General features: G+C 63.3%; 51 protein-coding genes and 2 pseudogenes (2 of these 53 only partly in view). 34 read left to right on the top strand and 19 right to left on the bottom strand.

Annotated features, from left to right (window positions below):
- Together B0E41_RS08775 and B0E41_RS08780 are read left to right on the top strand one after the other, a co-directional pair.
- A protein-coding gene (locus B0E41_RS08775; protein ID WP_077330702.1) for an arginine/lysine/ornithine decarboxylase crosses the window boundary here: on the top strand, positions 1-179 show its 3' portion. 2,116 nt of this gene lie to the left of the window's left edge; the window shows 179 of its 2,295 coding nt (coding positions 2,117-2,295); the start codon falls outside the window, past its left edge; the stop codon is at positions 177-179.
- A gap of 28 nt (positions 180-207) precedes the next feature.
- Positions 208-423 (top strand): YdcH family protein, encoded by a 216-nt coding sequence (locus tag B0E41_RS08780; protein ID WP_077330703.1) that lies wholly within the window; start codon positions 208-210, stop codon positions 421-423.
- 26 nt (positions 424-449) lie between these two features.
- On the opposite strand, the gene B0E41_RS08785 is transcribed toward B0E41_RS08780, so the two are convergent.
- Positions 450-1,334, bottom strand: a complete 885-nt coding sequence (locus B0E41_RS08785) for a DNA ligase (protein WP_077330704.1) — start codon at positions 1,332-1,334, stop codon at positions 450-452.
- Positions 1,335-1,360: 26 nt separating this feature from the next.
- Positions 1,361-2,158, bottom strand: coding sequence for an enoyl-ACP reductase FabI (gene fabI, locus B0E41_RS08790; RefSeq protein WP_077330705.1), 798 nt, complete (start codon positions 2,156-2,158; stop codon positions 1,361-1,363).
- A gap of 77 nt (positions 2,159-2,235) precedes the next feature.
- Between fabI and B0E41_RS08795 the strand changes: the two genes are divergently transcribed.
- The 14 genes from B0E41_RS08795 (at position 2,236) to B0E41_RS08860 (ending at position 19,419) form a co-directional block, all read left to right on the top strand.
- Positions 2,236-4,041 carry an extracellular solute-binding protein gene (locus B0E41_RS08795; protein ID WP_253194725.1) on the top strand — a complete coding sequence of 602 codons (1,806 nt, stop codon included), beginning with the start codon at positions 2,236-2,238 and terminating at the stop codon, positions 4,039-4,041.
- A 2-nt stretch (positions 4,042-4,043) separates the two neighbouring features.
- On the top strand, positions 4,044-5,069 hold the full coding sequence (locus tag B0E41_RS08800) for an ABC transporter permease subunit (RefSeq protein ID WP_077330778.1): 1,026 nt from the start codon (positions 4,044-4,046) through the stop codon (positions 5,067-5,069).
- Between the two features lie 5 nt (positions 5,070-5,074).
- The gene (locus B0E41_RS08805; RefSeq protein WP_077330779.1) at positions 5,075-6,103 is read left to right on the top strand and encodes an ABC transporter permease; all 1,029 of its coding nucleotides are present in this window, start codon (positions 5,075-5,077) and stop codon (positions 6,101-6,103) included.
- Positions 6,100-7,698: a dipeptide ABC transporter ATP-binding protein gene (locus B0E41_RS08810; protein ID WP_077330707.1), complete on the top strand. Its 1,599-nt coding sequence runs from the start codon at positions 6,100-6,102 to the stop codon at positions 7,696-7,698. The genes B0E41_RS08805 and B0E41_RS08810 overlap by 4 nt, the downstream gene beginning before the upstream one ends.
- 76 nt (positions 7,699-7,774) lie before the next feature.
- Positions 7,775-8,560 (top strand): DUF2189 domain-containing protein, encoded by a 786-nt coding sequence (locus tag B0E41_RS08815; protein WP_077330708.1) that lies wholly within the window; start codon positions 7,775-7,777, stop codon positions 8,558-8,560.
- Positions 8,561-8,580: 20 nt separating this feature from the next.
- Positions 8,581-8,802, top strand: coding sequence for a DUF2788 domain-containing protein (locus B0E41_RS08820; protein WP_077330709.1), 222 nt, complete (start codon positions 8,581-8,583; stop codon positions 8,800-8,802).
- Between the two features lie 187 nt (positions 8,803-8,989).
- Entirely contained in the window at positions 8,990-9,583 is a 594-nt protein-coding gene (gene rimP / locus B0E41_RS08825; RefSeq protein WP_077330710.1) for a ribosome maturation factor RimP, read from the top strand.
- Between the two features lie 78 nt (positions 9,584-9,661).
- On the top strand, positions 9,662-11,161 hold the full coding sequence (gene nusA, locus B0E41_RS08830; protein ID WP_077330711.1) for a transcription termination factor NusA: 1,500 nt from the start codon (positions 9,662-9,664) through the stop codon (positions 11,159-11,161).
- 32 nt (positions 11,162-11,193) lie between these two features.
- On the top strand, positions 11,194-14,052 hold the full coding sequence (infB, locus tag B0E41_RS08835) for a translation initiation factor IF-2 (protein WP_077330712.1): 2,859 nt from the start codon (positions 11,194-11,196) through the stop codon (positions 14,050-14,052).
- A 3-nt stretch (positions 14,053-14,055) separates the two neighbouring features.
- Positions 14,056-14,430 (top strand): 30S ribosome-binding factor RbfA, encoded by a 375-nt coding sequence (rbfA, locus tag B0E41_RS08840; protein ID WP_077330713.1) that lies wholly within the window; start codon positions 14,056-14,058, stop codon positions 14,428-14,430.
- A 2-nt stretch (positions 14,431-14,432) separates the two neighbouring features.
- Complete coding sequence (gene truB, locus B0E41_RS08845; RefSeq protein ID WP_077330714.1) at positions 14,433-15,422, top strand: tRNA pseudouridine(55) synthase TruB; 990 nt, start codon at positions 14,433-14,435, stop codon at positions 15,420-15,422.
- Positions 15,419-17,239: a translational GTPase TypA gene (gene typA / locus B0E41_RS08850; RefSeq protein ID WP_077330715.1), complete on the top strand. Its 1,821-nt coding sequence runs from the start codon at positions 15,419-15,421 to the stop codon at positions 17,237-17,239. The genes truB and typA overlap by 4 nt, the downstream gene beginning before the upstream one ends.
- 43 nt (positions 17,240-17,282) lie before the next feature.
- On the top strand, positions 17,283-18,299 hold the full coding sequence (locus tag B0E41_RS08855) for a DMT family transporter (RefSeq protein WP_077330780.1): 1,017 nt from the start codon (positions 17,283-17,285) through the stop codon (positions 18,297-18,299).
- A 19-nt stretch (positions 18,300-18,318) separates the two neighbouring features.
- Entirely contained in the window at positions 18,319-19,419 is a 1,101-nt protein-coding gene (locus B0E41_RS08860; RefSeq protein ID WP_077330716.1) for an enoyl-CoA hydratase/isomerase family protein, read from the top strand.
- 45 nt (positions 19,420-19,464) lie between these two features.
- On the opposite strand, the gene smpB is transcribed toward B0E41_RS08860, so the two are convergent.
- On the bottom strand, positions 19,465-19,959 hold the full coding sequence (smpB, locus tag B0E41_RS08865) for an SsrA-binding protein SmpB (protein ID WP_077330717.1): 495 nt from the start codon (positions 19,957-19,959) through the stop codon (positions 19,465-19,467).
- Between the two features lie 103 nt (positions 19,960-20,062).
- On the opposite strand from smpB, the gene B0E41_RS08870 reads away from it, so the two are divergent.
- Both B0E41_RS08870 and B0E41_RS08875 read left to right on the top strand, forming a co-directional pair.
- Complete coding sequence (locus B0E41_RS08870; protein ID WP_077330718.1) at positions 20,063-20,506, top strand: type II toxin-antitoxin system RatA family toxin; 444 nt, start codon at positions 20,063-20,065, stop codon at positions 20,504-20,506.
- Entirely contained in the window at positions 20,506-20,835 is a 330-nt protein-coding gene (locus tag B0E41_RS08875) for an RnfH family protein (RefSeq protein WP_143433741.1), read from the top strand. Before B0E41_RS08870 ends, B0E41_RS08875 begins: the two co-directional genes overlap by 1 nt.
- Here B0E41_RS08875 and B0E41_RS08880 read toward each other — a convergent pair.
- Positions 20,829-21,356, bottom strand: coding sequence for a DUF4124 domain-containing protein (locus B0E41_RS08880; protein WP_077330720.1), 528 nt, complete (start codon positions 21,354-21,356; stop codon positions 20,829-20,831). The two genes, B0E41_RS08875 and B0E41_RS08880, sit on opposite strands and share 7 nt — an antisense overlap.
- A gap of 223 nt (positions 21,357-21,579) precedes the next feature.
- On the opposite strand from B0E41_RS08880, the gene guaB reads away from it, so the two are divergent.
- The 4 genes from guaB to B0E41_RS08900 all read left to right on the top strand — a co-directional run bounded on the left by guaB (position 21,580) and on the right by B0E41_RS08900 (position 27,445).
- Positions 21,580-23,049: an IMP dehydrogenase gene (guaB, locus tag B0E41_RS08885; protein WP_077330721.1), complete on the top strand. Its 1,470-nt coding sequence runs from the start codon at positions 21,580-21,582 to the stop codon at positions 23,047-23,049.
- A 5-nt stretch (positions 23,050-23,054) separates the two neighbouring features.
- A complete protein-coding gene (locus B0E41_RS08890) occupies positions 23,055-23,285 on the top strand; it encodes a hypothetical protein (protein ID WP_143433742.1) in 231 nt (76 codons plus the stop codon).
- A gap of 23 nt (positions 23,286-23,308) precedes the next feature.
- Positions 23,309-24,925: a glutamine-hydrolyzing GMP synthase gene (gene guaA, locus B0E41_RS08895; RefSeq protein WP_077330723.1), complete on the top strand. Its 1,617-nt coding sequence runs from the start codon at positions 23,309-23,311 to the stop codon at positions 24,923-24,925.
- Positions 24,926-25,669: 744 nt separating this feature from the next.
- Positions 25,670-27,445 carry an APC family permease gene (locus B0E41_RS08900; protein ID WP_253194715.1) on the top strand — a complete coding sequence of 592 codons (1,776 nt, stop codon included), beginning with the start codon at positions 25,670-25,672 and terminating at the stop codon, positions 27,443-27,445.
- Between the two features lie 139 nt (positions 27,446-27,584).
- Here the strand turns inward: B0E41_RS08900 and B0E41_RS08905 are convergent, their stop codons facing one another.
- The 3 genes from B0E41_RS08905 to B0E41_RS08915 form a co-directional block, all read right to left on the bottom strand.
- Complete coding sequence (locus B0E41_RS08905; RefSeq protein ID WP_216350745.1) at positions 27,585-29,537, bottom strand: amidohydrolase; 1,953 nt, start codon at positions 29,535-29,537, stop codon at positions 27,585-27,587.
- A gap of 86 nt (positions 29,538-29,623) precedes the next feature.
- Complete coding sequence (locus B0E41_RS08910) at positions 29,624-30,592, bottom strand: helix-turn-helix transcriptional regulator (protein WP_077330726.1); 969 nt, start codon at positions 30,590-30,592, stop codon at positions 29,624-29,626.
- Between the two features lie 189 nt (positions 30,593-30,781).
- The gene (locus B0E41_RS08915; protein WP_253194717.1) at positions 30,782-31,684 is read right to left on the bottom strand and encodes a LysR family transcriptional regulator; all 903 of its coding nucleotides are present in this window, start codon (positions 31,682-31,684) and stop codon (positions 30,782-30,784) included.
- 84 nt (positions 31,685-31,768) lie between these two features.
- Here B0E41_RS08915 and mdlC point away from each other — a divergent pair, with 84 nt between their 5' ends.
- From mdlC to B0E41_RS08940, 5 genes are all read left to right on the top strand, one after another.
- Complete coding sequence (mdlC, locus tag B0E41_RS08920; RefSeq protein ID WP_077330728.1) at positions 31,769-33,388, top strand: benzoylformate decarboxylase; 1,620 nt, start codon at positions 31,769-31,771, stop codon at positions 33,386-33,388.
- Positions 33,389-33,435: 47 nt separating this feature from the next.
- Complete coding sequence (locus B0E41_RS08925) at positions 33,436-34,887, top strand: aldehyde dehydrogenase (RefSeq protein WP_077330729.1); 1,452 nt, start codon at positions 33,436-33,438, stop codon at positions 34,885-34,887.
- A 16-nt stretch (positions 34,888-34,903) separates the two neighbouring features.
- Entirely contained in the window at positions 34,904-35,833 is a 930-nt protein-coding gene (locus B0E41_RS08930) for a 2-dehydropantoate 2-reductase (RefSeq protein WP_077330781.1), read from the top strand.
- Positions 35,834-35,903: 70 nt separating this feature from the next.
- A complete protein-coding gene (locus B0E41_RS08935; protein WP_253194719.1) occupies positions 35,904-36,965 on the top strand; it encodes a TRAP transporter substrate-binding protein in 1,062 nt (353 codons plus the stop codon).
- Positions 36,962-38,119, top strand: a complete 1,158-nt coding sequence (locus B0E41_RS08940) for an alpha-hydroxy acid oxidase (RefSeq protein WP_077330731.1) — start codon at positions 36,962-36,964, stop codon at positions 38,117-38,119. The genes B0E41_RS08935 and B0E41_RS08940 overlap by 4 nt, the downstream gene beginning before the upstream one ends.
- A 31-nt stretch (positions 38,120-38,150) precedes the next feature.
- Here B0E41_RS08940 and B0E41_RS27530 read toward each other — a convergent pair whose 3' ends face one another.
- Positions 38,151-38,309, bottom strand: a complete 159-nt coding sequence (locus tag B0E41_RS27530; protein ID WP_253194727.1) for a helix-turn-helix domain-containing protein — start codon at positions 38,307-38,309, stop codon at positions 38,151-38,153.
- Positions 38,304-38,599: pseudogene (locus B0E41_RS27535) on the bottom strand (transposase); the annotation flags it as partial. The pseudogene B0E41_RS27535 and the gene B0E41_RS27530, both read right to left, overlap by 6 nt.
- 306 nt (positions 38,600-38,905) lie before the next feature.
- Between B0E41_RS27535 and B0E41_RS08955 the strand changes: the two are divergent.
- Genes B0E41_RS08955 through B0E41_RS08965 form a run of 3 tightly spaced genes read left to right on the top strand, consistent with a single transcriptional unit; the run spans position 38,906 to position 41,859 of the window.
- On the top strand, positions 38,906-39,481 hold the full coding sequence (locus B0E41_RS08955) for a 2'-5' RNA ligase family protein (RefSeq protein WP_171984715.1): 576 nt from the start codon (positions 38,906-38,908) through the stop codon (positions 39,479-39,481).
- 35 nt (positions 39,482-39,516) lie between these two features.
- Positions 39,517-40,890 (top strand): tRNA adenosine(34) deaminase TadA, encoded by a 1,374-nt coding sequence (gene tadA, locus B0E41_RS08960; RefSeq protein WP_077330734.1) that lies wholly within the window; start codon positions 39,517-39,519, stop codon positions 40,888-40,890.
- 27 nt (positions 40,891-40,917) lie between these two features.
- Positions 40,918-41,859 carry an LD-carboxypeptidase gene (locus tag B0E41_RS08965; protein WP_077330735.1) on the top strand — a complete coding sequence of 314 codons (942 nt, stop codon included), beginning with the start codon at positions 40,918-40,920 and terminating at the stop codon, positions 41,857-41,859.
- A gap of 4 nt (positions 41,860-41,863) precedes the next feature.
- On the opposite strand, the gene B0E41_RS08970 is transcribed toward B0E41_RS08965, so the two are convergent.
- Positions 41,864-42,196: a hypothetical protein gene (locus tag B0E41_RS08970; protein WP_077330736.1), complete on the bottom strand. Its 333-nt coding sequence runs from the start codon at positions 42,194-42,196 to the stop codon at positions 41,864-41,866.
- Positions 42,197-42,583: 387 nt separating this feature from the next.
- Here B0E41_RS08970 and B0E41_RS08975 point away from each other — a divergent pair, with 387 nt between their 5' ends.
- Together B0E41_RS08975 and B0E41_RS08980 are read left to right on the top strand one after the other, a co-directional pair.
- Positions 42,584-43,528: an adenylate/guanylate cyclase domain-containing protein gene (locus tag B0E41_RS08975; RefSeq protein ID WP_077330737.1), complete on the top strand. Its 945-nt coding sequence runs from the start codon at positions 42,584-42,586 to the stop codon at positions 43,526-43,528.
- 81 nt (positions 43,529-43,609) lie between these two features.
- Positions 43,610-46,090: a penicillin acylase family protein gene (locus B0E41_RS08980; RefSeq protein WP_143433744.1), complete on the top strand. Its 2,481-nt coding sequence runs from the start codon at positions 43,610-43,612 to the stop codon at positions 46,088-46,090.
- Positions 46,091-46,096: 6 nt separating this feature from the next.
- Here B0E41_RS08980 and B0E41_RS08985 read toward each other — a convergent pair whose 3' ends face one another.
- From B0E41_RS08985 to B0E41_RS09010, 6 genes are all read right to left on the bottom strand, one after another.
- Entirely contained in the window at positions 46,097-46,888 is a 792-nt protein-coding gene (locus tag B0E41_RS08985; RefSeq protein ID WP_077330739.1) for an EF-hand domain-containing protein, read from the bottom strand.
- A 129-nt stretch (positions 46,889-47,017) separates the two neighbouring features.
- Positions 47,018-47,785, bottom strand: a complete 768-nt coding sequence (locus B0E41_RS08990; RefSeq protein WP_077330740.1) for an ATP-binding cassette domain-containing protein — start codon at positions 47,783-47,785, stop codon at positions 47,018-47,020.
- Between the two features lie 15 nt (positions 47,786-47,800).
- Positions 47,801-48,922, bottom strand: coding sequence for a succinylglutamate desuccinylase/aspartoacylase family protein (locus tag B0E41_RS08995; protein WP_077330741.1), 1,122 nt, complete (start codon positions 48,920-48,922; stop codon positions 47,801-47,803).
- Positions 48,923-48,937: 15 nt separating this feature from the next.
- The gene (locus tag B0E41_RS09000; protein ID WP_171984716.1) at positions 48,938-49,654 is read right to left on the bottom strand and encodes an ABC transporter permease subunit; all 717 of its coding nucleotides are present in this window, start codon (positions 49,652-49,654) and stop codon (positions 48,938-48,940) included.
- A complete protein-coding gene (locus tag B0E41_RS09005) occupies positions 49,654-50,355 on the bottom strand; it encodes an ABC transporter permease subunit (RefSeq protein ID WP_077330743.1) in 702 nt (233 codons plus the stop codon). The genes B0E41_RS09000 and B0E41_RS09005 overlap by 1 nt, the downstream gene beginning before the upstream one ends.
- A gap of 28 nt (positions 50,356-50,383) precedes the next feature.
- Entirely contained in the window at positions 50,384-51,250 is an 867-nt protein-coding gene (locus tag B0E41_RS09010; RefSeq protein WP_077330744.1) for a transporter substrate-binding domain-containing protein, read from the bottom strand.
- 272 nt (positions 51,251-51,522) lie between these two features.
- Here B0E41_RS09010 and B0E41_RS27830 point away from each other — a divergent pair.
- Positions 51,523-51,819 (top strand): annotated as a pseudogene (locus tag B0E41_RS27830) (VC1465 family Xer recombination activation factor); the annotation flags it as partial.
- 263 nt (positions 51,820-52,082) lie between these two features.
- A complete protein-coding gene (locus B0E41_RS27540) occupies positions 52,083-52,535 on the top strand; it encodes a hypothetical protein (protein ID WP_253194721.1) in 453 nt (150 codons plus the stop codon).
- Between the two features lie 1,191 nt (positions 52,536-53,726).
- Here the strand turns inward: B0E41_RS27540 and B0E41_RS09025 are convergent.
- The 3 genes from B0E41_RS09025 to B0E41_RS09035 form a co-directional block, all read right to left on the bottom strand.
- Positions 53,727-55,238 (bottom strand): tripartite tricarboxylate transporter permease, encoded by a 1,512-nt coding sequence (locus B0E41_RS09025; RefSeq protein WP_077330747.1) that lies wholly within the window; start codon positions 55,236-55,238, stop codon positions 53,727-53,729.
- Positions 55,239-55,253: 15 nt separating this feature from the next.
- Entirely contained in the window at positions 55,254-55,742 is a 489-nt protein-coding gene (locus B0E41_RS09030; RefSeq protein ID WP_077330748.1) for a tripartite tricarboxylate transporter TctB family protein, read from the bottom strand.
- A 128-nt stretch (positions 55,743-55,870) separates the two neighbouring features.
- On the bottom strand, positions 55,871-56,509 hold the 3' portion of the coding sequence (locus tag B0E41_RS09035) for an ankyrin repeat domain-containing protein (protein WP_171984717.1). It continues 36 nt past the right edge of the window; the window shows 639 of its 675 coding nt (coding positions 37-675); the start codon falls outside the window, past its right edge; the stop codon is at positions 55,871-55,873.

Consider the following 56,509-nt stretch of genomic DNA (forward strand, 5'->3'; position numbering starts at 1 on the left):
GCATCCCGTTGTTGATTCCGGGTGAGGTGTTCAACAAAAAGATCGTGGACTACCTCAAGTTCGCGCGCGAATTCAACGCGTTGTGCCCCGGCTTCGAGACCGACATCCACGGCCTCGTCGAGAAGCAGGACGAAGATGGCAAGAAACACTACTTTGCCGATTGCGTGAAGGCGGCGTAAGCTGGTGCTCCACATCCAAGGAGCGCCGATGTTTCCCGAATACCGCGAGCTGATCACCCGGCTCAAAGGACACGATCACCATTTCACCCGGCTGTTCGACAAGCACAACGAGCTGGATCAGACGATCAAGAACATGGAGTCGCACATCCAGCCGGCGACAGTGACCGAGATCGAGCAGCTCAAGAAGGAAAAGCTGGCGCTCAAGGACCAGATCTACGCCATGCTGCGCCAAGCCACCGCCTGATTGAGACGCGCGGCCAATGGCCGCGGTCAGGGGTTTTGCGCTGAGTTGGGCGCCGGTGGCAGGAACCCTGGACGCTCGCGTAGAAACGTGGCGAAGCGCGGCAGGCCACTTTCGTTGAGACCCCGGTAGCGGTAGGTGACCCAGACACCCTCAGCGGGAGGGTGCTCGCGCTGGGCATCGGTCAAACCCGTGCCGAGCCTGAAGCGGCGCCCCTGCGGCGTTTCCACCAGCAGCGCGCCCAGCCGACCACTGTGGCGACCTTTGCCAGGCACGTGCCCCACCACTTTCGCTTCCGCATCGTCGTGGGTCTTGAGTTTGATCAGGTCGTCGCTGCGAATGCCCCGGTACGGTGAGTCGCCCCGGTGCAGCATCAATCCTTCGCCGCCGGCACGCACCATCTGCTGCAGCCTGGCACCCAGTTCGGCATGGCTGGCCACCTTGTCCTGAGGCACTGGCACGACCCAAGGTCGGTTCAAACGGCTTACCGCTTCCTGATACGCCGTCAGGCGCTCGTCGAAGACCCCGGGATGGGCGGGCAGGTCGAACACCATGAACCGGATGCGTCGCCAGGCGGCGTCGTTTGGCACCTGTTGGCGCACGGTGGACGTGGCTTCTTCGAACCGTCCGCGGCCGGCCCAGAGTTCACCGTCCATGGGCACGGTGGGCCAGCCCTCGGTGAACCAGGCAGGCGGGTTCAGCACCTCTCCGCCCCGGCTCACCAGGCGCTGGCCGTCCCAGAAACCCCGCAATCCGTCGTATTTTTCGCTGACCCAGTAGGCGCTGAGATCAAGGCCCGGGTGGTACTTCTCCGCCAACATGAGGGCGGGCGCTGGCCCGGCGGCTCGAAGCGCGGGCGTGAGCAGCAGACTGGCAACACCAATCAGCCAGCCACGCCTGCGCAGAGCGACCATGCCGACGGTCCGTTCACGTGGGCAGGTCAGGCCACCGATTCGCTGTCGCGGCTGATGCCGGCGGTCTGGCTGAAGCCGCCGTCCACGTAGGTGATCTCGGAGGTCACACCCGAGGCCAAGTCCGACAGCAGGAAGGCCGCGACGTTGCCGACGTCATCAATGGTCACGTTGCGGCGCAGCGGCGAGGCTGCGGCCACCATGCCCAGCAGCTTGCCGAAGTCCTTGATGCCGCTGGCGGCCAGGGTCTTGATCGGACCGGCGCTGATGCCGTTGACGCGCATGCCGCGCGGGCCGAGCGATTCGGCCAGGTAGCGCACGCTGGCTTCCAGGCTGGCCTTGGCCAAACCCATGGTGTTGTAGTTGGGGATCGTGCGCAGCGAGCCGAGGTAACTCAGCGTGAGCAAGGATGCTTTGGGCGCCAGGAAGGGCAGGGCGGCTTTGGCCATTGCGGGAAAGCTGTAGGCGCTGATGTCGTGCGCGATACGGAAGTTTTCGCGCGTCAGGCCGTCGAGAAAATCACCGGCGATGGCTTCGCGCGGAGCGAAGCCGATGCTGTGCACAAAACCGTCGAACAGGGGCCAGACCTGAGACAGGTCGGCAAACAGCTTGTCGATCTGCGCATCGTCGCCCACGTCGCAGTCGAAGATGAGCGTCGAATTGAAATCGGCGGCGAACTCGGTGATGCGGTCTTTGAACCGTTCGCCCACGTAGCTGAAGGCCAGCTCCGCGCCCTGCGCGTGGCAGGCCTTGGCGATGCCATAGGCGATGGACCGGTTGGACAGTACGCCCGTGATCAGCAATTTCTTGCCGGCAAGAAAACCCATTGTTCTGACTCCAAAGAAAATTCCAGCAGAATTGTCGCATGCATGCCCGCCTCCCCCGATTCCGCCGCGCTCTCGCCATGTTGCTGCTCGCGGTGACTGGTGGGCCCAGCTGGGCTGCCCATGGTTATGCCCTGTGGGGCGAGCTCCAGTACCCGCCGGGCTTCACCCACTTTGCCTACGTCAACCCGATTGCCCCCAAGGGTGGCGAGTTGCGTCTGGTCAGCAACCTGCGGGTCTCCACCTTCGACAAGTACAACCCCTTCACCCAGCGTGGCAATGCCCCGGCGTACCTGTCCGCATTGATGTTCGACAGCTTGCTGACCAGCGCGCTCGACGAAACCGGCGCGGCCTACGGCTTGCTGGCCGAAGACGTGACACTGGCACCCGACCGCCTGGCCGTCACGTTCCGTTTGCGGCGCGAAGCCCGGTTTCACAACGGCGCGCCCGTGCTGGCTGCCGACGTCAAACACAGTTTCGACACCCTGATGGGGCCGCACACTTCACCGGCGTACAAGACCATCCTGGACGATGTGGCCGGGCTGGACGTCATCGACGAGCGTACCGTGCGCTACCGCTTCAAAAAAGCGAACCGCGAGTTGCCGCTGACGGTGGGGGGTCTGCCGGTGTTCAGTCGCTCCTGGGGCGACGACAAAGACCCCAAGACGGGTCAGCGAAAGGGGTTTGACCAGGTGGTGATGGACGTGCCCATCGGCAGCGGTCCCTACAGGATAGGTCCGGTGCGCTTCGGCAAGGACATCACCTATGTGCGCGATCCGGGTTACTGGGCGCGCGATCTCCCGGTGCGGCGCGGCACGGCCAATTTCGACCGCATCACGGTCAAGATCTACAAAGACAACACCGCCAGGCTGGAGGCGCTCAAAGCGGGCGAGTTCGACCTGATGCGGTTCTTTTCGGCGGGCGACTGGGCGCGTCGGGTGAACGGCAAACGCTTCGACAGCGGCGAGCTGGTCAAGGCCGAGTTCACGCACCGCCTGCCCACCGGTTTTCAGAGCTACGTGCTCAACACCCGCCGCCCGCCGCTGGACGACATTCGCGTGCGCCAAGCGCTGGGTCTCGCCATCGACTATGAGTGGATGAACCGGCAGATGTTTTACGGCGCCTACCAGCGGGTGCAGGGGCTGTTCGGCAACACCGATTGTGCGGCGGAGGGCACACCCGGCCCTGCGGAGTTGAACCTGTTGCAACCCTGGCGCGCCCAATTGCCGGCCACCGTGTTTGGCCCGGCCTACCGCTCGCCGCGCACCGATGGCGAGCATTCTTTGCGAGCCAACTTGCGACAAGCGCAGGCGCTGTTGCGCGAAGCGGGGTGGGTGGTCAAGGACGGCGCATTGCGCAATGCCCAAGGGGCTCCTTTGAGCATCGAATACCTCGACAGCGCTGAAACCGGCGCACGCGGCGTCACGCCGTGGGTGCGCAACCTGGAGAAGCTGGGCATCGAATTGAAATTTCGCCCGGTGGACTTCGCGCTCTACCAGGAACGCCTGCGCACCTTCAATTTCGACATCACCTCACTCGCCTACGGCGGCACGCACAACCCGGGGCCGGAATACGCCGACCTGTTCGGGAGCAAGGCGGCGAACATCGAAGACTCGGGCAACATGGCCGGCGTGCGCAGCCCGGCGGTGGACGCCTTGATCACCCGCATGGTGAATGCCGAGACACGGCCGGACTTCCTGGCTGCCTGCCGAGCGCTGGAGCGTGTGATCACGCATGGTCACTATCTGGTGCCGCAATGGTCGGCCAGCACGCATCGCATGGTCTACAACGCCAAGCGCTTGTCGCGCCCCGAAAAAATGCCGCCGTACGCTGCAGGTGAAGACTGGGCCATCGACACCTGGTGGTCCCGGACAGGAGCCCCATGATCATGTGGGTCTACATTCTCAAACGCCTCTTGCTCATGATCCCGACGCTGTTCGGGGTTTTGCTGCTGACCTTCGTGGTCATCCAGTTCGTGCCCGGCGGTCCGGTGGAGCAGTACCTCGCCGAGGCGCGCACGGCGGGCGGCACCAGCGCGGAGGGTGGGTCGGTGTACCGGGGCGCACAGGGAGTGGACCCCCAGCGGCTGGAGCAGATCAAGGCCTTGTACGGCTTCGACAAGCCTGCGCACGAGCGCTTTGGCCAGATGCTTGGTCAGTTCGCCCGCTTTGACCTGGGCACCAGTTTTTTCCAGAACAAGGCGGTGTCGACGCTGATCATCGAAAAGCTCCCTGTCTCGATCAGCCTGGGTCTGTGGACCTTTTTCATCAGCTACCTGGTCGCGGTCCCGCTGGGCGTGGCCAAGGCGGTGAGGGCGGGTTCGAGGTTCGATCTGGTGACGACGCTGCTGGTGTTGATCGGCTATGCGATTCCCGGCTTTGTACTGGGTGTGGCGCTGCTGGTGGTATTTGGTGGTCAGTTGCAGTGGTTCCCGCTGCGCGGCCTGACGTCCTCAAACTGGGACGAGCTGAGCTGGGGGGCTCGCATCGCCGACTACCTCTGGCACATCACCTTGCCGGTGACCGCCATGGTGCTGGGCAGTTTTGCCGTGACCGCGATGCTGACCAAAAACGCCTTCCTCGAAGAAATCCGCAAGCAGTATGTGATGACGGCCCGCGCGAAGGGGCTGTCTGAGCGGCAGGTGCTCTGGAAACACGTGTTCCGCAACGCGCTGATTCCGATCGTGACGGGTTTCCCCGCAGCGTTCATCGGCGCCTTTTTCACCGGCGCATTGCTGATCGAAACCCAGTTCTCGCTCGACGGTCTGGGTCTGCTGGGCTATGAGAGCGTGATCCGGCGTGATTACCCGGTGGTGATGGGCACGCTGTTCCTGTTCACCCTGATCGGTTTGGTGACCAAGCTGATTTCCGACCTCTGTTACGTGTGGGTCGACCCCCGCGTGAAGTTCGATTGATCTCCATGGCCTCAATGTCCCCTTCCCGCCGCGCCTGGCAACGCTTCAAGCGCAACCGCCTGGGCTACTGGAGCCTGGTGGCGTTCTGCGTGCTGGTGGTGCTCAGCCTGTTCGCCGAGCTGCTGTCGAACGACAAGCCGCTGATCGTGCGCTACGAGGGAAAGACCTACTTCCCGATGTTGCGGGACCACCCCGAAACCACGTTCGGCGGTGACTTCGAATCGACCACCGACTACCTCGACCCCTTCGTGCAAGAGCAGATCACGAAGGGCGACAACTGGGCGGTGTACGCGCCCAATCCGTACGGGCCGAAGACCCTGAACTACTTCGCGAAAGAACCCAACCCGTCCCCACCCACCCGGGACAACTGGATGGGCACCGACGACCGGGGGCGCGACTTGCTGGCGCAATTGATCTACGGCTTTCGCGTGAGCGTGCTGTTCGCGCTGGCGCTGACATTCGTTGGCACGGTGCTGGGTGTGCTCACGGGCGCGATCCAGGGTTTTCTGGGAGGGCGGACCGATCTGGTGTTTCAGCGTTTCATCGAGATCTGGTCGTCCATGCCGGAGCTGTACCTGCTCATCATCTTCGCGGCCGTGCTGTCGCCCAGCATCGGACTGCTGCTGGTGCTGCTCAGCCTGTTTGGCTGGATGGGCCTGTCGGACTACGTGCGCGCCGAATTTCTGCGCAACCGCCAGCTGGACTATGTGCGCGCCGCGCGGGCGATGGGGCTGTCCAACCTGCAGATCGTCTGGCGCCATGTGCTGCCCAACAGCCTGACACCGGTGGTGACCTTTTTGCCGTTTCGCATGAGCGCGGCCATCCTGGCGCTGACCTCGCTGGACTTCCTGGGTCTCGGCGTGCCGCCCGGTACGCCGTCGCTGGGGGAGCTGCTCAGCCAAGGCAAGAACAACATTGACGCGTGGTGGATTTCGCTCTCCACCTTCGCGGTGCTCGTGATCACGCTGTTGCTGCTCACCTTCATGGGCGACGCCTTGCGCGATGCGCTCGACCCGAGAAAGGCCGAGCGATGAGCGCCTTGCTGGAGGTCAAGAACCTGCGCGTGTCCTTCAACGGACAGGAGGTGGTGCACGGCATCGACTTCTCGGTGGCGGCGGGTGAGAAGCTCGCCCTGGTGGGCGAGTCCGGCTCGGGAAAGACCGTCTCCGCCTTGTCCTTGCTGCGGCTGATGCACGGCGCGCAGATCTCGGGCTCGGCGAACTTGAACGGTCGGGATCTGCTGACCTTGAGCGAACACCAGTTGCGGGCCGTTCGGGGCGATCAAGTGGCCGTGATCTTCCAGGAACCCATGACCTCGCTCAACCCGCTCTACAGCGTGGGTGAGCAGATCGCCGAGGTGCTGCAACTCAAAAAGGGGCTCACCGCAGCGCAGGCCAAGGCGTCCACGGTGGAGTTGCTGGCCTCGACGGGCATCCCCGAGCCGGCGCGCCGGGCAGGCGCTTTCCCGCACCAGTTGAGTGGCGGGCAACGGCAGCGGGCGATGATCGCCATGGCGCTGGCCAGTGCCCCCCAGCTGCTGCTGGCCGATGAGCCGACCACCGCGCTGGATGTGACGGTTCGGGCGCAAATTCTGGACCTGTTGTCCGACTTGCAGCGGCAACACGGCATGGCCGTGCTGCTCATCACGCACGACCTGAACCTGGTGCGCCGTTTCGCCGACCGTGTGGCGGTGATGGAGCAGGGCCATCTGGTGGAGCAGGGTGCGGTGTCGCAGGTGTCTGCAGCGCCGCAACATGCCTACACGCAACGCCTGCTGGCGAGTGAAGCTCGGCGCGATGTGGTCGAGGCCGTGGTCTCCGCCGCTGCACCGGTGTTGCAGGCGAAAGGTTTGCGCGTGAGTTACCCGGTGCCGCTGCCAGGCATCAAGGGCTGGTTCCGACAAGGCGCCTTCGTTGCACTGGAGGGTGCCGACTTCGCCATCGCGCCTGGGACCACCCTGGGTGTGGTGGGCGAATCGGGCTCGGGCAAATCGACCCTCGCGCTGGCCGCGCTGGGCCTGCTGCCCCATGAAGGCCACCTCAGTGTGGCCGGCTCCGGCTGGACCGAGGCCCATGCTGCAGGGCACACAAGAGCCCTGCGCCAGCGCGTGCAGGTGGTGTTCCAGGACCCTTTTTCCTCGCTGTCGCCTCGACTGACGGTGGAGCAAATCGTGGGCGAGGGGCTGACCGTTCACGCGTCAGAGTTGAGCGCTTCACAGCGCCGTGAGCGCGTGCAGGCGGCGCTGGCCGACGTCGGTCTGGTGCAAGACCCGACGCAGGCGAGCGACTGGCTGCAGCGCTATCCACACGAGTTTTCCGGCGGGCAGCGCCAGCGGCTGGCGATCGCCCGCGCCTTGATCGTTCAGCCGACCTTGTTGGTGCTGGACGAGCCGACCAGCGCCCTTGATGTCACGGTGCAGCAGCAGGTGCTGGCGCTGCTGCAACGCTTGCAACGCGAGCGCGGGCTGAGCTACCTGCTGATCACCCATGATGTGGCCGTGATCCGCGCCATGGCCCACGAGGTGCTGGTGCTCAAAGACGGGAAAGTGCTGGAGTGCGGCAGCGTTGAACAGGTACTGAACCATCCCCGGCACGCCTACACACAGGCGCTCGTCAGAGCCGCTGCCTGAGCTTGAACTACGATCCACACAGCCTGCTTCAATGCATCGATCGCGCTGACCCGACCGCGCGAACCCAGATTTCCCCATGAACCCAAATCCCATTCCCGTGGCGCCCCGACCCATCCCCGTGGACATGATGTCGCCGACGCGCTGGATCGAACTCGGCTGGGATGACCTGCGTGCCAACCCGCTGCCCGGGCTGATCCACGGCTTTGCCCTGGCGGTCATCGGCTGGATTCTGTTGTGGGTAGCCCGGGATCGGTTCTGGCTGCTCGCGGGTGCGTTTTCTGGCTTTCTCATTGTGGCGCCCGTGCTGGCCACAGGGCTGTACCACATCAGCCGCGAACGCGCCGCCGGCCGGCTCGCCGATCTGGGCGACGTGGTGGCGCTTTGGCGTTCGTTTGACGGCAGGCTGGTGCGCTTCGGCCTGTTGCTGGGGTTGGCTGGCACCGGCTGGGTGCTCACGTCGGCCGGTTTGATCACCTTGTGGTCACCGGTCCCGATCCACAAGCCCGCCGACTTTCTGCGTCATGTGGTGTTGGCCCGGGAAGTGGGCCTGTTCGAGGCCTGGCTGGTTCTGGGCGCCTTGCTGGCGGCGCCTGTGTTCGCTTCCAGCGTGGTCGCCATACCGATGCTGGTGGACAAAGGTGTGCCGGTGAGCATGGCCGTGTCCGCCAGCTGGCGAGCTGTGGCCGACCACCCGGGGCCGCTGGTGTGGTGGGCGGTGTTGATTGCGATGCTGGTGGGTTTGGGCATGATCACCGGCTTGCTGGGGCTGATCGGGGTCATCCCGCTGATCGCTCACGCCAGCTGGCATGCCTACCGCGATCTGACTGCGCCAACTTCCCCTGTGCCGGTGTCGGCCCACTGAGCCCGCCGGGTCACCCTGTCATGGAAAATACGATTTTTGGCCTGACCGAAGGGCAGATCGCCCAATTCGGCCTCACCTTCGGTGTCGGTGCCTTCATTCTCTACATGTTGTTCATCGTGCTCAACCTGGCGCTGGAGGCCAAGGCGGGCAAGTTCGGCACCTTCATTCTTTTTCTCGTTTTGTCCTTTGGCATGCTGGGGTTTGTGGCCAAAAGTGTCATTCAATGGGTGCTGGGCATCTGAACAGTGTGAATCCCTGGCCTCAATCTTGCAAAGGAGCCCCTAGACGGGTTACAATGCGAGCTTCACGACCAAATGGGCGGGTAACTACCGGCCCATTTTTTTTGGCCGAACGCTTTTGATTCTTCGTCGAACGCTTTAGCGTTGCGTCGGCGATTCACCGACCTTCAACAAGGCAGATACCGTACAGATGGCTTGGCAAGACACCGTAACGCAAACCGTGACAGGACTGGGTTTTGACCTGGTGGACCTTGAGCGCTCCGCCGGTGGTTTGTTGCGCGTCACGATCGATCTGCCATGGTCGCCGCCCGAGCCCGGTCATCCAACGCCGCCTGAGCAATTTGTGACGGTGGAGGATTGCGAGAAGATCACTCGCCAGCTGCACTACCTGCTGGAGGTGGAGGGTCTTGAGTACAGGCGCCTGGAGGTTGGCTCGCCTGGCATTGATCGACCGCTGCGTCATGAGGTTGACTTCATCCGTTTTGAAGGCCGCGTGGTGGATTTGACGCTGAAGGCGCCGATCGGTGTCACCGATTCAACGGTGTCGGCCAGTCGAAAAAAGTTTCGCGGTACGCTGGAGCGTGCTGCCGATGGGGTGATGTGGCAGGTGGTCTGGAGCGATGCGCCAGAACCTAAGCCTGGCCAGCGCGTGAGCAAGAAGCGCATGCCGTTGCCCCTGCAGGCCCTGGCGTTTGTGCTGGACGATATCCAGCAGGCGCGTCTGGCCCCGATTGTGAATTTCAAGGGCCGCCAGTCGGCACACGCCGGACCTGATTCCGCGTGATGTTGGTGCTGTGTGTGTTGTTGTGGCAGTTAAATGTTTGTGACTCTGAAAAAGAGCTTCGGAAAGGTGGCGAGTGATATGAACCGCGAAATGTTGATGCTGATCGATGCCATCTCACGCGAGAAGAACGTCGAGCGCGATGTTGTGCTGAGCGCTGTTGAATTGGCGCTGGCTTCGGCCACCAAGAAACTCTACAAAGGAGAGGTGGACATTCGTGTTGCCATGGATCCGGACAACGGTTCTTATGAGACCTACCGCCGCTGGTTGGTCGTGCCCGATGAGGCGGGCCTGCAAAACCCCGACGCCGAAGAGTTGCTCACCGATGCCCGCGACGAGATCGCCGACATCGAAGAAGGCGATTTCATCGAGAAGCCGGTGGAAAGCGTGCCGATTGGCCGCATCGGTGCCATGGCAGCCAAACAGGTCATCCTGCAAAAAATCCGCGATGCCGAGCGTGAAATGTTGCTCAACGACTTCATGTCGCGCGGAGACAAGGTGTTTGTCGGTACCGTCAAGCGCATGGACAAGGGCGATCTGATCGTCGAGAGCGGCCGGGTGGAAGGTCGTCTCAAGCGCGGCGAAATGATCCCGAAGGAAAACTTCCGTACCGGTGATCGCGTGCGCGCCATCATTCTGGAAGTGGATCTGACGCTGCGCGGTGCACCCATCATCCTGTCGCGTTCTTCGCCTGCTTTCATGATTGAACTCTTCCGTCAGGAAGTGCCAGAAATCGAGCAAGGCCTGCTGGAGATCAAGACCTGTGCTCGTGACCCGGGCTCTCGCGCCAAGATCGCCGTGCAGTCGCACGACAAGCGCATCGACCCCATCGGCACCTGCGTCGGTGTGCGCGGTTCACGGGTCAACGGCGTGACCAACGAACTCGCCGGCGAACGCGTGGACATCGTGTTGTGGTCGGAAGACCCGGCGCAGTTCGTGATTGGCGCGCTGGCCCCGGCCAACGTAGTCTCCATCGTGGTGGACGAAGAGCGCCACGCCATGGACGTGGTGGTGGACGAGGAAAACCTCGCCATCGCCATCGGCCGCGGTGGTCAGAACGTGCGACTGGCGTCCGAGCTGACCGGCTGGCGCATCAACATCATGACGGCCGACGAGTCGGCCCAGAAGCAGGCCGAAGAGGCCGACGGCATCCGCAAGGTGTTCATGGCCAAGCTGGACGTGGACCAGGAAATCGCCGATATCCTGATCGAAGAGGGTTTCACCAGTCTCGAAGAAGTGGCCTACGTGCCCCTGCAGGAGATGCTGGAAATCGAATCATTCGATGAGGACACGGTCAACGAACTGCGCACCCGAGCCAAAGATGCGCTGTTGACCATGGAAATTGCACAAGAGGAAAGCGTCGAAGGGGTGTCGCAGGATCTGCGTGACCTCGAAGGGCTGACCCCGGAGCTGATCGCCAAGCTGGCAGAGGGCGGTGTGCACACCCGAGATGAGCTGGCCGATCTGGCCACCGACGAATTGACCGACATGACTGGCCAGACGCCTGAAGAGGCGACGGCATTGATCATGTTGGCCCGCGCTCACTGGTTCGCCGGTGAGGAAACGCCTGCTTCCAACTGAACCGCGCAGGCCCGAGCGGAGAAAAAACACCTATGACCAGTACCACCGTCGCCGAATTGGCCGCCGAGCTGAACAAGCCCACCCATACCCTGCTGGAGCAACTCTCCGCCGCAGGGGTGCCCAAAACCGAGGGGACCGATCGGGTCACCGAGTCCGACAAGCAGATGCTGTTGGGCCACCTCAAGGCCAGCCACGGCACGGTCAGTGGCGAGCGCAAGAAGATCACGTTGGTGAAAAAATCCACCACTGAAATCAAGCAAGCCGATGCCACCGGGCGTGCCCGCACGATCCAGGTCGAGGTTCGCAAAAAGCGCACCTTCGTCAAGCGAGACGACGAAGTGGCTACGCCCGAGGCACCAGCCGAACCCGTTGAGCCGGCCGCGCCGTTGATCGACGCCGCCGAGTTGGCCCGCCGTGAGGAAGAAGCGCGTCATCAAGCCGAATTGTTGCGGCGCCAGGAAGAAGAGCTGGCCCAGAAGCGTCAGGAACGCGAGGCAGAAGAGGCGCGCCAGGCCGAGCAGGCTCGTCAAGCCGCGGAAGCGGTGGAAGCCGCCGCGCGCGCTCAAAAAGAAGCGGCCGCAGCCACCCCGGCACTGGACGCACCGGGTTCTGCCGTCGCACGCATCGCCGAACAGGCTGAAGCTCACAGCGCCGCTCTGCAGCGCGAGTCGGCTGCCCGTGTGTTGGCGGACAAAAAGGCCGAGGTCAAAAAAGCAGATGACCTGCGCGCTCAGGACCTGCTCGACCGTCGCCGCAAAGCCGAAGCCGAAGCGGCCAACATCCGCGCGATGATGGCGGCGCCCGCCAAGACGATGGTGGCCAAGAAGCCTGAGCCGGTGCCAGATCCGAAGGCGATCAAAGGCACGTTGCACAAACCCGCCGGAACGCCGGGTGCGAAGCCGGCGGGCACGACCGCTGCGGCGGCGGGTGCCGGTGGCAAGAAGGAAGTCAAATCCGAGAACCTGTCGTCAACCTGGAAGGACGACGCGGCCAAGAAGAAAGAAATCAAGACCCGTGGCGACACGAGCGCGGGCCGTTCCAACTGGCGTGGGGGCCCCCGCAGCGGTGGCCGTCGCAACGACCGTGACAGCCGCGACAACTCGGCGAGCACTTTTGTGGCGCCGACCGAAAACAAGGTCATTGAGGTTCACGTGCCCGAGACCATCACGGTGGCTGAGCTGGCGCACAAGATGAGCCTGAAATCGTCCGAGGTCATCAAGCAGTTGATGAAGCTGGGCCAGATGGTCACCATCAACCAGCCGCTGGACCAGGACACTGCCATGATCGTGGTGGAAGAACTGGGCCACACGGCCGTGATCGCTGCATTGGACGACCCGGAGGCTTTCACTGAAGAAGAAGGCACCCAGCAAACGGCCGAAGCATTGCCGCGCGCACCCGTGGTAACCGTCATGGGTCACGTGGACCACGGCAAAACCTCGCTGCTGGACTACATCCGCCGAGCCAAAGTGGCTGCAGGCGAGGCCGGCGGCATCACCCAGCACATCGGTGCTTATCACGTGGAAACCCCGCGCGGCATGGTGTCCTTTCTCGACACCCCGGGTCACGAGGCGTTCACCGCCATGCGGGCCCGAGGCGCGCAGGCGACCGACATCGTGATTCTGGTGTGCGCCGCCGACGACGGCGTGATGCCCCAGACCAAGGAAGCCATCAAGCACGCGAAAGCGGCAGGCGTGCCCATGGTGGTGGCGCTGACCAAGATCGACAAGCCCGGCATCAACCTGGAGCGCGTGCGCTCCGAGCTGGTGGCCGAAGAAGTGGTGCCAGAAGAATTTGGTGGTGATGTTCCTTTCGTGGGTGTTTCCGCCAAGACCGGTGAGGGCGTCGATGCCCTGCTGGAGCAGGTGCTGCTGCAGGCCGAAGTGCTGGAACTCAAGGCGCCGGTCGACGCCATGGCGAAGGGCCTGGTGATCGAAGCCCGCCTGGACAAGGGGCGCGGTTCCGTGGCCACGGTGCTGGTGCAGAGTGGTACGCTGAAAACCGGTGACGTGGTGTTGGTGGGCCAGACCTCCGGTCGCGTGCGCGCCATGCTGGACGAAAACGGCAAGCCGATCAAGTCGGCAGGACCTTCGATCCCGGTGGAAATTCAAGGCCTGTCGGAAGTGCCACAGGCTGGCGACGACTTCATGGTGATGATTGACGAGCGCCGTGCGCGCGAGATCGCCACCTACCGTGCGGGCAAGTTCCGCAACACCAAGTTGGCCAAGCAACAAGCCGCCAAACTGGAGAACATGTTCACCGACATCTCTGCGGGTGAAGTCAAGGTCTTGCCGATCATCGTCAAGGCCGACGTGCAGGGCTCGCAGGAAGCGTTGGGCGCCTCGCTGCTCAAGCTTTCGACCGACGAGGTCAAGGTGCAGCTGGTGTTCTCTGGCGTCGGCGGTGTCAGCGAAAGCGACGTGAACCTGGCCATCGCCTCCAAGGCGGTCATCATCGGCTTCAATGTGCGGGCCGACGTGGGCGCGCGCAAGTTGGCCGAAGGCAACGATGTCGATCTGCGCTACTACAACATCATCTACGACGCAGTGGATGAGTTGAAGGCGGCCATGTCCGGCATGCTCGCACCTGAAAAGCGCGAAGAGATCATCGGTTCGGCCGAAATCCGTACGGTGTTCGTGGCGACCAAGATCGGCACCATCGCCGGTTGTATGGTCACTTCGGGCATGGTCACCCGAAACGCTCACTTCCGTCTGCTGCGCGAGAACGTCGTGGTCTACACCGGCGAGATCGACACGCTAAAACGCCTGAAAGACGACGTGCGCGACGTCAAGGAAGGCTTCGAGTGCGGTATCAAGCTCAAGAACTACAACGACATCAAAGAAGGTGATCAGCTGGAGTTCTTCGAGATCAAGGAAGTGGCGCGCACGCTGTAAACCATGGCCCGCAAAGCGTCCTCCGTCCCCAACCGCGGTTTCCGCGTGGCCGACCAGATCCAGCGCGATCTGGCGGAGTTGATCGCGCGCGAGTTGAAAGACCCGCGCGTGGGCATGATCACGATCAATGCGGTCGAGGTCACGCCCGACTATGCGCACGCCAAGGTGTTTTTCAGCCTACTGACCGGCGACCCCGACGAAACCCAGCAGGGCCTCAACGCGGCCGCTGGTTTTCTGCGCACGGGCTTGTTCAAGCGCCTGCACATCCACACGGTGCCCACGCTGCATTTCGTGTTCGACCGCACCACCGAACGTGCCGCCGACATGAATGCGCTCATCTCGAAGGCTGTGGCCTCTCGGTCAAAGGACGAAAGCTGACCATGCAGGGCCAACGCACAAGGGTGCCGCGGCGCCCTTTGCACGGGGTGCTGCTGCTCGACAAACCGCTGGGACTCTCCAGCAACCAGGCTTTGCAAAAGGCCAAGTGGTTGCTGCGCGCGGAGAAAGCGGGCCACACCGGCACGCTGGACCCGTTGGCCACTGGCGTGCTGCCGCTGTGCTTTGGCGCCGCGACCAAGTTCAGCCAGTTGCACCTGGACGCCGACAAGACCTATGAGACCACCGTGCGCCTGGGTGTGAAAACCTCCACTGGCGACACGGAAGGCGATGTGATCGAAACCCGTCCAGTCACATGCACTGTCGGCCAGGTGGTCGAGGTGCTGGACCGCTTCATGGGGCCGATCAGCCAGGTGCCGCCGATGCACAGTGCGCTGAAGAAGGACGGTAAGCCTCTCTACGAATATGCGCGCGTGGGCGAAACGGTGGAGCGCGAGGCCCGACACGTGCTCATTCACGATCTGGAGCTGCTGGACATGTGCCTGGAGGGCGAGCAACCCCAACTGCGCCTGCGTGTGACCTGCAGCAAAGGCACCTACATCCGGACCTTGGGCGAAGACATTGCCGAGGCGCTGGGATGCGGTGGCCACCTGGTGGCGTTGCGCCGAGTGGTCACCGGGCCATTCAGCGAGGCGCAGTGCATCACCATTGATGCACTGGAGCAGGCCAGCGACCCGGAGCGGCAAACACACCTGCTGCCGCTGGAGTGCCTGCTCGACCGTCACGCTCGACTCACGCTGGGCACAGAAGATGCAAAGCGTTTCCTCAACGGTCTACGCCGTCGCGGAGACTGGTCCGATCAGCCGCAGGTGGCTGTGTACGGACCGTCCGATGCCGTCTCACCACACGAACCCTTGTCTTCGGTCCTGTTGGGCAGCGCCCGCACCGAAGGCGGCGAATTGATCCCGGGGCGGCTGCTGAGCCCCATCGAAATACAGCAAATCCTGGAAACCTCACCGGAACTCACATCATGAGCAAACAAATCCGCAACATCGCCATCATTGCCCACGTTGACCATGGCAAAACCACCATGGTGGACCAACTGCTGCGTCAGTCGGGCACCTTCGCCGAACACGAAAAAGTGGTCGACACGGTGATGGACAACAACGCGATCGAACGCGAGCGCGGCATCACCATTCTGGCCAAGAACTGTGCCGTGAGCTGGGAAGGTACGCACATCAACATCGTCGACACCCCTGGCCACGCGGACTTCGGTGGTGAGGTGGAGCGCGCGCTGTCCATGGTCGACGGCGTGGTGTTGCTGATCGACGCGCAGGAAGGCCCGATGCCGCAGACCCGTTTCGTGACCAAGAAAGCCCTGGCTCTGGGTCTCAAACCGATTCTGGTGGTCAACAAGGTAGACAAGCCCGGCGCCCGTCCGCAACACGTGGTGAACGCTGCCTTCGATCTGTTCGACAAACTGGGTGCGACCGACGAACAGCTCGACTTCCCCGTGGTCTATGCTTCGGGCATCAACGGCTGGACCTCGCTGGAAGAGGGCGCAGCGGGCGAGCAGTGGGGTCCCGACATGTCAGCCCTGTTCAACACCGTGCTGCAGCACGTGCCAGCCCAAAAGGGTGACCCGGCTGCACCGCTGCAACTGCAGATCTCTGCACTGGACTTCTCCACCTTCGTGGGCCGTATTGGTGTGGGCCGCATCAGCCAGGGCACGATCAAGCCACAGATGGATGTGCTAGTGATGGAAGGTCCCGATGGCAAAGCTGTCAAAGGTCGCGTCAACCAGGTGCTGACCTTCCAGGGTCTGGACCGCGTGCAGGCCTCCGAAGCTGGCCCGGGCGACATCGTACTGATCAACGGCATTCCTGAAATCGGCATCGGCGTGACGGTGACCGATGCAACCAACCCCGCGCCGCTGCCCATGCTCAAGGTCGATGAGCCGACCCTGACCATGAACTTTTGCGTGAACACCAGCCCGCTGGCCGGTCGCGAAGGCAAGTTCGTGACCAGTCGCCAGCTCTGGGACCGCCTGCAGAAAGAGCTGCAATCCAACGTGGCGCTGCGCGTCAAGGAAACCGACGAAGAGGGCATCTTTGAGGTGATGGGCCGAGGTGAACTTCACCTGACCATCCTGCTGGAAAACATGCGCCGCGAAGGCTACGAATTGGCGGTGTCCAAGCCCCGCGTGGTATTCCGTGATGTGGATGGCGTTCGCCACGAACCGATCGAGCTGGTGACGGCCGACATCGAAGAGCAGCACCAGGGCGGCGTGATGCAGGCCCTGGGCGAGCGCAAGGGCGAGCTGGCCAACATGGAACCAGACGGCCGTGGCCGTGTGCGCCTGGAGTACCGCATCCCGGCTCGGGGCCTGATCGGTTTCACCAACGAATTCCTGAACCTGACCCGCGGCTCGGGCCTGATCTCCAACATCTTCGACAGCTACGAGGCGCACAAAGGCGACATCGCCAGCCGCAAGAATGGTGTGCTGATCTCCATGGACGACGGTGAAATCTTCACCTACGCCCTGGGCAAGCTGGACGACCGCGGCCGCATGTTCGTGAAGGCCGGTGACCCGGTGTATGAAGGCATGATCGTCGGCATCCACAGCCGCGACAACGACCTGGTGGTCAACGCCACGCGCACCAAGCAGCTGACCAACTTCCGCGTGTCCGGCAAGGAAGACGCGATCAAGATCACGCCACCAATCGACCTGAACCTCGAATACGGTGTCGAGTTCATCGAAGACGACGAGCTGGTCGAAATCACGCCCAAATCGGTCCGTCTGCGCAAGCGCTTCCTGAAGGAAAGCGACCGCAAGCGCAACCGCGACTGATGTCTCACCAACACGGCCTTGCGCCGTGTTGTTGTTTCAGCCCATGCCTTTTCGCGCCCTTAGCCGCCTGAGTCACACCCAGGCGGTGTTCATGATGATCGCGGTGACCCTCATGTGGTCCATCGCCGGGGTGGTGTCGCGCCAGCTCGAATCGGCGGCCCGCTTTGAGGTGACCTTCTGGCGCAGCGCGTTCACTGCGCTGTCGCTGCTGATCATCCTGCCGGTCTGGCGCGCGGCCGACCGGGCATCCGGTGTTCTCGATGTGCCCGCAGGGAAGGGCCGACTGCAACGCCACTGGGGAGTGTTGGCCGCCTCGCGCGCGTTCTGGGTCTCCGGCGTGTGCTGGAGTGTGATGTTCACTGCCTTCATGCTGGCGCTGACCTTCACCAGCGTGGCCAACGTGCTGATCATCATGTCGGTCGGTCCGCTGTTCACCGCCTTGCTGGCGCGCTTTGCCATCGGTCAGCAACTGCCATTGAGAACCTGGACGGCCATCGTGGCGGCCGGTGCGGGCATTGTCTACATGTACGGCAGCCAGATGCTTCAGGCCTTCGCAGAGCCCAGCGCCAATCCATCGGGCTTGCTGATCGGCTCTGTCGCGTCGCTGTGTGTGCCCGTTGCAGGGGCGATCAACTGGACCGTCGTGCAACGCAGCCAGTCGCACGGGCAGCAAATCGACCTTGTGCCCTCGGTTTTGCTCGGCGCGCTCATTTCTTCGCTGGTGACCTTGCCGCTGGCCGCGCCCTTTGCCGCCACGGGCAGTGACGTGGCTTGGCTGGCCATGCTGGGCCTGGTACAGCTCGCCATCCCCTGCGCGCTGGCAGTGGTATGCGCGCGTTCGCTCAAGGCCCCCGAGGTCTCGCTGCTGGCCCTGCTGGAGGTGATCTTCGGCATCGTCTGGGCTTGGCTCTGGGCCAACGAAACACCCGGGCGCGAAGTGCTGCTCGGTGGTAGTGTGGTCATCACCGCGCTGCTGTTCAACGAGCTGCTGGCCTGGCGCGACCGCAACGCCAGCCCGATGCCAACTCAACCCGACGAAAGCGGCGCCACGCCGCATTGATCTCTCCAGGAACACCGCCATGAGCCAGACGCCCGTTGAACAGCACGTCATCACCGAAGTCCGTGGCCGTGTCGGCTGCATCACCCTGAACCGGCCCAAGGCGCTCAATGCACTCTCGCTGGGCATGATCCGTGACATCACCGCGGCCTTGATTGCCTGGCGCGACGACACCCAGGTGCTGGCGGTCGTGGTTCGTGGCATGGGTCGGGACGGCCCGTTCGGTGCCTTTTGTGCCGGCGGTGACATCCGCTTTTTCCATCAAGCGGCACTGGCGGGCAATCCCGAACTGGACGATTTTTTCACCGAAGAGTACGCACTCAACCATCTGGTGCACACCTACGCCAAGCCCTACATCGCGCTGATGGATGGCATCTGTATGGGCGGTGGCATGGGGATCAGCCAGGGCGCCAGTCTGCGCATCGTTACTGAGCGCAGCCAACTCGCCATGCCAGAAACCGGCATCGGACTGTTTCCCGACGTCGGTGGCGGCTACTTTCTCAGTCGGTGTCCGGGGCGCGTCGGTGAATACTTGGCACTCACCGGCTTGGTGCTCAATGGTGCGCAGGCCATGGGTGTGGGTCTGGCCGATGCCCAGGTGGACAGTGGCCGGTTGCAGAGCCTGTGGGACAGCCTGGGACAGACTCCGTACGAGACCGGTGAGGCAGTGCAACGCTGGTGCCAGAATCATGTGCAGAAACACGTGGAGCCCAGTGGCTTGCCTCTGGCCGATATCGACCGGGTCTTCGGGCTCGGCAGCGTGGGCGCCATGCTGACCACGTTGGAACTGGGCAATGGCAACTGGTCGCAACAGACTGCCGTGATGCTGCGCAAGCGCTCGCCGCTGATGTTGCACGTCGTTCTGGAGCAGATCCGCCGCGCACGGCACTTGGGGCTGACCGACAACCTGCGCATGGAGCGCGACATGGTGCGCCGCTGCTTCCACCTGCGACCCGGTGCCGCCAGCGAAACGGTGGAAGGTATTCGGGCACTGGCCATCGACAAGGACCATGCACCGAAATGGAATCCTGCGAAAGCGGAAGACGTGACGCCCGCCATGGTCGCTCTGTTCTTCGATAGCCCCTGGCCAGCCCACGCCCATCCGCTTCGATCACTGGGCTGACCGATCAGGCACCTCCGGCCGTCGGCCGAAAGTGCGTGGGCGGTGTCAGCGGGTGCGGCTTTTCATGACCCGCTCGACTTCGCGCTTGCCTTCACGCTCCTTGATGGTGTCGCGTTTGTCATGTTCCGCCTTGCCTTTGGCCAATGCCATTTCGCATTTCACCTTGCCGTTCTTCCAGTGCATGTTGAGAGGAACCAAGGTGTAGCCCTTCTGCTCGACCTTGCCGATGAGGCGGCGGATCTGTTCGCGGTGCAGCAGCAGTTTTTTCGTGCGCACCGAATCTGGACTGATGTGGGTGGAGGCTGTGTTGAGCGGGTTGATCTGACAGCCGATCAGGAACAGCTCACCCTCGCGGATCACCACGTAGCCGTCGGTGAGCTGCACCTTGCCTTCTCGAAGGGCCTTCACCTCCCAACCTTCGAGCACCATGCCGGCTTCGAAGCGCTCTTCAATGGCGTAGTTGAAGAGCGCTTTCTTGTTGTCGGCGATGCGGCTGTCAACGCCCTTGACGGGCGCGGTTTTGCTGGGTTTGGTGGCCATGAGGTGTCAGTTGCGGCCGTTTCAGGCCAATACAATGGCAGCGAAGTAGCTGCCGGGCGGCGTGCCGAATGTGGCCTGTTGCCTTGAGTGCCCGCCCGATTGTATGAAAACGATTCAAAAGTCTGTTTTGCTCTGGCACAGCGCGCATGAAATGTTCGCGCTGGTGACCGATGTGCCCCAATACCCGCAGTTTTTGCCGTGGTGTGATCACAGCGAGGTGGTGGAAAGCGATGACGCTGGCATGGTGGCCAAAGTGGGCATGTCCATCAGTGGCCTTCGCCAGAGCTTCACCACACGCAACACCCATGTGGACGACCGCCAGGTGCTGATGGAACTGGTCGATGGACCGTTTTCCCACCTCGAAGGGGTTTGGGACTTTATCCCGCTCGGGGATGGCACGCAACGGGCCTGCAAGGTGGCGTTTCGCCTGACCTATGGTTTTTCCAGTCAAGCGCTGGCGACGCTGGTCGGCCCTGTTTTCGATCGCATCGCCGGCAGTCTGGTGGACGCTTTCGTCAAGCGTGCTGACCAGGTGTATGGGGCATGATGGACATCGCACTGGTCTTCTCGCCCGCAGCGCGCGAGGTACACGAAATGCACCTGACGGTGCCAGAGGGTACGACGCTCAAGGAGGCCCTGCACCTGGCGGGATGGCTGGAACGCTTTCCCGCCATCAAGCAAGCGCCGTTGGAGGTTGGAATCTGGGGGCGCAAAGCCTCAGCAAGCACGCTGTTGAGACAGGGTGACCGCGTCGAGATGTATCGGGAACTGCGCGTGGACCCGAAAGTTGCGCGCCGTGAGCGCTTTGTGGGACAAGGCTCCCGGGGCGCAGGCTTGTTTGCCCAGCGCCGACCAGGGTCCAAAGCGGGCTATTGAACGGTAGCTTGCGGGCCTGCAGCCTGCGGCATGGGGCCGCAATCGGAGCGGATGATCTCGTCGAGCCGCTTGGTTTCAGTACCTCGGGCCTTGTCGTCCATGATCTCACGCTCACCCTTGGCATTGGTGGTGGCGATGCGGATGCCGGAGTCGAACGTGGTCTTGGCACGTTTGGCGCGTTCACAGTTCTCTGCGCGTGCCTTGGCCAACTTTTCGGTCTCGGCTTTTTTCTTGGCTTGAGCGGCTTCTTCTGCCTGCTTTTCGGCTTGTTTCTTCTTGGCTTCGAGCTGTTCGTCCCGGCCCGTCACCTTGGGGGCAGGTGCAGCAACGGGCGCACCGGCTGCCGCGTCGGAAGTGGCGGCATCCGACGTCTTGACCTCGGTTCGCGCGCCCGGCCTCTTGAGAATGTTCTTGTCGGGGATGCCCGGAGGTGGCGCTGTGTCGCTGAACACTTTGGCGCCAGAGCCGTCAATCCATTGCCATTGCGCCTGGGCCCCGCCGCTGGCCAGGATGGTCAGCAAGGCAAACGCAACGGGGCGCCAGAGTGAGAGGGGTGTGTGACGATGAGACATCAGATCAGTTTACCCGTTGACCACCTCCCGCGCACCCACGTCCTGCTGCCGGGCGATGAACAAGTCGCGTTTTGTGCAAATGGAAGTAGCGGAAGTGGCACTCACGCGGGTCATGCCATGACCTTGTGGCTGCTTGGCCCCGGGTACAATCGTGTTTTTGGAGCTTTACCCCATGCGCCTACTCGGCAAAGCGCTCACCTTCGACGATGTTTTGTTGGTGCCAGCGTACTCCCAGGTCCTTCCCAAGGACACCTCTCTCGCCACCCAGTTTTCCCGCAACATCAAGCTGAATCTACCCTTGGTTTCAGCCGCGATGGACACCGTGACGGAAGCTCGCCTAGCGATTGCGATTGCCCAGGAGGGCGGCATCGGCATCATCCACAAGAACCTCACCGCGCAGGAGCAGGCCGCCCATGTGGCCAAGGTCAAGCGCTACGAATCGGGTGTACTGCGCGACCCGGTCGTTATCACTCCCCAGACCACGATCCGACAGGTGATGAAGCTGTCCGATGACCTGGGCATCTCCGGCTTCCCGGTGGTGGAAGCGGGTCGGGTGGTTGGCATTGTCACCGGCCGCGACCTGCGTTTTGAAACCCGCTACGACCTGCCGGTCAGCGAGATCATGACGCCGCGTGAACGGCTGATCACCATGCCCGACGGCACCACGCCGGCCGAGGCCAAGACCCTGCTCAACAAGCACAAGCTCGAACGTCTGCTGCTCGTGAACGACGCCTTTGAACTCAAGGGCCTGATCACGGTCAAGGACATCACCAAACAGCTCAACTTTCCCAACGCCGCGCGCGACGCCGCCGGCCGTCTGCGCGTGGGCGCCGCGGTGGGTGTGGGCGAAGGCACCGAAGAGCGCGTGGAAGCGCTGGTGAAAGCTGGTGTGGACGCTATCGTGGTGGACACGGCCCACGGCCACAGCAAGGGCGTGATCGACCGCGTGCGCTGGGTCAAACAGAACTACCCACAGGTGGACGTGATCGGCGGCAACATCGCCACCGGCAGCGCCGCTCTGGCGCTGGTGGAAGCGGGTGCCGACGGTGTCAAGGTCGGTATCGGCCCCGGCTCCATCTGCACCACCCGCATCGTGGCCGGTGTGGGCGTGCCCCAGATCATGGCCATCGACAACGTGGCCACGGCGCTGCAGACCACCGGCGTGCCCATGATCGCCGACGGCGGTATCCGCTACAGCGGCGACATCGCCAAGGCCATCGCGGCCGGCGCCAACACCGTGATGATGGGTGGCATGTTCGCCGGCACCGAAGAGGCGCCGGGCGAGATCGTGCTGTACCAGGGCCGCAGCTACAAGAGCTACCGCGGCATGGGCTCCATCGGTGCCATGCAGCAGGGCAGCGCCGACCGCTACTTCCAGGAAAGCAGCACCGGTAACCCCAACGCAGACAAGCTGGTGCCCGAGGGCATTGAAGGTCGCGTGCCCTACAAGGGCTCGGTGGTGTCCATCATCTTCCAGATGGCCGGTGGCCTCAGGGCCTCCATGGGTTACTGCGGTTGCCCGACCATCGAGCACATGCGCGCCAAGGCCGAGTTCGTCGAGATCACCTCGGCGGGCATCCGCGAGAGCCACGTGCACGATGTGCAGATCACCAAAGAGGCGCCGAACTACCGCGCCGAGTGATCGTCGTGCGACCCACGTCACCGCCCGAGCCGTTGCAATGGCAAGTGTGGGCGCTCTACGCGCTGGCACTTGTGTTGGGCGGCATGGTGGCCTATGGGTTACTGACCGGTGAAACCCCGGGTCGGCACCCGTTCAGCCGGGCCACCGATCCCGAAAAGTTCTGGCAGTCCCTGTCCCTGTTGTTCATGCTGGCGCTCGCTGCCTTCTTCGGCGCACGTTGGCTGAACCGGCGCTGATTCTTCCACCGGTCTTGTCCTCCATGCAGCACCAGAAAATCCTCGTTCTAGATTTCGGTTCCCAGGTCACTCAGCTCATCGCCCGCCGCGTGCGCGAAGCCCATGTGTACTGCGAAGTCCATCCCTGCGACGTGAGCGACGCCTGGGTGCGCGAGTTCGCCGCCGACGGCCAGCTCAAGGGCGTGATCCTCTCCGGCAGCCACGCCAGCGTCTACGAAGTGGACGACAAGGCTCCGGATGCCGTGTTTGAACTGGGCGTGCCCGTGCTGGGCATCTGCTACGGTATGCAGACCATGGCGCAGCAGCTGGGTGGCAAGGTGGAGGCGGGCCACACCCGCGAATTCGGTTACGCCGAAGTCCGCGCCCGTGGCCACACCCCCCTGCTCAAAGACATCGCCGACTTCCATACCCCCGAAGGCCACGGCATGCTCAAGGTCTGGATGAGCCACGGTGACAAAGTCACCGAAATGCCCCCGGGCTTCAAGCTCATGGCCAGCACCGACAGCTGCCCCATTGCCGGCATGGCCGATGTGGATCGCGGGTACTACGCGGTGCAGTTCCACCCCGAGGTCACGCACACGGTGCAGGGCAGGGCGCTGCTGGAGCGCTTTGTACTCGACATCTGCCAAACGCGGGCCGACTGGGTGATGCGCGACCACATCGAGGAAGCGGTGCAGAGGATCCGCGAACAAGTGGGTGATGAAGAAGTCATCCTCGGCCTGTCTGGCGGCGTGGATTCTTCGGTGGCCGCCGCCCTGATTCACCGCGCCATCGGCGACCAACTGACCTGCGTCTTCGTCGACCACGGCCTGCTGCGCCTGAACGAGGGCGACATGGTGATGGACATGTTCGTCGGCAAGCTGCACGCCAAGGTGATCCGCGTCGATGCGGCCGACCAGTTCCTCGGCCATCTGGCCGGGGTGAGCGAACCGGAAGCCAAACGCAAGATCATCGGCCGCGAATTCGTCGAGGTTTTCAAGGCCGAAGCGGCCAAACTAATTTCAAGTGGTGCATCAACAAAAGGCGCCAAGTGGTTGGCACAAGGCACTATTTATCCGGACGTGATTGAGTCCGGTGGTGCCAAGAGCAAGAAAGCCGTCACCATCAAGAGCCACCACAACGTGGGCGGCCTGCCTGAGCAACTGGGCCTGAAACTGCTGGAGCCGCTGCGCGACCTGTTCAAGGACGAGGTGCGCGAACTCGGTGTGGCCCTGGGCCTGCCGCACGACATGGTCTACCGCCATCCATTCCCGGGCCCGGGCCTGGGCGTGCGCATCCTTGGCGAGGTGAAGAAAGAATTTGCCGACCTGCTGCGCAGGGCCGATGCGATCTTCATTGAAGAGCTGCGTTCCACCATCGACCACCCCAGCGGCAAGAGCTGGTACGACCTCACCAGCCAGGCCTTCACCGTTTTTCTACCGGTCAAGAGTGTGGGCGTGATGGGCGACGGTCGCACCTACGACTACGTGGTGGCGCTGCGCGCGGTGCAGACCAGCGATTTCATGACCGCCGATTGGGCCGAGCTGCCCTATGCGCTGCTCAAGAAGGTGTCCAGTCGCATCATCAACGAGGTGCGCGGCATCAACCGTGTGACCTACGATGTGAGCAGCAAGCCACCCGCGACGATCGAGTGGGAGTGACGGGAGCCAAACAAATCTATATAGATCAACGGGTTGCGGTTGACCGTTGACGATGTGAATGTGTCATCAACGAGTATTCACGCTTTTGCGATACACACTAAACGACTTCCGCACCGTCTCCGGGCCTTCTTTGCGCACCGCAGACGCGATTCCCGGCAGCCGCCAAACAGCGGCATCCGGCGGGCAGGGAAGGGCGGTGTTTTCGTGGCGACTTTGAGTGTCCAGTCTCGCTGGAGGCGGACTCACTCAGTTGCCCTGGTGAAGCTGTTCGCTTTTCCCTTCTGAAGGACCGTTCTGAAGCGATGCCGTCGGCCCGTTGGCTCACTAAGGGCGCCCAATATCGGGCATCGATAGAAAGAAGGCGAGGGGTTCCTGCCGAGCGTTCTCAGTCAAATAGCGGACCAGTCTCGAGAGCAGAACTGCGGCCTGTGTCAAGGATTTGATGGACAGGAGAACTGTCCAGATGTGCGGGTCGTCCATGTTTTGGCACGACCTGCTGGTCGCGTGAAGCGATACAAACTGTTGAGCGTTCCGATGTGGGTTGGACCTGGCGCGAGCAACTTGACTTCATCGTCAGCCACCACAAGATTTGTTGGGAAGATCTCGGTATCCAGGCGCAGCACGGCGTGCAGCTGATCGAGGACGACGCGTACGGCGAAACTGGTGGAGCGGCACTTCCCGGCCGGCACCCGCGTCACGCGGCCCGAAGGCGGCTATTTCCTCTGGCTGGAGCTGCCGCCCGAGGTGGACGCGCTGGCGCTGCACCAGCGGGCCAGGGCCTGCGTCATCAGCACCGCGCCGGGCGTGCTGTTCTCGGCCGACCACCGCTTCACCCACCACCTGCGGCTGAACGTGGGGCACCAGGGCGATGCACGGTTTGACGGGGCGATCAGGCTGCTGGGCAAGCTTGGCAGGCCAAACCCATTTGAGGGGTGCCCCTCGCGCTTGAAACAGCGCGATCACGATGGGCGGCCTTGCAAGGCTGAAGGCGGGCCCTCACGGCCTTCCCGGGTTTTCATTCCCTTGCAAAGGCACACCGCGTTTCCCGGGCGTTCAATCCCTGTTCAGCGATGCCGCAAACAGAGGGCGCATGATGGGGTGAAAAGCCAGGGTCAAAATCGCCTGGGTGCCCGAAACGGAAATTCGTTGATGTCCTCACCAACCGCTGCCGAAAGTCCTTCAATGGATGGCGCTCACCTGAAAAGAAGCTTGGGCTTTGGCGATCTGGTCGCTTTTGGACTGGCCTACATCGCCATCGTGGCGCCTCTGACGAGCCTGGGATTTGTCTGGGCTGCTTCCGACGGGTTGATCGCCTCGTCTTTCTTGGTGGCGGCCATTTGCATGTACTTCACCGCGCTGAGCTATGTCACCATGAGCCGAGCGATCCCCAACGCCGGTTCCGTTTACGGGTTTGCACGCCGAAGTCTGGGTCACCGCCTGGGCTTCCTGGCAGGGTGGTTGATCCTGATGGACTACCTGTTGGTCCCCGCCTTGGTCTTCACGCTCATGGCCATCGGGATGGCGTTGCTGGCTCCCGCATTGGGTCTGGCCGGGTGGATCTGCGTCGTCGCCTTGATCACGCTGGGATTGAACTGGTGCGGTATCGGCACCACGTCCAAGATCAACGCCTTTTCGGTGGCGATGCAATGTGTGATCGTGACCGTGGTGCTGGTTCTCACCATCATGGCGCTCAATGGCGGCGCGGGCAATGGTGCCCTGACCGCCCAACCTTTCGTGGGCGACCGAGGCATTCACTGGCCTCATGTGTTCTCGGGGGCCTCGATCGCCGTCATGGCGTTTCTGGGCTTTGATGCCATCAGCACGCTCTCGGAGGAAACCCGAGATTCCAGCGACCAGGGCTTGATCGGCAGGGCCATCTTGACGGTGCTGGCGGTGACCAGCGTGCTGTTCGTGTTCATCGCGTGGGCCGTTGGCAACCTGATGCCTGCCATCGAGATGCAGGACCCCGGTGCCGCCATCTTTGAGCTTCTGGGCCAAACAGTGGGGCCGTGGGCCTCGATCACGCTGGCGTGGGCACTCGCCGTCGTGGTGGGCTTCACCAATACCCTGCCCATGGTCGCGGGCGTATCAAGGGTGCTCTTCGCCATGGGGCGCGACCGCCAGTTGCCCGCCACTTTGGGCCGCGTTCATGGCGCCAGCGGCGTGCCGCGTGTGGCGCTGGTGACGGCCACCCTGGTGCCCATGGTGACGGCGTTGGTGTTGAGGGATCGGGTGGAGGTCCTGGCATCGATGGTCAGCCTGGGCGCTCTGGGCGGCTTCATCATGCTTCACATATCCGTGATGGTGTATTTCAGGCACAGCGATCAGCGTTCTGTGTATTTCCACATTGTGGCGCCTGCGCTGGGCTTGATGGTGGCGCTTGCCGTGTTGCTCCGCATGCATCCGAGCGCTCTGAAAATGGGGGCGGTCTGGCTGACCATGGGCATGGTTTACAGCGCTTGGCTGAATCGGCGTGCCCGCCGGGACCAAGACGGGCAAAGGCCAAAAGAGCAAGGATGAGAAGGGGCGCCCATCCCGACAGCGCCGCTCTTGCGGGTGGATTCACCTTCAAAGGGGCTTCGCCAATGAAACAGGGCGACAACACCCTATCGTGTTGTCGCCCTGGCCTTCAGGCGCTGGGCGCGGTGCCCAGGCATGGTCAGTGGTTGTGGCCGTCCCCGTGCGGCGAGCCCTTCACGATGGCGTGGCCGGCCGATCCATTGATATTCAACCTGCGGTCATGGGCGCGGGTTTCATGCTTCGACGGGGTCATCAGCGCTGCAAACTTGTCTTTCGCGGCAACGACCCGGCCCCCGCTCATGGTCATCAGCACCTGGTTGCGTGCCAGCTTCTCTTCGGGAACGCGCAGGAAGTCTTTGTCCAGGGCGATCAGGTCGGCAAATTTGCCCTTCTCGATGGAGCCCACGTACTTCTCCAATCGCAGCTGGTAGGCCGCTTCGATGGTGGCTGCGCGGAGCGCGTCAATACGCGACAGCGCAGGATCGGCGTTGATCGGGCCCTCGAAAATCGGGGCGATGCTGGCAGCGCTGTGCGGGTTCGTCGGGTCACCAGATCTTGTCACGCCCACCTTGAGCGCCAGGAACGTGTCGATCGGATCGATCGGCCAGTCGCTCCCAAAGGCCACACGTGCACCGGCGTTGCGAAGGCTGCCAAAGGGTTCCATGCGTGCGAAGCGATCAGGCCCCAGGTGGTTTTCGGTGTCCCCGATCGAGTAGGGCGCCCGCTGTGCCCATTGGAACGACATGGTCGCACTGACGTTCAGCGGGGCAAAGCGCGGATAGTCGGCCACGGCCACGGTTTCGCCATGGGCAATGGCAGGTCGGAAGTCGGCACGTGGTCGCTGAGCGCGAACGTATTCCACGGCGTCAAGTGTTTCCCGCACGGCGCGATCTCCCGTTGCGTGCAGGTGCATGTCAAGACCGCTGTCCACCGCTTCCAGCATCATCGGCTTGATCACACTGGCCGGGAAATACACCTCTCCCATATTGGTGCCTGGTACCCAGTTCGGCGCCGCTGCGGTGCCCTGATTCTCGAAGTAGGGGGCCAGCATGGCGCCCGTGTCGCCAGGGGCGTTGACCACGCCGTCCATGAACACTTTGAGGATCTTGGCCGAAATGCCCGGTGCAACCTGGGGCTCACCCTGGTCGGTCGTGGCAACAAAGGCTTTGGCCTGGGCGACCGCGGCTTTTGGATCTGCGGCCGTGATGGCGGCATCCATGACATAGGTCAGATGGACGCGGGCGGTAAGTTCGCCCTCGTCTTTCAGTTTCTTGAAGGTTTTGGCGTGCGCTTCGCCCGCCGCGGCGTCCATGAACGAAGTGATGCCTTGATCGCGCAGGGCTTGCAATGCTGCGCGGCCTTGTTGCAGCAAAAATTCGTCGGTGTCCGGCGGAATGGCCGCTTTGACTTGCCAGCCTGCGGCATCCTCGCTGATGCCGCTTGGGTTGCCTGCACCATCCCGGAGAAATTTTCCGCCGGTGGGGTCTGGCGTGGCGGCAGTAACGCCCGCGAGTGTGAATGCCCGCGTGTTGGCCAGCACCGCGTGGAAGTCGCTGGAGGTCACCGCAATGGGGCGGCTCGTGGTCAGCGCGTCGAGCACGGTTTTGGTGGGGTCACCGTCGATGCCGTTGGTGGCCTGTCGATCCCAGTTGACGGCCTCGAGCCAGGTGTCGGGCTCTTTGTCCGCGCTCGTGTCCAGGCATGCCTGCAGTCTTTGTGCCAGCTGAGCGTGCGACAGCGGGGCGTAGGCCAAGTCGCAAATCAGCAGGGCTCGGCCACCAGCCAGGGAGTGCATGTGCCCGTCCACGAAGCCCGGCATCAGCATCTTTCCGCCCAGATCAATGACCTGGGTGTTCTTGCCAATCCAGTCCTTGGCGTCGGAGTTTTTGCCCACAAACACGATCTTTCCGTCGCGCACGGCGACGGCCTGTTGAATCGAGTTGTTGGCATCCAGTGTGACCACCTTGCCGTTGCGCAGAACGGTATCGGCGGTTTCGTCGTCCGATCCACCGCAAGCGGTGATGACGAGCGCCACACATGCCAGCGAGGCGCCAGAAATTTTTGTCCAGTTCATTCTTTGTCTCCTGCTCACCGTGAGCCGTTGTCATGGTAGGGAGACTGGGCCGCGCTTGGCCCTCTGCAGATGCGGAGGGTGGGCGTGCGTCCCGACGTGCGGGCTCAGGGATTGGGATGGAGAGCCGATCCCAACTCGACCTTGTTGCGCACCCCCAGTTGCAGATAGATGTTGCGAATGTAGGTGCGAACCGTTGCCGGGGTCAGGTCGAGCAGGCGGGCGATTTCCTTGTAGGAGTCACCGCGCGCGTACAAGACGGCAACGCTGCGTTCCCGGGGTGGCAAGCGCAGGGCTTGCGAGTCCCGCCCGAACGACAGGGCGATCAACTCGCCGCTGGGTTGAAACCACAGTCGGTGGCGACCCAGCGTGACACTGCCATCGCCGGCGTTGATGCGCGCCAGCAGTTCGGGTGGCAGTGGCGAGCTGAACCAGCCAGGCAGGTTTTCGCGCAGCAGCGCGCCCAGCTGGCCGCCGAGGTAGAGCAGATCACCGTTGCGGTCAGACAGGGCAAAGTGGTCAGACGCTTGGTGGGTCGAGGCGTTGAGCAGGTTTTGCACCTGGAGATGCCAGTGGTGCAGCAGGTGCCGCGTGAACTCCTCGAACATGACGCTGGCGAGGTCGTCGAAGGCTGGCTGGTGTTCGTCGCGGTACAGGGAAACGAAAAACAGCATGCCGCTGCCGGGCAGCTCGGCCGTCGTGGCCATGGCATGGTAAAGACGGTGCTTGCGGGAAAAAGAGGCGACCGCCGGCGCGGGATCGTCATAGCCGCTGAAGCGCACCACCGTGCCCAAGGCTTGCATGGAACCGGTGGCAAAGTCGTCGACGCCAGCGAGTGCGTTCCATTCGTCAGCGAAGCTGCTGCTCAGGTTGATGCGGCCGTGCAGCCAGTTGCGCCGCGGGTTCTGGGCGTCCTCGTCGGTCACCTCTCCCCACCAGGCAGACTGGAAAGGCACCAGCTTTTCCAGCACGCGCAGGGCGTCGAGCACCTGCCGCTCGGGCTGTGCCGACCTGGCCTGGCCGCTCAATGCCAGCAGGCTCTCGCTGAAGGCGCGCAAGGATTCGACGGCGTACATGGCTCAGGCGCGCAAAAGAACGGGTTGTACAGGCATGCCGGTGGTGGGTGCCCCGCGTCTTTGTCTGTGCCGACGCATGTGGGCCGCTATGTTCGGGCGAGCGTACCTGATGCGGCCAACTCGGTGGGCATCGGTCCACTGGCCTCGGCCCGACGGCAGGGGCAGGCCCGACGAGCGCTGGTGCGCGCATCACGCCTTGAACAGTTCGATCACCAGGGCTCTCAGCCACTGCTGCATGGGCACTTGCTGGTAGCGGCGGCTCCAGTGCAGGGCGACGGTGAAGTCCCTCAAGGGCAGGCGCGGTTCGAGCAGGCAAAAGCCCTCGGCGGGCGCAAAGCCTTGCGCGATCTCCCGGGGCATCAGAACCCCCAGGTCGGTGGAGCGCACGATGGCCGGCAGCGCCAGAAAGGTCGAGGTCACCAGGCGCACCTGGTGTTCCAGATGGAGCATCTGCAAGATGCGCAACGTATCGGTGTGGGAGCGCACGGCGACATAGTGCAATTGGTTCAGGCGTTCCAGTGCCAGCGAGCCCGATTTGGCGTAGCGGGTGATGGGGTGGTCGGCGCGCAACAGCAGTGCGTAGCGGTCGGTCAACAAGTCTTCTTTGGCGGTGTCCTTCGCAGCGGGCAGGAAGCCGATCGCGATATGCAGTTGGCCGGTGTCCAGCGCAGCAGCCACTTCACCGGGCGGCCAGGCCCTGGCTTGCAGTTGCATGTGGGGCGCCCGTTCCTCCATCGCCGCCATCAGCTTCGGCAGGAAACGCGCTTCGCCAATGTCGGTGAGGTGCAGGCGAACCTCTTCGGTGGAGGTCAGCGGATCGAACTGGTCGGACTCCTGCAAACCCGCTTCGAACAGGGCCATGCCCGCCTGCACCGAGCGCGCCAGGCGGTCCGCCCGCTCGGTGGGGCGCACGCCGCCCATGGCGCGCTCGAAGATCGGATCCCTTAGCACCAGCCGCAGCCGCGTCAGTGCCTGGCTGGTGGCGGGTTGCGACAAGCCCAGTTGCTCGGCCGCTCGGCTGATGTTGCGCGTGCGGTAGATCGCGTCGAACACCCGCAGCAGGTTGAGGTCCAGCGTTTCAATATTCGTCATATGGATATTACTTATTAGTCTCATATTATTGATCAATGATGGATGCGGCCGCAGACTTGCCTCCATTCACCAGCCGAGCCTGCCATGACCGCACCTGACACCCAACGCCCACCCACCGATGCCCAGCCCACCGTGCGCGAGGCGGTGATTCAACTGATGCGCGACCTCGGCATCGACACCGTGTTCGGCAACCCGGGTTCGACCGAGTTGCCGATGTTCCGCGACTACCCGTCTGATTTCAGGTACGTGCTCGGCTTGCAGGAGTCGGTGGTGATCGGCATGGCCGATGGCTATGCCCAGGCCACGCGCAATGCCTCGATGGTCAACCTGCATTCGGCGGCGGGTGTGGGCCATGCCATGGGCAACATCTTCACGGCGTTCAAGAACCAGACGCCGATGATCGTGACCGCCGGCCAGCAGTCGCGTTCCATCCTGCCCTTTGACCCATTTCTGTTCGCGGCCCAGGCGACCGACCTGCCCAAGCCCTACGTGAAATGGGCCGTCGAGCCGGCGCGGGCCGAAGATGTGCCGTTGGCACTGGCCCGCGCCTACCGCATCGCCATGCAGCCGCCTTGCGGCCCGGTATTTGTTTCGATCCCGGCCGACGACTGGGATCGAACCACCGAGTGGGTGACGCCACGCCAGATGAGCCAGGCCATCGGGCCCGATCCGGTATCGATCACTCGTGTGGCGACCGCCCTGAACGCCAGCCGCAGGCCCGCCATCGTGGTGGGGGCTGGTGTGGACCGGGACGGCGCGGTCGGGCGCGTGGTGGCCCTGGCCGAACAGCACCGGGCCGCCGTGTACACAGCGCCCATGAGCGCTCGGTGTGGTTTCCCGGAGCGGCATCCGCTGTTCGCTGGGTTTCTCCCGGCCATGCGCGAGCGCATCGTTCAGCGGCTGGCCGAACACGACCTGATTCTGGTGCTGGGCGCTCCGGCCTTCAGCTACCACGTCGAAGGGCAGGGGCCTCACATTCCAGCGGGCGCGACCTTGTTCCATATCGTCGATGACCCCCAGACCGCCGCCTGGGCGCCGGTGGGCGACAGCGTGGTGGCGAGCCTGCACCTGGCCCTGGATGCCTTGCTGGAACACAGTGCCCCGCCGCAGCGCGCGGCACCCACCGGGCGCGCCACGCCACAGGAGGCTGTCGCCGGCGTTCCGATGAGCGTGCCCTATGTCTTGCAGTCGCTGGACCGTGCGCGCCAGCCGGGTGACGTGGTGGTGGAGGAGGCGCCCGGTTCACGCAGCGACATCCAGGCCCACCTGCCCATGGCAGGCGCCGACAGCTTCTACACCATGGCCAGTGGGGGTCTGGGACACGGCATGCCTGCGGCTGTGGGGGTCGCGCTCGCGCGACAGCGCCAAGGCCAGGCAGGGCGGGTCATCGCCTTGATCGGAGACGGGTCCAGCATGTATGCCATCCAGGCGCTCTACACCGCCGCTCAGATGAATGTGCCCATGACCTTCGTGATCCTGAACAACCGGCGCTACGCCGCCTTGCAGGACTTTGCGCCGGTGTTCGGCTATGCGCCTGGCGTCAAGCCCGCGGGCACCGACCTGCCCAACCTGGACTTCGTGATGCTCGCGCAAGGGCAGGGCATGACGGCGGAACGCGCCGAGGCCCCCGATGCGTTGGCGCCCGCCCTGGAGCGTGCACTGCGGCATCCCGGCCCCTTCCTTATCGAGATCGTGGTGGCTTGAAGGCCACAGCGACTGAACTTTCACAACCACCTGACGGAGACAAGACCATGAGCGATATCCAGATGCTGATCGGCGGCGAGCAACGCTTCGCCTCCAACGGAGCGACCTTCGAGCGCCGCAACCCGCTGGACCACAGCGTGGCCACACGGGCCCCCGCCGCCACACCCGACGACGCGCGTGCCGCGGTGGACGCGGCGGCCAAGGCCTTCCCCGCGTGGGCGGCCATGGGTCCGGGCGAGCGCCGCGGGCTGCTGATGAAAGCGGCTCACGCGCTCGAAGCCAAGGGAGCGGCCTTTGCGGCAGCCATGGCGTCCGAAGTCGGTGCATCCGGTATCTGGGCGGGCTTCAATGTGCACCTCGCGGCCGACATGCTGCTCGAAGCCGCCTCGATCACCACCCAGATCAGCGGTGAGGTGATTCCCTCCAACGTGCCGGGCAGCCTGGCCATGGCGGTGCGCCAGCCCGCCGGTGTGGTGCTGGGCATCGCACCCTGGAACGCCCCCGTGATTCTGGGTGTGCGCGCCATCGCCACGCCGCTGGCCTGCGGCAACACCGTGGTGCTCAAGGGCTCCGAGCTCAGCCCGGCCACCCACGGACTGATCATCGAAGCCTTGCAAGAGGCCGGCCTGCCCGCCGGCGTGGTGAACTTCGTGACCAACGCCCCGGCCGATGCCGGCGCCGTGGTGGAGGCCATGGTCGCGCACCCGGCGGTGCGCCGTGTGAATTTCACCGGGTCCACCAAAGTGGGCCGCATCATTGCCCAGACCTGCGCCAAATACCTCAAGCCCGCCGTGCTTGAGCTTGGTGGCAAGGCGCCGATGCTGGTGCTGGACGATGCCGACCTGGACGCGGCCGTGGCGGGTGCCGCGTTCGGCGCCTTCGCCAACTCGGGCCAGATCTGCATGTCCACCGAGCGCCTCATCGTGGACCAGAAGATCGCCGATGATTTCGTGGCCAAGCTCGCGGCCAAAGCCCAGTCGCTGCCGCTGGGTGATCCGCGCAACGGGCCGGTGGTGCTGGGCTCGGTGGTCGACATGGCCACGGTCGAGCGCTGCAACGCTTTGATCGACGACGCGCTGGCCAAGGGCGCCACGCTGGTGTGCGGTGGCAAGGCCGACAACACGCTCATGCCGGCCACGCTGCTGGACCATGTCACGCCCGAGATGGCGATCTACCGCGAAGAGTCCTTCGCACCGGTCAAGGCCATCGTTCGCGTCAACGGCGTGGAAGAGGCTGTGGCCTGCGCCAACGACAACGAATTCGGCCTCTCGTCCGCCGTGTTCGGGCGCGATGTCGCGCGCGCCTGGCAGGTCGCGGCGCGCATCGAGTCGGGCATCTGCCATGTGAACGGACCGACCGTTCACGACGAAGCACAGATGCCGTTCGGCGGCGTCAAGAACTCGGGCTACGGCCGGTTTGGCGGCAAGGCCGGCATTGAGGCCTTTACCGAGCTGCGCTGGATCACGGTGCAGACCGCGCCTCGCCACTACCCGTTCTGACCCCATGGCACAGACCATGAACATCTCCATCGTGGGCGCAGGCGCCATGGGGTCTTTTTTTGGCGGGCTGCTGGCCGAGGCGGGTCACGCGGTCACGCTGATCGACGTCAATGAAGCCCACCTGAGCGCTATTCAGACCCAAGGGCTGCTGCTGGACACCGACGCGGGGCAGCGCCGCGTCCAGGGCCTGCGGGCCTGCCGCCCGCACGAGGCCGCGGAGCTGCCCGACCTCCTGATGGTTTTCACCAAGACGCTGCACACGACCCAGGCCTTGCTGGGCGTGCGGCATCTGATCGGTGACCGTACCCATGTGCTGTCCTTGCAGAACGGGCTGGGCAACGTCGAGAAGATCACCGAATACGTGCCCATCGAACGCGTGTTGGTGGGCGTGACCACCTGGCCGGCCGATCTGGTTGGTCCGGGCGAGGTGCATTCGCATGGTCAGGGCGGTGTGCGCCTGATGTCGGCCGATGGGCGCGACCATGTCCTGATTGCGACGGTGGTGACGGCGTTTTCCGATGCCGGCTTGCTGGCCCGCAAGGACGAAGCGGTCTGGTGTGCCATCTGGGAGAAGGTAGCTTTCAACGCGGCGCTGAATTGCATTTGTGGCGTGAGCGGCTCCACCGTGGGTCAGGTGGGCGATCTGGCTGAGAGCAGGGTGCTGGCGCACGCGGTGGTGAGCGAAGTCCTGGCCGTGGCCCAGGCCCATGGCATCGCGGTGAAACCAGACGCGGTGCACGCCACGGTGGACCACGCGCTGGACCACCACAAGAACCACAAACCCTCGATGCTGCAGGACCTGTTGGCCGGCCGTGCCACCGAGATCGATGCGATCTGCGGATCGGTGCTGCGCCAGGGTCGGTCGCTGGGTGTCGCGACCCCATTGACCGAGGCCTTTCATGCCTTGGTGCGCCTCAAGGAAGCCTCCTCGCGACCGGCGGTCTGACCGGCCACGGGTCGTCTGGTCCCGCTTTTCATTTCCCCGTTCCCATTTCATCCACGACAGGAGACAAACTGTGCTTTCAATTCTCAAACGCCCCCCTGTGCGCCGCTGCGCCGCCTCGCTCACCCTGGCTGCGGTCGCGGTCCTGACCTGTTCGGCTGCCTCGGCCCAGCAGGTGGTGCTGCGCGTGCACCACTTTCTGCCCAGCACCTCCAACGCACAGGTCAAGCTGATCCAGCCATGGTGCGACAAGATCGCCAAGGAGTCGGGCGACAAGCTGAAGTGCCAGATCTACCCCTCGATGCAACTGGGCGGCACGCCCCCGCAGTTGATCGATCAGGTGCGCGACGGCGTGGTGGACATGGTCTGGACCGTCCCGACCTATGCGGCCGGACGCTTCACCAAGTCGGAAGTCTTCGAGTTGCCGTGGATGGCGTCCACATCCAAGGCGGGCAGCCAGGCGCTCTGGACCTACGTCGACAAGAACGCGCAAGACGAATACAAGGGCGTGCGGCGCATCTTCATGCACCTGCACGACGGGGCGCTGTTCCATTTTTCCAAGGCGCAACCCAAGACCATGGAGGAGCTGCGGGGCTTGAAGGTTCGTGCGGCCACCCGCATCAACGCCCGCATGTTGCAGGCCCTGGGTGCCACACCCGTCGTGATGCCACTGCCCCAGGTGCCCGAGGCCTTGTCCAAGGGACTGGTGGATGGCGCGGCCGTTCCATGGGAAGGCTCGCCGGCCATTCGCCTGCCCGACTTCGCCAAATACCACCTGGATGTGCCCGCCGGCGCGCCCCGCATCTCCAACACCATCTTTCTGTTTGCCATCAACCAGGCCAAGTACGACGCGCTGCCTGCGGACCTGAAGCGGGTGATCGATGCCAACAGCGGTGTGGCCACCTCCGCCTGGGCGGGCGAGACGGGTTTCGACAACGTGGTCGAGACCTTCAAGAAAGCCGCCAAGGACAGTGGCGGCACTTTCTACAACTTGCCCGACGCGGAGTACCAGCGCTGGGTCAAAGCCACCGACCTGGTCGACGACGAATGGATCAAGGAAGCCAACGCCAAGGGGGCCGACGGTCGCAAACTGCTGGACGAAGCCCGCGCTCTGGTCAAGCAGCACAGCAAATGAGCCAGCGGCGCGCGGCCCACCGGCTCACGGTGAACGACTGGCGGGAGGCGGCGCGCCGTTCGCTGCCGCGCTTTGTGTTCGAGTACTTGGACGGCGCGGCCGAAGACGGGCTCGGGCTGGTGCGCAACCGCACCGCGCTCGACGCCGTCACGCTCGCGCCGCGCGTGCTACGCGACACCCGGCAGATCGATCCGTCGATCACGCTGCTGGGCCAGACGTGGGCGCAGCCCTTCGGCATCGCCCCCACGGGTCTGAATGGACTGGTCCGGCCCGGGGGCGACCTCATGGGCGCGGCGGCGGCGCAGGCCATGGGTGTGCCCTTCGTGCTGTCAACGGCCTCCAATGAGCGGCTGGAGGCCGTTCGGGAGGCAGCGCCGAACGGCCAGCTCTGGTTGCAGCTCTATGTGATGGAAGACCACAGCATCGCAGAGCAGATGCTGCGGCGCGCCCGCCTGGCGCGGTTCGATGCGCTGGTGCTGACCGTGGACGTGGCGGTCAGTGGCCTGCGGGAGCGCGATGTGCGCAACGGATTCAAGCTGCCATTCAAGCCCACGCCGTCGCTCGTGCTGGACCTGCTGCGCCACCCCGCGTGGTCGATGCGACTGGCGGCGGGCGGAGCGCCCCAGTTCGCCAACCTGGTCGAAAACCCCGGGGCCCGCATGTCGGCCCAGGCCCAGGCCGCGCTGCTGGCGCGCGCCATGGACCGCGGACTGGACTGGGCCTCGTTGCGTTGGTTGCGCCAGCACTGGGACGGCCCGCTCATCCTCAAGGGCATCCTGCACCCGGACGATGCCCGGCGGGCTTTGGAGGAGGGCGTTGACGCGCTGATCGTGTCCAACCACGGCGCCCGCCAGCTGGACCTGGCGCCAGCCTCCATCACGCAGCTGCCGGCCATCGTGGATGCCGTGCACGACCGCCTGCCGGTGCTGATGGACAGCGGCATCCGCCGAGGGGCCGACGTGGCGCGCGCACTGGCTTTGGGTGCGCACGCCGTATTGATCGGGAGGCCAGTGTTGTACGGGCTGGCGGTCGACGGTCAGGCCGGTGTTCAGAGCGTGCTCCAGACCTTGGCGGATGAGCTGGAGCGCAACCTGATATTGCTGGGGGAAGCCGACGTCGGCTCACTGCGCGCCAGACGAACCCAGGCCGCCTGAGTCTCGACCCTGCGCTCAAGTGAGCGCAGGGTCAGTGCTTGACCGGTTCCTGCGTGCCCTGGTTGCGCCAGTCGCGCGGTGCGCAACCAAATTGCTCCTTGAAGCAGCGGCTGAAATGGGTCGCGTCGTTGAAGCCCCAGGAGAAGGCGATGTCGCTGACGCTGCGAGCACCAAACCGCGGATCGATCAGGTCCCGCCGCTTAACAGCCTTCAGAGCCTTTTTTTTCGAACGACCTCCTGCAGGATCTGCTTGTCCAGCGTCAGGTCGGCCACGATGCGCTTCAGACGAGCGTTCTCGTCTTCGAGCATCTTCAAGCGCTTGAGCTCGGTCACGCCCAGATCCCCGAACTTCTTCTTCGACGTGTAGTACGTCGCTTCGGACACGCCGATCTGGCGGCACACATCGACCACCGGGGTTCCTGACTCAGCCAACCGCAGCGCGTAGGCGATCTGTTCCTCTGAAAATCTCGACCTCTTCATTGCTTCTCCTTGCGCCCCTTCGGGCTTGCCGGAAAGCAACCGTACCTCTAGTTTTGAAAAGTCCGGAATTCGGGGGAGACGTCACTGGATGCGCTATCGAATGCGACGGTAATTCTGTCGGTATCGTGCCATTCCTCGGAGGGCACACAGTGCGCTTTCACTCTGAGCCGCGACCGACCATTGACAATAGAGTGGGAGTGAGTGGACACAGCCCATGAGACGCCTCAGCACCAGACATAACACTGTTCAAATATACAGTTTTGACGCAAAATGGCACCCCGCCAACGCAGCCCAAGGAGGTGTTGCATGGGTACCCGACACGATCTCTATTTCATGTTGCACCTGCCGGATGCGATTGCCAAGGCCATCGTGTGTCATCAACGGCAGCTGAACGCCTCGTACCGAGGGCCGTCCAAACCCATGGACCCGGACCGGCTGCACACTACGCTGGTACCGCTGGGTTCTTATGAGCAACGCATCCCTCTCGAAGTCCTGCGGGTGGCTCGAAAGAGCGGCGCCTTGTTGGATGAAGCTCCTTTCAGGGTCTGCTTTGACACGCTGCAGTCCCGTGGGCAGCAACGCGAGCTTGGGACGGTGGAGTTGGCGGGGCATGGTCAGGGTGTGCAGCCGCTGTACCGTCTGCGTCGGCAACTGGTGGATGCCCTCAGACAGGCTGGCTGGCCGCCAGAGTGTATAAGGCAAAGCTTTTATCCGCACATCACGTTGGACTACCGGCATGAACCGGTTGGCGTGCGTCGCATCAAGCCTTTGACCTGGGAGGTGACCGAAGTCCAACTGGTCGACAGCCACTACGGCGAAGGACGCCATGAAGTGCTGGCGCGCTGGCCGTTACAGGACCGTCAGCCGTCGCTGTTCGACTGAGGGATGCCGCAGGGTGAGTGCGGGACAATGCCGCCATGAACGATGCCGACTACATGGGACTCGCACTGCAAGAAGCACATGCCGCTGCCTTGGCAGGCGAAGTGCCGGTCGGGGCCGTGGTCGTGCATCAAGGTCAGGTGATTGGTGTCGGCCGCAATGCGCCGATCAGCGCGCACGATCCAACTGCCCACGCGGAGATCGTGGCCTTGCGTGCGGCAGCCCTGGCACTGGGCAACTACCGCCTGGATGACTGTGAGCTGTTTGTGACGCTGGAGCCTTGCGTGATGTGCAGCGGTGCCATGTTGCATTCGCGATTGCGCCGGGTCGTGTTTGGTGCGCCCGATCCCAAGACCGGCGCCGCCGGCTCGGTGCTCCATCTGTTTGACGAAGCACGGCTGAATCACCAGACCACCGTGCAAGGTGGCGTGCGGGCCGAGGAGTGCGGTGCACTGCTCAGTGGCTTTTTCCGGGAACGGCGCGAGGCGCAGAGGCGCGACAGCCACCCGCTGCGCGACGATGCCTTGCGCACACCCGATGAACGCTTCAACGGTCTGCCGGACTTTCCCTGGGCTTCCCACTACCTCAGCGACCTGCCGTCGCTTGCGGGGCTGCGTTTGCACCACCTCGATGAGGGGCCCGCCGATGCGCCCCGCACTTGGCTCTGCCTGCACGGCAACCCGGCCTGGAGCTATCTTTACCGCAAGATGATTCCGGTGTTCACGGCCGCGGGTGACCGGGTGGTCGCGCCGGATCTGATCGGTTTCGGCAAAAGCGACAAACCCAAAAAGGATGTTTTCCATCGGTTTGACTGGCATCGGCAGGTGGTGCTGGAGTTCATCGAACGCCTGGATCTGAAGAATGTGGTGCTCGTGGTTCAAGATTGGGGTGGCTTGCTCGGCCTGACCCTGCCCATGGCCGCACCCGATCGCTACAACGGCCTGCTGGTGATGAACACCACACTGGCCACCGGCGACGCACCGTTGTCACCCGGTTTTCTGGCGTGGCGCGAGATGTGCGCCAAACAACCCGAGTTCGATGTGGCCCGACTGTTCGCGCGCGGCAATATGCAGATGAGTGATGCGGAATGTGCTGCCTACTGCGCGCCGTTCCCTGACCGCGGTCACCGCGCCGCCCTGCGCGCCTTTCCTGCCATGGTGCCCGAACACCCCGACGATGAGGGTGCGGCGACGTCGCGAGTGGCCCGGGATTTCTGGTGCAACCAGTGGCAAGGTCAGACCCTGATGGTGATTGGCCAGCAGGACCCGGTGCTGGGCGAACCAGTGATGCGCGCACTGCAGCGCGACATCCGCGGTTGTGGCGAGCCCTTGCTCCTGGTCGAGGCCGGCCATTTTGTTCAGGAACACGGTGAGCGCGTCGCGCGAGAAGCCTGCGCTTTTTTTGCGCGATGATCCAGTCCATCCTTTTCAAGTCATTCCATGAGCCACATCTACATCTATTCCCCATCCAGCGCTGTGCGCGACAAGGCCGCTTTCCGCCGTGGCGTGGCCCGGCTCAAGCACCTGGGCCACGAGGTGGAGATCGACGAAGCGGCGCTGAGCAGCCACATGCGTTTTGCCGGCGACGACGCGACCCGCTTGGCCGCCATCACCCGCGCGGCGGCCAGTGGCGCAGAGGTGGCGCTGATTTCGCGTGGCGGCTACGGTCTGACGCGCATCCTGCCCGCGTTGCCCTTCAAGAAAATCACGCAGGCCATTGAGCGCGGCACCCGGTTTGTGGGTCTGAGCGACTTCACCGCCCTGCAGTGCGCGTTGCTGGCCAAAACCGGCGCTGTCACCTGGGCGGGGCCGGCGTTGGGCGAAGACTTCGGCACTGAAGAGACGCCGGACGACATCATGGAAGCGTGTTTCGACGATCTGGTTTGCGGGCAAGGGGAGGGCAGCGGCTGGCAGTTGCCGAAATCCGACCTCCCAGCGCTGGTAGCCCGACAAAAGAAGCCGGCGGCGGATGGACCTGAGCTGCGGGTGCGAAACGCCACGCTGTGGGGTGGCAACCTGACGGTACTTTGCGGGCTTGTAGGCACGCCCTGGTTGCCTCAAGTCAAGGGTGGTGTGCTGTTCTTGGAAGACGCCAACGAGCACCCTTATCGCATCGAGCGGCAACTGACGCAGTTGCTGCTGGCGGGAGTGCTCGATCAACAGAAGGCGGTGGTGTTGGGTGCCTTCAACCGCTTCAAGCTGGTGCCACACGACAAGGGGTTCAAACTGCAGACGGTGGTGGACTGGCTGCGAACCCGCACTCGCACACCGGTGCTCACGGGCCTTCCGTTTGGGCACGTGCCCACCAAGGTGGCGCTGCCTGTGGGGCAGAAGGTTGAGCTGATGGTGCAGGGCAGGGACGCCCTGTTGTATTGGGGTTGAGGCTTCAGCGCCCCATGCGGTGTGATTCCATCAGGCTCTTGGGAATCAGGCCCTGGAAAACGGGCGTCAGGCTCCGCATGGCATCTCCCGCCTTCGCTTCTCCGTGCAAGCGGCTGAGCACTGCCATCATTTCGGAGCGGGCGAACCACAGCGCATGTGCGTCGTGCACGTACAGCAACCGGTGCTTGAGGCGCGGATTCACTTCAGCCCCATCGATACCCAGCGTGGCAAGCATGGCTTGCCGAACTGGTTCCAGTGATTCAGGCGAATGTTTGCGTACGTCGGAACCCAGCAGGGCGGAAATGCTGTGGCGTAACGTGGGCTTGATCCAGCGCATATGAAGACCCTCAACGACGTTATGTCTATGGGCTCAGAATACGCCCTGAAGCGGGCTGCGCGCAAGGCGCTGAACCTCAGTAAAGTCAAGAAAACAACAGGCAAATCAAGCGTTTAACCAGACTGTTTAAGATACTGCCTTCAGAGACTGAGTACCTTGGAGATACATCCTGACATTGAAGTTCTGTGTCGGGTACCTGCGGTAAGTCCTTTGAACGAGATTGTTCGGTCAGATTGGAATGGGTCGGAAATACACCCTCAATTCCGGTCGTTGTTCGCCGAGAATGTGTGATAAACCGCACGCTGTCTGAGCGATACGGGGTAGCCGTTGCGTCTTGGATAAGCCGCTTCAGTTGTACGTTGCCCACACAGAAGATTTGATTGACCCATGGCTGAACTGACGATTGCTTTTGTGGACCTGACTGGAAGCGTGTCGGTGTTTGAAACACTGGGCAACGACCGTGCGGCCAAGGCCGTCACCAAACTCACCCAGTGGATCGGGTCCGTCGGCCTGGAGCACAACGGCAAGGTGGTCAAAATGTTGGGCGACGGTGTCTTGCTGTCGTTCACCAACAACCGCCTGGCGGTGGAGTGCATGAGCCTGATCCAGCAGGAGCACGCGCAACGCGTGGCACAGTGGCCGAACCGCCTCAAGCTCATGATGCAGATCGGCATGGCCCGTGGACAGGTCGTTCAGGTGGACGGCGACTGTTTCGGTGACGCGGTGAACGTGGCGTCCCGCCTGAGCGATCTGGCCGGGCCTGAGCAAATTCTGGTCAACGAAACCGTGATTCGCAAGCTCGGCAAAGCACCCAACGTGCGCAGCCGCAGCCTGGGACCGATCCGGATCAAAGGGCGGGTTGAACCGGCCGAGGTGTTTCGCATTGAGTGGCAGACCGAGATGCTTTCCGAGTTTCTGACACTGCCGGCCGACCTGCACGCGCTGCGCAAGACGACCGAGTCTGTGTTCGGTGGCATCGAGTTGGGCTGGCTGGATGCCAACCAGTCGTTCAATCTCACCGACCTTCCTTTGAAAATCGGGCGCGTGCCCGAAGCGAATTTCGTGGTCAACGACCCGCGCGTGTCGCGCCTGCACGCGAGCATCGACATCAGGTCCGGCAACTACCTGCTCGAAGACACCAGCAGCTATGGGACCTGGGTTCGCTTTGCCGGCGTCGAGAACGTGATTTCTCTTCGAAGGCAGGAATGCCTGCTGCACAGCGACGGCGAGTTCGCCATGGGTGCACCTTTCACCGACATCAGCGCACCCACCGTCAGCTTCAGGTTGGTCGATGGCCAGATGGTGCTGGGGCACGTCCCACTGCGCCCCTGAGCGCTGTTGTTCGGCCGACCGTGCCAAAACGCTGTGGCATGGCACCATGCGGGCACTACAAGGAGACCGACCGTGCGTTGGATGAAACGTTCTGCCCGATGGTTCGCTGGAATGCTGGCGCTCGCCACGATGGCCTGTGCGCTGTATGCGTGGCGCAGCCTGCCCCAGGTCGATGGTGAGTTGAAGCTGCCGGGTCTGCGGGCTGTGGTAAAGGTGCAGCGAGACGCCAGCGACGTCACCCACGTTCTCGCGAAGGACCCTCGCGATGCCTGGATGGCGATGGGCTATGTGCATGCGCAGGAACGCGGCTGGCAGCTCGAATTCAATCGACGCGTGATGCGCGGAACGCTGTCTGAAGTGTTCGGCCCATCGACCTTGGAGACCGACATGCTGATGCGCACGCTGGCCATCCGCGAAGCGGCGAAGGCGCAGGTTGCGGGGCTCAGTGACGAAGCCCGGCAGGCGCTGCAGGCCTACAGCGATGGCGTGAACGCTTTTTTTGCGCACCGGAAACAGGCGCTGTCACCCGAGTTCCAGATCCTGCGCGTCGACCCTCGCGAAGAGGCCATCGCCGGCCGCTATTGGGACGCCGCAGACAGCGCGGGCTGGGCGCTCATGATGGCGCTGGACCTCGGCGGCAACTGGGGCAACGAGCTGGCCCGCCTGTCCGCGCTGCAGGTGCTGGACACGCAGGCGCTCTGGCAGCTCTTTCCTGCCTACCCGGGCGAGCAACCCATCGCCACAGCCGATCTGAGCCGCTTGTACCGTGAGCTCGGGGTGTTTCGCGCGGCGCCGCTCAAGACCTCGGCGCCGAACGGTACCGGCGCATCGGCCTGGCGCGTTCAACTGGCTTCGGGCATTCAGGAGTGGAGCCGCTCGCTCGGTGATATTGAAGGCAAGGGCTCCAACAACTGGGCCGTGTCTGGCGAGCGCAGTGCCAGCGGCAAACCCTTGCTCGCCAACGATCCGCACCTGGGCCTGAGTGCGCCCGCGATCTGGTATTTCGCCCGGCTCCAGGCGCCCGACGTGGACGGCATCAAAGGCATGGACGTGATGGGCGCAACCTTGCCCGGCACGCCCTTCGTGGTGCTCGGCCGCACCAGCGAAGTGGCCTGGGGTTTCACCAACACCGGGCCGGATGTGCAAGACCTGTATCTGGAGCAACTGAACCCCGCCGTGCCGCAGCGCTACCGCACACCCGCCCCACAAGGCCAGGAAGCCTGGGCCGAGTTCACCCAGCGCATCGAAACCTTCAAGGTCAAGGGCCAGGCCGACGTGACCCATGTCGTGCGGAGCACCCGCCACGGCCCGGTGCTCAGCGACATTCCCGGGCGCACGCGTAACCTGATCGACACCGATCGCTTTGCGGTGGCCCTGCGCTGGACGGCGCTGGATCCTGACAACCGCAATGTGATGGCGACGTTGGCGTCGAACCGGGTCAAGTCGGTCGACGAGCTGATCGAGGCCTACCGCGACTTCCATTCGCCGATGCAAAACGCCGTGATGGCCGACCGCAGCGGCCGCATCGCCTACAAGGCCGTGGGGAAGGTGCCGGTGCGCGCGGCGGACAATCACATCCGGGGCGTCGCGCCCGCACCTGGCTGGGACGCGCGCTACGACTGGACGGGCTGGTTGCCCTACGAGGCCACGCCGCAAGACAACGGCAGCAAGGGCTGGATCGCCACCGCCAACCAGCGCATCCACACGCCCGACTACCCCCACTTCCTGACGCAGGACTGGGCCGCGCCCTACCGGCAGGAGCGCATTGAAACGTTGCTCGCTCAGACGTCGAAACACAGCATCGAAAGTTTCCAGGCCCTGCACGGCGACCAGTTGTCGGCGGCCACGGTGAAACTGCTGCCCTACCTGGTGAAAGCGCCTTCTGCCCACGCTCTGGCCACTGGGGCCAAGGCCGAGCTGGAGGGATTCAAGGGCGAGATGCTTGCCGAGCGCGCCGCGCCGCTGATCTACAGCGTGTGGGTGGACGAGTTCACCCGGGCGGTGATCGGCGGTCGGCTGGGCAAGGAAAAGTTTGAGAGCCTGTACGGCAAGCGCCTGTTTCGCAACGCGGTCGAAGACCTGCTGCAACGCGACGACAAGGACTGGTGTGGTGCGCAGGGCTGCAACGTGGCCAGTGGTTCGGCGCTGGACAGGGCGCTGGACCGCATTCAGGCGCTGCAGGGTGGCGATGTCAAGAGCTGGCGTTGGGGCGAGGCGCATCCCGCCATTTCCATCCACCGGCCGTTCAGCAACGTGGCCGCGCTGGCCCCTTTGTTTGAGGTACGGGGCGCCACAGGCGGGGACCCGTTCACCGTCAACGTAGGCCAGTACCACCTGGACAAGGCGGACGCGCCGCTGGCCAACCGGCATGCCGCCAGCCTGCGGACCATCTACGACCTCGCCGACCTGGAGAACTCGCGGTTCATCTACCAGACCGGTCAAAGCGGCAACGTGTTTTCAAGCCGCTACCGCGACATGAGCGAGGACTGGGTCGCGGTCAAGTACCGGCCCTTGCAGATGCAACCCCAGCGGTGGTCCAGCAGCCTGAGCCTGCTGCCCTGAGCGGGCTCAGGCGGTGGCGTTGAGGGTGCCGGGCTTCGTGGTGCCCAAGCCGGCCAGAGCCGTTTCGTTGTAGCGGCGCGTGGCGGCTTCTGCCTGGGCGCTGATCTGAGCCACGAAGGAGCTCAGTTCGGCGCCTGAAATTTCACCATCTCTGTTGGCGTCGACAGAGCTCATCATGGCCTGCAACTGTTCGTCGGACACCGCTGCTTGTGCGACCTCCGTGCTCTCGGCTTCGGTGGCCGCGGCTGCGGTATCGGCGGCTGTGGCTGCCGCTGCTGCTTCGGGTGTGGCAGCGGCCACCGGTGTGGCGCCCTCGGCCCCAGGGATTGGTTCGTGAATGGTGCTGACCACCGTGGTGGTTGTGGTCGTGCTCACCATGGTGCCTTCGGGGAGCGAGGCCTCGGGGGTGATGCCGAACTCGGCCATGGAAATGTTGCCGTCGGCGTCGGCGTCCAGCTCGGCAAAACGCGCTTCATCGCCTCGGGACTGGACGAAGGCCTGTGTGTCCGACGGCGGCGTGAACAGCTGTTGCAGCAGCTGACCCACCTCGCTGCCATTGAGTGAGCCGTCGCTGTCGGCATCAAGGGAGGCGTAAAGCTCCTCGGCGCCTTCACCCGCGTCGACGCCCAGTTTGCCCGCTACCTTTTCCAGGGCGGCCTTGAATTCGTTCTGGTCAACGCCGCCACTGCTGTCGGTGTCCATCTTCTTCAACATCTTGTCCTGCAGGTGCGTGGACAAGGCGGAGCTGATGGACGACAGGGTCTGGGCCCAGGCGCTGGTGGATTCGACGGTGCTCATGGGGGTTCCTTTCAGGGGACTTGCCGTACAGGTGACGACACAATGGTCCGATAAAAGAAGCCCCGTCAAGCCGGTCAACAAAGGGGCTGAAACCCCGCTGTTCAGGCGATTGCCTGCGCCGCCTTCAGGCTATTTCAGCTTGCCCGAAAGGAACTGCGCCAGCCGCTCGGACTGGGGATTGACCAGCACCTCGCGCGGGTTGCCCTGTTCCTCGATGCGGCCCTGGTGCAGGAACAACAGGTGGTTGCTGACCTCGCGGGCGAAGCCCATTTCGTGCGTCACCACCACCATGGTGCGACCCTCTTCGGCCAGCGTGCGCATCACGCGCAGCACCTCGGTGACCAGTTCCGGGTCGAGTGCGCTGGTGGGTTCGTCGAACAGCATCACCTCGGGTTCCATGGCCAGCGCGCGCGCGATCGCCACGCGTTGCTGTTGGCCGCCCGACATGTGGGCCGGGTACTTGCCTTCGACGTCGCGCAGACCGACCTTCTCCAGGTACTTGCGCGCCGTGACCACCGCCTCTTCTTTGCCTTTGCCCAGCACGTGCATGGGCGCCTCGATGATGTTCTCCAACACCGTCAGGTGCGACCAGAGGTTGAAATGCTGGAACACCATGGCCAGCTTCGCGCGGGATCGTTGCAGTTGTTTGTCGTCGGCGGCCTTGAGCATGCCGTCCTTCGCCGTGACCAGCTTGAGCTCTTCTCCGGCCACGATGATGCGGCCTTGCTGCGGGCGCTCCAGCAGGTTCATGCAGCGCAGGAAGGTGGACTTGCCTGAGCCGGAGGAGCCGATGATGCTGATCACATCGCCCGCGCTGGCTGTCAGCGACATGCCCTTGAGCACCTCGTGCGAGCCGTAGCTCTTGCGGATGTCGATGGCTTCAAGTTTGGTGGTCATAGCGGGCTCGAAAAATCAGGGGCTCAGCAAGTTGCCAGAGCGGATGGGGGTGCGACCGGCGATGCGACACAGTTCCATGCCGGTGGTGGCCCACCGTAAGTTGTGGCGGGCATACACCACGCCTTCGATGGCAGCGTGGATCGTCGTTTCCTGGGTGGACAAGGGGTCCACAACGCGGGCAAGCAACTGGCCCGCCTGCACCACGTCGCCCACATCGGTGGCAAACACGATCACGCCCGCGTGCGGCGCGTGCAAGGATTCTGTGCCGGCCAGTGGCGTGGGCTCGCACAGGGGTTCGGGCAGGGCCGGGGCCGGACCGGCCAGCACGCCGATGTGACGCAGGTAAGCCACGATGGCCTCGCTGTCTTGCGCGGCGAGTGCATCCGACACGTCGGTCTGCCCACGCAGCTCGACGGTGGTACTGGCGCAGGCCAGCGGCACCGGCGCCTGGTCGGCGAAATGTTCGCGCAGCCGCCACCAGGGGCCGGAGAGGGCTTCGTCAAAGGAGATCAAGGGTCCGGAACCGCGTGCCCAGAGCAGGGCGCGGGCACCCAGCAGGCGCGCCAGCGGTTCCATCTGGTCCACCATGGGCTGCTCCACGTACAGGTGGAGCACCGCTTCAAAGTCGCAATGCAGGTCCAGCACCACGTCGGCATCGCAAGCCAGCGTCATCAACACATGACGCAGGCTCTGCAGCTCGGTGGTCGGCGTCTGCGCCTTCATCGCCCGGTGCATCGCGGCGCGGATCAGCCGCTTGTTCGCGTTGGCATCCGGCCCCAGTTCGGTGGTGATCTCATCTTTCACCAGCGCGAAAAAATCGGGGTAGTTCCGGTTGAAGTTGTCCATGCTGCCCAGATCGAACCGACCCATCTGGTGGTGCATCAGGGTCTGGCTCAAGCCGATGGGATTGCACACCGGCACCAGCACCACTTCGCCCGCCAACTCACCCCTCTGTTCGGCCGCTTCCAGCAGCCCGCGGAGGTGGTGGGCGGTCAACATGCCTGGCAGTTCGTCGGCGTGCAGGCTGGCCTGCACATAGGCTTTAGGGCCAGCGCCGGGCGTACCAAAGTGCAGGCTGGTGACCTGGCGCTGGGTGCCCAGTGAGGGAGAGAGAAGAGGGTGGTGAACCTGTTGCATCAGGCAAAGAAAAGGTCAGTGCGTGCGGGGACGCAGGTAGGCAAGGAAACGGCGCTCCAACAGGCGGAACACGTACACCAGCGCGAAGGTGAGGATGAAGTACAGCACCGCCACGACGATGAACGGCTGGAACGCGAGGTAGTAGGTCTTGTAGATCGCATAGGCCGCGTTGGTCAGGTCGTACAACGCCGGCACCACGCTGGCAAGCGAGGTGGCGTGCAGCATCATCACCACCTCGTTGGAGTAACCGGGCAGGGTGCGGCGCAGGGCGCTGGGCAACACCAGCCGGAACATCATGTTCCACTTGCCGTAGCCCGACGCCTGGGCGGCTTCGATCTCGCCGGCAGGTGTTTCCTTGATGGCGCCGGCCAGCATTTCCACGGTGTAGGCGCAGGTGTTGAGCGTGAAAGCCAGCACGGCACAGAAGAAAGGGTCTTTGAACCAGGTGAACGGCCAGTGGGTGTCCCACAATCCTTGCACCCATTCAAGCTGGGCGATGCCGTAGTAGATGAAATACACCTGAATCAGCAGCGGCGTGCCGCGCACGACATAGGTGAACAGCCAGACCGGCCCATGGACCCAGCGGTTGCGAGAGACACGCATCAGCGTGAGCGGCAGCGTCAGCAGGGCACCAGCGATCAGGCTGACGGCCAACAGCTCCATGGTGGCAACGAAACCGGTCCAGTACAGGGCCAGGTTTTGCGGCTGAAAAATGATGGCGAACTTGTCCATCAGAAGTCGCCCCGCTTTACGCCCACCGAGTAGCGCGCCTCGGCCTTGCGCAGCAGCAGCAGGCTGATGGATGAAATCAAAAGATACAGGACGCCCGCAAAGGCCATGAACAGGATGGCCGCGCCGGGGATTTCACCTCGTGCCGCAGCGCCAGCCTGCTTGGCCAGGTTGGTGATGTCGGCCAGGCCAATCACCGAAACAAGAGCGGTGGCCTTCAGCAGCACCAGCCAGTTGTTGGTGAAGCTGGGGAGTGCAAAGCGCACCATTTGCGGGAGCACCATGCGCCGAAATGTGTAAAGGCGGCTCATGCCAAAGGCCCATCCGGCCTCCGACTGGCCCTTGGGCACACTCATGATGGCGCCGCGAAAGGTTTCAGTCATGTACGCGCCGTACACGAAACCGATGGTCAGCACGCCAGCCACGAAGGGGTTGATCTGCGGCCCGCTGCGGTACCCCAGCAGCTCCGCAATGTCGTTGACCAGAATCTGCCCGCCGAAATACAGCAGCAGCATCCACACCAGATCCGGGACGCCCCGGATCACGGTGGAGTAAATGTCGCCAACCCAGTTGAGCCAGCGGTAGGGAGAGAGTTTGGCCGCCGCCCCGGCCAGGCCGAGGACGGCGGCGACCACCAGGGCACCGAGCGCGACACCGATGGTGACGAACAGGCCTTGAAGGATGTTCAGCAAGTAGGTCGTCATCGGGCGCGCGTGTCGTCAGATCAGCGGATCAGGAACCCCAGATGTCCACACCAGGAACGTGTTTCTCGGACAGTTCTTTCCACTTGCCGTTGTCGCGGATGGCCTTGATGCCGGCGTTGAGCGCATCGCGCAGAGCCGTGTCCTCCTTGCGCAGGGCCACGCCAGCGCCAGCGCCGAAGTACTTGGCATCAAACTCGACGGGGATGCGGGTGCCGGCGCAGCTGTAGTCCTTGCCATCGGGCGTAGACAGGAAACCGCCATTGACTTCGACCACGTCGGCCACCGTGCCGTCAAGGCGGCCCGACTTGATGTCGAGGTAGACCTGATCTTGCGCGTCGTAAGGCACGATGGTCGCACCCGCGGTCTTCAGTTCACCCATGGCGTACTTTTCCTGGGTGGAGGCTTTCAGCACACCGATCTTTTTGCCTTTGAAGTTGGCCGCTTCGGCGCCCAGTTTCAGTGCCGTCTTCACGACCACGCACGACGGCGTGTTGTAGTACTTGCCCGTGAAGTCCACGGCCTGCTTGCGCTCTTCGGTGATGGACATCGACGAGATGATCACGTCGTATTTTTTGGCCTGCAGACCGGGGATCATGCCGTCCCAGGCTTGTTCGACGAACACGCACTTGCTCTTGAGTTCATCGCACAGGGCCTTGGCCACATCGACGTCAAAGCCAGCGGGTTCGCCCGCGTCAGTCTTGTAGGTGAAGGGCTTGTAGGTTGGGTCAATGGCGACGCGCAATTCGGGCCAAGGGCTGGCAGCCGGAGCCGCTGCGGGCGCTTCGGCGGTCGGTGCAGGAGCGGCCGGTGCCGCAGGCGCGGGTGCTTCGGTCTTGCCACAGCCGACAAGGGAGGCGGCGCCAATGAGACTGAGCGAGAGAAACAGGTGTTTCATAGATGTCCTAGAACAGGTTGAATGAAGGTGGCCGGATTGGACTCCTGCCGGTGCCCAACATTGTAGGTCTGGGCAGTCCAATTTCCCGAGTGCACCATGCTGGTGTTTCCCCGGATGCGGGGCGGTCGCGGGAATGCATACGCAACATTTGGGCCTTGTCGTTGGGTTTATATTTATTAACATAATATACATCGTGGAACATCAAGCCACCACCAGCAAAGCAGCCCTGTAGCGCTCAAACCCGCATGGAACAAGGCCAACGCTTCAAAGCTATGACATCAAGTCTGGGCTTCTCTGCGGCTGACGTTGCGAATTTTCTGCAGGTCTCGCCGCGCACGGTACAGCTCTGGATCTCTGGTCGCGTGCGCATCCCGTACATGGCCTTCAAGCTGCTTCGCCTGCAACTGAGGTACGAGCTTCCTGGCGAGGCATGGGCTGGCTGGCACCTGTCAGCTGGTCGCCTGTATACGCCTGAGGGCCACGAGCTGAACCCGCATGACTTCTCCTGGTGGTCGCTCCTGGTTCGCAAGGCTGCTTTGTTCTCGGAGCTGTACCAACGCCTCCAAGCGCGGGAGCGGCCGGATCGGGCGCGCTGGGTGCGTAGCGCGCACGCTCCCGAGCGGGACGCGTCACGCGCCGCAGGCGCGGAGCGTTCTGCCGGGGGGCTTGTCCCATCTAAAACAAGTCGCCAAAGACTGTCGGTCGCTCGGGTCAAAACCAAGGCAGATCAACGGGTTGCGGTGATATCACCAGTAGTCCAAGATCGGCCCACACCACCCCGAAACCCATATCAACATGATGAGGAAGTGATATCACCATGCGGGCCTATCCCTTGCGCCTCAAAGACGAACTCGCCGACGCCGGCAAAGCTCACGCCGAGTCCCTCGGCATCAGTTTCAATGCCCTGGTTGCCGTCGCCCTGGACGCCTACTTACACGGTGACACCGGCCCTGGCAAAGTCAAGCGCAAACCAGTTCAAGCCACCCGCCCAGCCAAGGCCAAACCCGCCAGCAAGGCCCCAGGCTTCATCAAGCCTGCAGGCCTTGAGCGCTTCGATCAGTGGCATCCAGACCCGCGCAACTGGCGCAACTTCTGTGAGCCCGACACCTGGCCATACCGTGACCCTGACTGGCAACCACCCGCAGGCGTCAAAGTCCCGTTTGAAGACCCCTTCACCGCTCCAGATGATGTGCCAGAGTCTGAGGTCAAGGCCTTTGAAGACGCCTATTGGTCAACCCACGAACGCCCGGATCGTCCATGGTTTGAAGCCGGCGACATCCATTGATCTTCCGGGCCGTGTCGTCCGCTGTGGGGGCCGGTCATGAGCCCTACCCCTCGCATCTGGCCTACTGAAAAGCGCCCTGCCGATTGTCACGACTGGCTTAGCGCTGAAGACGTTGTGGGGCATGCCTTGGCGGCCTACTACATGGCCTGCAAGTTCGTCAACGAACGCCCTCCTGGCCGCCGATTTGTGAGCTTTGAAGGCACCCCGTATTGCACTCGTGAGGCCTTCGGCGATCACCTCGTTTATCTGTTTGAGAAGCGTGTCAAAGGTTCGGGCTACGAGCTCGGCGTCAATGACGCCTGGAAAGATGAGCTCAAGTGGCTCTTGCGAGCTCGGTTGCCTCAGTCCGCCTTCGGGTGGTTCCCTGACGAACTGATAGAGCCCACCCCTGACCACGTCCCTGCAAAGGGGGGAGGAACAACCCCGAAGTAGACCATCGGCCACCAAAAGCGAAACGCCCCGGAGGGCAATCCGAGGCGTTTCTGTCACAACCCAATTGAAGCTCAAGCAATGACTAAATCGAAGTCTACAGGTAATTGCGTTGCCTGCAAACCCATTGGAGCGCGGGAAAAAGCGTTTCCCTGCCCTGGGCGCGTCGTGCGCCACCACTTCGGCCATTCGCCAGCATCCTGGCGCGCCGGGCTCCCCTCTCCCTTTGGTCGGCAGCTAGCGGGTGCCCGCGTGGCCGTTCAGGCCATGCAGGGGGCGCTTAGCCCTGGGGTTGAGGGGGCAGCAAGCCCCCCACCTGGGAGGGCCCTTAGGGCACGGCGGGGACCGCTGGTGGCCTGCCAACCTGCTCGCCGGATTGATGTAATCCGGTAACCAGTCTCAATCCAAATTAGCGCCTTCATTGGCGCATTAATTACGCACCAAACGAAAGAATTTCGATATGATTAAAACTCAGTCACGATATACATCGTGGAATGTCAAAGCACCAGCCCGAAAACAGCCCTGAAGAGCTCCTGACGCTGTCACCGGAGAGCGATATCTCCGCTTCCTGTATGAGCATCCGGTGCTCGCCACCTGCATCCGGCAGCGAGACATCGCCAGCTACATCCGGGTCCCTCCGGTACCGCTCAGTCGCATGCGCTCGCGACTGCCCGAGGCGCCCCTACCAGACCACGAAAAGCGAAAAACCCCGGCCAGGCGATGCCAGGACCGGGGTTGGACACCATGGTGGTGTTGCGGAGATCAGTCTTCCACGAAGGCTTCTTCGCGCTTTTTCTTGATCGACGGCAGCAGCACGACGACCAACAATGCTGCAGCAATCGCGAGCAACGAGGCCGAGAGCGGACGGGTCACGAACACCGACCAGTCGCCGCGCGAGATCAGCAGCGCGCGGCGCAGGTACTCTTCCATCATCGGGCCCAGGATCAGGCCCAGCAGCAGCGGCGCGGGTTCGCAGCCCAGCTTGATGAACAGGTAGCCGATGAAACCGAAGATGGCAACCATCCAGATGTCGAAGCTGTTGTTGTTGGTCGAGTAGACCCCGATTGCACAGAACAGCAGGATGGCGGGAAACAGCCAGCGGTACGGCACGGTCAGCAGCTTGATCCAGATGCCAATCAGCGGCAGGTTCAGGATCACCAGCATCAGGTTGCCAATCCACATGGAGGCGATCAGGCCCCAGAATAGCTCGGGGTTGCTGGTCATGACCTGCGGGCCCGGCTGGATGTTGTGGATGGTCATGGCACCGACCATCAGCGCCATCACGGCGTTGGGGGGAATGCCTAGGGTCAGCAGCGGGATGAACGAGGTCTGCGAACCGGCGTTGTTGGCCGATTCAGGTGCCGCCACACCGCGGATGTTGCCCTGGCCGAACGGCACTTCACCGGGCTTGAGCTTGGTTTTCTTCTCGATCGTGTAGGCCGCAAAGGCCGACAGCAGCGCCCCACCACCGGGCAGGATGCCGAGCGCCGAGCCCAGCGCCGTACCGCGCAGCACCGCAGGAATCATGTTCTTGAAGTCTTCCTTGGTCGGCATGATGCCTTCGACCTTGCCGGTGAAGACCTCGCGGTGCTCTTCGGGTTGCGACAGATTGTTGATGATTTCGCCGTAGCCGAACACACCCATCGCGATCACGATGAAGCTGATGCCGTCGGTCAACTCGGGAATGTCGAAGCTGAAACGGGCCACACCCGAGTTCACGTCGGTACCCACCAGACCCAGCAGAAGGCCCAGCAGGATCATCGCGAGCGCTTTGATCAGCGAACCGGAAGCCAGCACCACGGCGCCGATCAGGCCGACGATCATCAGCGAGAAGTACTCAGCCGGGCCGAAGTTCAGCGCCATCTCGGTCAGTGGCGGTGCGAACGCGGCCACGATCAGTGTGCCCACGCAACCGGCAAAGAACGAGCCCAGGCCGGCTGCGGCCAGCGCGGGGCCTGCCCTGCCCTTGCGAGCCATCTGGTAGCCATCGATCACGGTCACGACCGATGAAGATTCACCGGGCAGGTTCACCAGGATGGCGGTGGTCGAGCCGCCGTACTGGGCGCCGTAGTAGATGCCGGCCAGCATGATGAGCGCGGCCACGGGTGGCAGGCCGTAGGTGGCCGGCAGCAGCATGGCGATGGTCGCCACGGGGCCGATGCCCGGCAAGACGCCGATCAGCGTGCCGAGCAGGCAGCCGACGAAGGCGTACATCAGGTTCTGGAGGGTGAAAGCGACGCTGAAACCCAGCGAGAGGTTGTCAATCAATTCCATGGTCGGTCCTTGGTATCAGGTCGTCAGGAACGCAGGCCACACGGGGAACTGCAGGTTCAGCAATTTGACAAAGGCGCCATAGCTGCCGATGGCCAAGATGGTGGCGAGAATCAGCGTGGACTTGAGCTTGAACCCGGGCTGGGCCATGCTGGCAATGATCACCAGGGCGTAGATGGCCACGATCAGGCCCATGGCGGGGAACCCGAGCGAGGGCAGGCCGACGAGCAGCGCACCGAAGGCCAGGTTGGCACCGAGCACGAAGCCCAGCGGGCGCCATGCGAAAGCGCCAATCTTGTCTCCGCCGGGCCCTCCTTGGGTGAACGATTTGAACGTGATGATCACGCCCAGAACCGCCAGGATGATGCCCAGCATGAGCGGGAAATAACCGGGTCCCATGCGGGCGGCGCCGCCCACCTGGTAGCTTTGAGCTCCCCAGGCAAAGCTGCCACCAACGGCGGCGAACATGAGTCCCGAAAAAAAGTCTTTTTGACTGGCGATGGCCATGGCTTGTCTCCTCGGATAAAGAACAAGCGCGATTCTGGGGGGCTTTGGCCCTGAGGTGCATGTGGGTTACACCTACAGAGGTCCTCAAACTGGCGCCAAGTTGATGGCGCACCCACCCTTGCCGAGTTTCATCGAGCCTTGTTGGACCGTGCGCGCAGCGCGGCCGCCACCAGTTCGGCCGTCTCGTCCCGGCCCGCCCGCCGCGCGAAGTCCACCGCAGTCAGCCCCTGTTCGTTGCGCAATGAGGGATCGGCGCCCTCCTCCAGCAGCAGACGCACCACGTCGGCGTGACCGTAATGTGAGGCCAGCATCAGCGGTGTGCTCTTGTTCGGAGATTCGGCATCGATGTAGGCATGGTGGTGCAACATGAGGCGCACCATCTCCACGCTGTCGGGTTCGGTGCGCGAGGCTGCGTAATGCAGGGGCGTCCAGCCCGTTTTGTTGACCTCCGCACCGCGCTCGATCAACCGCTTCGCTGACTCCAGCTGGCCCTTGATGGCAGCGATCATCAACGGACTTTCCCCTTGGACATTGCGGGACTCCACTTTCACCGTGCGCTGGCTGAGCAAGAAATTCACCACCTTGGTCGAATCTTCTCGCAAGGCCACATGCAGCGCGTGGTCGCCTCGTTCGTTGCGGGTGTTCAGGTCGAAGCCGCGCAACGCGAGCCCGACCATGGCGGATTCGTTGTCCAGTTCAGCTGCCTTGAAGAAGTCATCGAAAGAGCCGGCCGAGGCAGTCATGGACGCAATAAAAAGAACATTTAA

Origin of the sequence: Hydrogenophaga sp. A37, assembly GCF_002001205.1 — a bacterium.
Classification (GTDB): Bacteria; Pseudomonadota; Gammaproteobacteria; order Burkholderiales; family Burkholderiaceae_C; genus Hydrogenophaga.

What these genes read in the sequence shown, in the direction of transcription:
- infB (WP_077330712.1), top strand. Translation starts at nt 11,194, where the DNA reads ATGACCAGTACCACCGTCGCCGAATTGGCCGCCGAGCTGAACAAGCCC.
- B0E41_RS08780 (WP_077330703.1), top strand. Translation starts at nt 208, where the DNA reads ATGTTTCCCGAATACCGCGAGCTGATCACCCGGCTCAAAGGACACGAT.
- mdlC (WP_077330728.1), top strand. Translation starts at nt 31,769, where the DNA reads ATGACCGCACCTGACACCCAACGCCCACCCACCGATGCCCAGCCCACC.
- typA (WP_077330715.1), top strand. Translation starts at nt 15,419, where the DNA reads ATGAGCAAACAAATCCGCAACATCGCCATCATTGCCCACGTTGACCAT.
- B0E41_RS08785 (WP_077330704.1), bottom strand. Translation starts at nt 1,334, where the DNA reads ATGGTCGCTCTGCGCAGGCGTGGCTGGCTGATTGGTGTTGCCAGTCTG.
- B0E41_RS09000 (WP_171984716.1), bottom strand. Translation starts at nt 49,654, where the DNA reads ATGGACAAGTTCGCCATCATTTTTCAGCCGCAAAACCTGGCCCTGTAC.
- B0E41_RS08870 (WP_077330718.1), top strand. Translation starts at nt 20,063, where the DNA reads ATGAAAACGATTCAAAAGTCTGTTTTGCTCTGGCACAGCGCGCATGAA.
- B0E41_RS08815 (WP_077330708.1), top strand. Translation starts at nt 7,775, where the DNA reads ATGAACCCAAATCCCATTCCCGTGGCGCCCCGACCCATCCCCGTGGAC.
- B0E41_RS08800 (WP_077330778.1), top strand. Translation starts at nt 4,044, where the DNA reads ATGTGGGTCTACATTCTCAAACGCCTCTTGCTCATGATCCCGACGCTG.
- B0E41_RS09005 (WP_077330743.1), bottom strand. Translation starts at nt 50,355, where the DNA reads ATGACGACCTACTTGCTGAACATCCTTCAAGGCCTGTTCGTCACCATC.
- tadA (WP_077330734.1), top strand. Translation starts at nt 39,517, where the DNA reads ATGAACGATGCCGACTACATGGGACTCGCACTGCAAGAAGCACATGCC.
- B0E41_RS08930 (WP_077330781.1), top strand. Translation starts at nt 34,904, where the DNA reads ATGAACATCTCCATCGTGGGCGCAGGCGCCATGGGGTCTTTTTTTGGC.
- B0E41_RS08970 (WP_077330736.1), bottom strand. Translation starts at nt 42,196, where the DNA reads ATGCGCTGGATCAAGCCCACGTTACGCCACAGCATTTCCGCCCTGCTG.
- B0E41_RS08965 (WP_077330735.1), top strand. Translation starts at nt 40,918, where the DNA reads ATGAGCCACATCTACATCTATTCCCCATCCAGCGCTGTGCGCGACAAG.
- B0E41_RS08860 (WP_077330716.1), top strand. Translation starts at nt 18,319, where the DNA reads ATGAGCCAGACGCCCGTTGAACAGCACGTCATCACCGAAGTCCGTGGC.
- B0E41_RS08995 (WP_077330741.1), bottom strand. Translation starts at nt 48,922, where the DNA reads ATGCAACAGGTTCACCACCCTCTTCTCTCTCCCTCACTGGGCACCCAG.
- guaB (WP_077330721.1), top strand. Translation starts at nt 21,580, where the DNA reads ATGCGCCTACTCGGCAAAGCGCTCACCTTCGACGATGTTTTGTTGGTG.
- B0E41_RS08975 (WP_077330737.1), top strand. Translation starts at nt 42,584, where the DNA reads ATGGCTGAACTGACGATTGCTTTTGTGGACCTGACTGGAAGCGTGTCG.
- B0E41_RS08915 (WP_253194717.1), bottom strand. Translation starts at nt 31,684, where the DNA reads ATGACGAATATTGAAACGCTGGACCTCAACCTGCTGCGGGTGTTCGAC.
- B0E41_RS08805 (WP_077330779.1), top strand. Translation starts at nt 5,075, where the DNA reads ATGGCCTCAATGTCCCCTTCCCGCCGCGCCTGGCAACGCTTCAAGCGC.
- B0E41_RS08795 (WP_253194725.1), top strand. Translation starts at nt 2,236, where the DNA reads ATGTTGCTGCTCGCGGTGACTGGTGGGCCCAGCTGGGCTGCCCATGGT.
- B0E41_RS08940 (WP_077330731.1), top strand. Translation starts at nt 36,962, where the DNA reads ATGAGCCAGCGGCGCGCGGCCCACCGGCTCACGGTGAACGACTGGCGG.
- fabI (WP_077330705.1), bottom strand. Translation starts at nt 2,158, where the DNA reads ATGGGTTTTCTTGCCGGCAAGAAATTGCTGATCACGGGCGTACTGTCC.
- nusA (WP_077330711.1), top strand. Translation starts at nt 9,662, where the DNA reads ATGAACCGCGAAATGTTGATGCTGATCGATGCCATCTCACGCGAGAAG.
- B0E41_RS08875 (WP_143433741.1), top strand. Translation starts at nt 20,506, where the DNA reads ATGGACATCGCACTGGTCTTCTCGCCCGCAGCGCGCGAGGTACACGAA.
- B0E41_RS08910 (WP_077330726.1), bottom strand. Translation starts at nt 30,592, where the DNA reads ATGTACGCCGTCGAATCCTTGCGCGCCTTCAGCGAGAGCCTGCTGGCA.
- truB (WP_077330714.1), top strand. Translation starts at nt 14,433, where the DNA reads ATGCAGGGCCAACGCACAAGGGTGCCGCGGCGCCCTTTGCACGGGGTG.
- B0E41_RS08810 (WP_077330707.1), top strand. Translation starts at nt 6,100, where the DNA reads ATGAGCGCCTTGCTGGAGGTCAAGAACCTGCGCGTGTCCTTCAACGGA.
- B0E41_RS08955 (WP_171984715.1), top strand. Translation starts at nt 38,906, where the DNA reads ATGGGTACCCGACACGATCTCTATTTCATGTTGCACCTGCCGGATGCG.
- B0E41_RS09025 (WP_077330747.1), bottom strand. Translation starts at nt 55,238, where the DNA reads ATGGAATTGATTGACAACCTCTCGCTGGGTTTCAGCGTCGCTTTCACC.
- B0E41_RS08820 (WP_077330709.1), top strand. Translation starts at nt 8,581, where the DNA reads ATGGAAAATACGATTTTTGGCCTGACCGAAGGGCAGATCGCCCAATTC.
- B0E41_RS08985 (WP_077330739.1), bottom strand. Translation starts at nt 46,888, where the DNA reads ATGAGCACCGTCGAATCCACCAGCGCCTGGGCCCAGACCCTGTCGTCC.
- smpB (WP_077330717.1), bottom strand. Translation starts at nt 19,959, where the DNA reads ATGGCCACCAAACCCAGCAAAACCGCGCCCGTCAAGGGCGTTGACAGC.
- B0E41_RS08925 (WP_077330729.1), top strand. Translation starts at nt 33,436, where the DNA reads ATGAGCGATATCCAGATGCTGATCGGCGGCGAGCAACGCTTCGCCTCC.
- B0E41_RS09030 (WP_077330748.1), bottom strand. Translation starts at nt 55,742, where the DNA reads ATGGCCATCGCCAGTCAAAAAGACTTTTTTTCGGGACTCATGTTCGCC.
- guaA (WP_077330723.1), top strand. Translation starts at nt 23,309, where the DNA reads ATGCAGCACCAGAAAATCCTCGTTCTAGATTTCGGTTCCCAGGTCACT.
- rbfA (WP_077330713.1), top strand. Translation starts at nt 14,056, where the DNA reads ATGGCCCGCAAAGCGTCCTCCGTCCCCAACCGCGGTTTCCGCGTGGCC.
- B0E41_RS09010 (WP_077330744.1), bottom strand. Translation starts at nt 51,250, where the DNA reads ATGAAACACCTGTTTCTCTCGCTCAGTCTCATTGGCGCCGCCTCCCTT.
- B0E41_RS08980 (WP_143433744.1), top strand. Translation starts at nt 43,610, where the DNA reads ATGAAACGTTCTGCCCGATGGTTCGCTGGAATGCTGGCGCTCGCCACG.
- B0E41_RS08855 (WP_077330780.1), top strand. Translation starts at nt 17,283, where the DNA reads ATGCCTTTTCGCGCCCTTAGCCGCCTGAGTCACACCCAGGCGGTGTTC.
- rimP (WP_077330710.1), top strand. Translation starts at nt 8,990, where the DNA reads ATGGCTTGGCAAGACACCGTAACGCAAACCGTGACAGGACTGGGTTTT.
- B0E41_RS08990 (WP_077330740.1), bottom strand. Translation starts at nt 47,785, where the DNA reads ATGACCACCAAACTTGAAGCCATCGACATCCGCAAGAGCTACGGCTCG.